We start from the raw sequence: 42,135 nt of genomic DNA, 5'->3' as shown, positions 1-42,135 counted from the left end.
ATTTGTGCCTCTTATTGCGCCACTTTCCTTCATTCCACCACTTTGCCTCATCTCGCCGAAATCAAAGGCATTTTTGCCTCTCATTCCGCCACTTTGCCTCATTTCGCCAAAATCAAAGGCATTTGTGCCTCTCATTCCAGCAACTGGCCCCATTCGGTCGGCCTACCCCACCTTTCCTGCTCACCTGCCCGCTAGCAGCGGCAAATGCCGCCCAGCAACATCAAGAAAAAGCAGCAAGTCCGCTCTGCCGGTACATTCGGTTCCGGTAAACGGGGCTTGCTGCTTTTACTGTTCATTCATATAGCGTCTGCCTGAATCTAAGCCCCGCCCGGCGCAGCCTTGCGCGCACCGTGCACAAGCTCGCTGTACAACCCGCCCTGGCGCATCAGCTCATCATGAGAGCCCTGCTGGAGCAGACTGCCGTTCTGCAGCACCAGAATGCGGTCGGCGGCGCGGATGGTGCCGAGCCGGTGGGCGATGACGAAGCTCGTCCGGCCCTTCATCAGCGTCTGCAGACCCTCCTGGATTTTAATTTCAGTTACGGTATCAATGCTGCTGGTTGCCTCATCCAGCACGAGCATTGCCGGATCGGCCAGAATGGCCCGCGCGATCGCCAGCAGCTGCTTCTGCCCCTGGCTGATGCCGCTGCCGTCCACGGACAGCATCCGGTCATAGCCTCCGCGCATCCGCATAATGAAGGAGTGGGCGTTCGCCAGCTTCGCCGCCTCCTCAACCTCAGCGTCGGTGGCATCCAGCCGGCCGTAACGGATATTATCGCGGATTGTTCCCTTGAACAGGAAGGTATCCTGCAGCACAAAAGCCATCTGACTCCGCAGGCTCTCCCGCCGGACCGAGGACAAATCCCTGCCGTCCAGCGTGATGCTGCCTTTGCTTGGATCATAGAAGCGGGAGAGCAGGCCGATCAGCGTTGTTTTGCCGGCTCCTGTCGGCCCGACCAGGGCGATCATTTCACCCGGCTTCGCCTCAAAGCTGATATTATGCAGAATATCGTTGCCCTCATCATAAGAGAAGGAGACATCCCTAAAGCTGACCGCCCCCTCCACATGATTAAGCGATACGGCTGCCCCCTCGTCCCTGGCCTCCGTCTCTTCATCCATTACTTCAAATACCCGCTCCGCCCCGGCAATTGCTGACAGCAGCGTATTCCACTGGTTGGCCAAATCATTAAGCGGCCTGGTGAACTGGCGGGTATACTCCACGAAGGCAATAATAATTCCGACTGTTACAATATCACGGATGGCGAGAAGGCCCCCTATACCTGCAACTATAGCAAAGCTTAAATTGTTCAGACCGTTCATCAGCTTGGGAATAAAGCCTGAAATCGCCTGGGCCCAGTATCCGGACAGCATAATCCGCGTATTGCGCTCACGGAAGCCGGAAATCACCCGCTCCTCCTGCGAAAAAGCCTTGATGACCCGCTGGCCCGACAAGGTCTCTTCAATATAGCCGTTCATCTCACCCACATTGCGCTGCCGCTCCTTGAACAGCGGTCCTGTCCGCCGGGTGATCCAGCGCATACCCAGAAACATCAGCGGCACTACGATAAAGGTCAGCAGCGTAAGCAGCGGACTCAGCCACAGCATCACACCAACCGTACCGGCCAGCGTCAATACACTGGAAAAAATCTGAATAGCCGAGCTGTTAAGCGTGGAGCTGATATTCTCGATATCATTGGTCAGCCGGCTCATAATTTCACCCTGCTGCCTGCGGTTAAAGAACGAAATCGGCAGCCTGTGCAGATAAGCGAACAGGTCCGTACGCATCCGGAGAACCGTCTCCTGGGCAATCTCGATCATCCATATATTCTGCAGCCAGGTACTCAGTGAAGTGAACAGGTACACAAGAGCAAGGGTGATCAGGAAAATCACCCAGCTTCGGCCCCCATCCCCCTCCAGATAATGATCCACCGCCCGGCTGATCAGATAGGGGCCCAGCAGCGCCAGTCCGGTGCTGATCAGAACCAGAAGCAGTACAAGCGCCAGCTTCGCTTTGCGTTTGGCGAGATAGCTCCAAATGCGTGCCAGGGTGGCTGACCAGTTTTTGGGCTTCGCCTTAGGCTTCCGGCCTGCGGATGTCTTCTCGCCTGCCCCGAAATCAGGCCTCCGATGGCGAAAAGGCTCAAGTAATGCTTTGAACATGCTGTGCTCCCTCCCCTGTCTGGGATTCGTATATTTTCCGGTACAATGACGAATCTGCCAGCAGCTCCCGGTGCGTTCCCTTGGCAATCAGCCGGCCTTCGTCCAGCAGCAGGATCAGGTCAGCCGAGACCGTTGAGCTGATCTTCTGGGTAATCAGCACGGTAGTACAGGACATGGACGTAAGCTCATCTAGCAAAAGCCCTTCGGTCACAGCGTCCAGCGCACTTGTGCTGTCATCCAGAATCAGAATCGCCGGCTTGCGGACCAGAGCCCGGGCAATCGTCAGCCGCTGCTTCTGCCCGCCGGACAGATTAACGCCGCGCTGGCCGATCATCGTGTCATAGCCCTGCGGCAGCCCCATGACCGTCTCGTGGATCTGCGCAGCCGCAGCCGCCCGTTCAATTTCCTCCGCCGTCGCATGCTCATTGCCCCAGGCGATATTGTCCCGCACTGAACCGGTGAACAGCAGCACTTCCTGCGGCACGTAGCCGATCGACCTGCGCAGCCTGGAAATGTCAATGTCCGCGCTGTCTCTCCCGTCAATCCGGATGATGCCGCTGGTCTGCTCATACAGCCGGGGAATCAGCCCGACCAGCGAGGATTTGCCTGAACCTGTCGCACCCATAATGGCTACCCGTTTACCCGGCTGGGCCGTGAACGAAATGTGTTCAAGCGCCGCAATATCGCTTTCCGGGTAACTGAAGCTGACATCCGCAAACTCAATCTCCCCCCGGATGCTATTTTCCCTGCCCGTATTCCCTTGGCCAGCTGCAGAATCCAATTCTCCCCGTCCTTCCGGCGAGGCCATAACCTCGGATATCCGCTGCTCTGATGCAACAGCCCGTGAGAAAGTCGCCATGATCCATGAGAGAGCTGACATCGCTCCGATCGTCCGCAGAGAGTAGTTAATAACCGCCACAGTCTGCCCCAGTGTAGCATCTCCGGCAGCAATATCGATCCGCCCGAACCACAGCACAGCTACGATAGCAGCGTTAACAATCAGCATAATCAGAGGCCCCATCGTCTCCGTCAGTCTTAGTGCAGCAATGGTTGATTTCATCAGAGCGCCGCTGACTGTGGCGAAGCGCCCGATTTCATGTCCCATGCGCACAAAGACCCGGATCAGCCGGATGCCTGTAAGATTCTCCTGTATGATACCGTTTACACCATCAAGCCTGCTCTGCACAACCTTAAACAGGGCGGAAGACCTCCGCATTACCCAGACCAGGAACAGGATCAGCACCGGCAGCGTTACAGCGAGCAGCAGCCCCAGCTTCACATGCACCACCAGCGCCATTACGATACTGCCCAATACAACCAGCGGAACACGGGTCATAAACCGCAGTGCCATAAAAATCGTGTCCTGCAGCTGCGTCACATCCCCGGTCAGCCGCGTAATCAGTGAAGAGGTCGGAAACCGGCTGAACACCTCATAAGTAAAGGACTGTACCTTTTCGTACAGCTTCTCTCTCAGATCAAAGGCAAAGCCCTGACTGGCATGAGATGCAAAAAAAGAGCTCAGTATCCCTGCCGCGAACGCTATAATTGCGCTCAGGGTCAGTACACCGCCCCACAGCCAGACTACTCCCATATCCTTTTCTGCAATTCCGTTATCAATGATTTTCGAGATCAGAAGGGGCTGCGACAGCTCCACTGCCAGCTCAATCCCCATCATGGCCAGAGCAGCTATGGCAGCTACCCTGTATTTTTTGAGATAGGTTAAAATGATGTTCATCGGCTGTACCTCGTCCATTTATTCGTATAGTGCATCTCTTAATCTTGTTGACATTGCCGAACCCTGTCCGTTTTTCAGAATGACCCGGCGCAACGCCTTGTTGCTGCGGCTGAGCTCGGCCAGCTCCTCAAGCATGTCCGACAGCAGTTCCTGCACCTCCTCTGATAAACCGCCGTCCCCGCAGACCGCGGCTACCCGTTCCTTATATTGCTCCAATTTCTCCGGCACCTGACATAACTTCCTTCCTGTGAATGGTTCTTCCGCTAAAAACACACGTGCGTATATTATAACATAACCTGAGGACCCGCCCTAAGGCGGGAAATGCCTTTACAAGAAATATGCCGAATCCGGCACTTTTTTCACTGGCTACTTTAATTGGACATATGATACTCTAATAAAGTCGCATTTTTCGGCATACTACACTCTTAGGGACAAGAGCGAAAGGACAGATGGACGTGGCACAGTTGTTTTACAGATACGGCGCAATGAACAGCGGAAAATCCATAGAGATACTCAAGGTAGCCCATAATTACGAGGAGCAGGGCAAGTCAGTGCTCATCTTCACCCCCTCCATTGATGACCGGGACGAGGTCGGGTATATTTCCTCCCGTATCGGACTGCGCAAGCAGGCCATCGCTATTGACGAAAATACGGATATTTACGGCATTGTAAGCAGCAACCTGCCTAAGCCCCACTGCGTGCTGATTGACGAGTGCCAGTTCCTCAGCAAGGACTGCATTCTCCAGCTTGTAAGGATTGTTGATGAACTGAACATCCCGGTTATGGCCTTCGGCCTGAAAAATGACTTCCAGAACAACCTTTTTGAAGGCAGCAAATACATGCTGATCTATGCCGATAAAATCGAAGAAATGAAGACCATCTGCTGGTTCTGCGAACGCAAGGCAACGATGGCCCTGCGCGTAGAGAACGGCAAGCCGGTCTACAGCGGCAAGCAGATCCAGATCGGCGGCAATGAAGCTTATTACCCCGTCTGCCGCAAATGTCACAAGAATCCGCCTCTATAGCAGCAAAAAAGCATTCCATTACCGTTTGAAAACGGGTGGAATGCTTTTTTTATTTGCATACGCAGACTGCATTACTTCTGAATGGCCTTGAGTGCGCGGAGTTCATCTTCTTTACTTACAAACAGCTCATGTCTGGAAGCCATATTACCCCCATAATAATTGCGGCTTGAAATGACGCGCATCCCTCCGTTGATCTTGGATCGGTGCCGGATTCCCGCTGCACTCAAGCGGTTCTTGTTAACGAAATATTCTTTCTGGTCAAAAGTGGTATAGAGCAGCGTGCGTTCCGGCGGTATGAAGAAATGCAGTATGCTTCTGGCAAATCCCATCCAGGCTTCCTCCCGTCTATGCTGTTCTAAGGTTCAGCAGCTACACCTGGTTCAGGTACCGCTCCTGCAATATATTCATGTGATGTCTCTCATGTCCAACAATCATACAGGCCTGGGCTCTGACGGTCACAGGTACGGAATAGAAATTTCCGGCCCGGGTCCAGACATCATCCGGCAGGCTTTCCAGCAGAGCGAGTGTCGATTCCCGGACAATCCGGTAATGCAGCACCAGCTGCTTCAGGGTAAAGCGGTCAAAATGTCCGGCGGCAACGTAGTCCTTCTCTTCATATCCAGGCAGCGGCGCCTGCTCACCTCTGGCAAAACAGAGCAGCCGGTAGGACATAATGAGGTCATTATCGGTCAGATGGCCGACCATTTCCTTAATGCTCCATTTCTCCGGCGCGTACCTGTAATTTCCCTGTTCTTCACTAAGCCCGTCCAGCAGTGCAAAAACCTCCTTGGACTGCTCACGGAGAATGGTGATAATGTCGCCCTCCGGCGGCACTAAAGAGATATAAGCCTCCTGAAATTCCATGTATTCGCCTTGCTCCGGACGCTGGTTCATCTAAAATGTCCCCTCTCACCTAAAATTATGAATATATTGTTGAAAAGTGTAAATATCTATTGTTGCATTTTAGTATATTATGTATAATATTTGCAAGAATAGGAAGAGTCAACTCGTTTACCGGGAGTGTAGGTATGCTGGATTTTTCGATATATATGTTCTTCTCAGTTCTGGAAACCTTCGCTATGTTCCTGCTTGCATTCAGAGTATTCAAGATTGATCTTTACATAACTGAAATGATTTTTGCCAGTCTGATTATGGGCTTTGTATCATTTGTACTTCGGCATGATTATGGCCTGATTCTCACAGATGTGGTTATTCAATATCTGCTTACTTTCTGCTTCTTCTGGCTTCTGTTCCGCATCCACATTTTTTACGCAGCGATTATGACTGGCCTTGCCTATTTATCCTACATGCTGCTGCAATCGACCTGCTATTTAATTATGAATTTTACAGGATTCTACTCCTTAAACTTATTGTATCCGACCATGGGAGTTAATTCTTTACAGATAGTTTCTGCTTTGACAACACTTTTAATAGCTTATTATATCAGAAAACAAAGAAAAGGCTTTGATTTCGTACCAGACAAACAGAATAAAAAGATCAGAATTCAATCACATGAATTTATATTGTTTGCTCTAACCTTGCCGTGTGTTGTGATTGTTATTTTTATGATTAATCTCTCAGAGCATTACTCCGGTTATTTCTTCTTGATGCCTTTATCCTATGGAGCCTTGTTATACAGTTATTTATATCTCTCATATAAAAAGGATAGGTCTGAGAATGAACACATTATCTCATAAAATCGCTGTTGCTATTAAACAGGCTAACCCGGAGGAAACCTACTCTGTTGAAATAATGCAATATTCCCTTGGCATTATATTGAATACTCTGGTTATTTTCATTGCAACAGCAGTGATTGGCTTGCTTACTGGCAACTTCGCTGAGTTCATGACCTTCCTTCTAAGCTGTTCGATTCTTCGCCTTACTTCAGGCGGATTTCACTTAAAAACGGCAAAAGCCTGTAATATTTTTTCTGTTTTGTTATGCACACTTGTTCCTTACATATTTAGTTTCTTTAAAATGAATCTTACTTTAATTAACATGGCAAGCCTGTTCATTATGCTTCTATTTTCACCTAACCCGGACAAAAATGCCCGGATGCCGGAAAAAATATTTCCATTTTTAAAGTTAGTTTCTGTTCTACTAGTTAGCCTTAACTTTTTCATTCATTCGTCTGTCATCGGATTGGCATTCATTGTACAATCCTTAACAGTAATTCCATGGATAAGGAGGGAAAAGCCATGAAAAAAACGCTCGCCAAACACGCTTCATCAGTTCTTGCAGCATCCTCCCGTTTATTTGTGTCAATCATGAAGCCAGCTTTTCACAGCCCAGAAGCACCGCAAGAACTCCGTAAGTAATCCAACAAGGATGGGGAAAACATGCGTGTCTTACAAAACGACGGTTCTTCCCTAGACATCAGGGAGGAAGACATATTGTATTTTTCCAGCTATAAAAATGCAATATTCGTCCATACGAAAGAAGGCGAATTTGTTTTCCCCACTACTCTTTCCGATCTGCTGATTGCATACAAGGGTAAAGGATTCGAACGCCTTGACCGTAACAACGTCGTTAGCCTGAACAAGGTGAACGCGTATGACGCCGAGCGCAAAATTGTTCACTTCACTGAAGGTGAACAATTTGCAACGGTATCGGAGTCCAATGAACCCCGTATCAAGCGATTTCTTGCGGAATCATCAGAAGAAGAAGCAGATTGATTGAGTTGCTGTATCGTATCTTTTCAACATCCCGGTATCGACTTCGATGCCGGGATGTTTCAATGTAAAGCGGGTAAATATTATGACATAATAACCATGTTATGTAAAGAGTAATTCGCAGGGTGAATGACAGGAGACGGATTTCCTTCCAAATGGTACCATTTAAATAGGTTAGCTATAATTTGGATTATTATACCTATTGATGGAGGAATCTAATGGATTATTATTTTCATCCTTCTCCGCGCCCCTCATCACTCGAACTACTATCTGACGAGCAGCTATTAAACATCTACGATTTGGCGGTGGAGGCTAAGGCTTCACCTGATTTTATTGAAATTATCATGAACATTCTGACCGAAAGAAAATTAATACCTTCGGATTATTTGGATGCGTGAATTCAATACAATCGGTACACTTCTACATATATTTGTGTTCCAATGCATATTTATCACAAGTCAAAAGCCATCCTCTTCTGTGTAGGCAGGGATGGCTTTTGCGCAGGAACGGATATGTTCCGTCCTTGTTCTGCTATTCTATAACTTCTGTCTTGAATACATTGTCCAATTTGCCGCCAAGTCTTTTCTTGAGCGGTACTTTAATATCACGGCTCAATTCCTTGAAGAAGGTATCCACATCACAGTTCACATTTTGTGCCATTACAACGACCGTTCCGTCTGCCACTATGTTGTGGTTGACCTCATGCGGCACATCAACCTCAATGTCATATTTCTTGGTCAAGGTTTTCAGATACCGCGCAAAAATTTCCAGCAGCTCTTCGTTGCTGAAATTCTCAACCGCCGCTTTTCCCTTAGGAGTAAACTTTACGTTAATTCTCATTTGTGGATTCCCCTTTTCTGTCGAACCATTTTTTTGTTGGCTTTATGGATCAGGATGAATAGATGGCTGCAAGAAAGGGCAACATTATTCATTTTGGCTAAAAAGGCGTATTTAATACTCTGTAAGAATATCTTTCACAACTTTTTTTATTACCATACCGCCCCGGCTGATTTCAGATGCATCGATTGTCCCATTATAAATAGCACCTGCTACTATCATAACACAAAATTAAAACACTCCTCTATTGGATTTTCATTTCCAACAAAGGAGTGTGTGTTCAGCTTGCTTATCCGATTTTATTATTTCTGAGTACGACGAATGCAAACTTGAATAAATGCGCATATAATCGCTTGTTAAGAAACAGGAGGCTGATGCTCATTTTATTTTTGAAGCCCAAGGTATTATCCTGGAAAAACGGATTGATATTGCTCTTTAAAAAGGCAATGAATTCTTCGCAGCGCTCATCATTTACCTTAATGCCTTTTTTAATGTAATAATTGTAGTAGTTAAAGCCGTACTCCACTACATTATCCAGGTATTGCTTGGAGATATCATGATAAGGGGTATTCTTCCCGTCTGACTTGAGGTCATTGTAACGGTCAATTACAGCCAGGTAGTAGTTATAGAAGCTGTTGTCATCCCATACCTGTGTAATACTGCCGCCTCTTTGCAGATAATAATATTTCGGGTCCCAGACCCGGACGGATTTATTGGCGTGTTTGAACAGGAAATACATAGCCCACAGATCCTCGTAAATTTTGCCGACCGGGAACCGGAGATTTTCGAACAGCTCCCGTTTGAACAGCTTGTTCCATAAGTAGCTCTGAATTTCAACATCCTCGACAATTTTTTGTACACCTTCCACGTTGCTGTAAACAATCTCTCCTTCAAAATATTCATACAACGGTTCGGTTGAATCATCTGTCACCACATAATGGCCGCAAATGGAAATATCGGCATCATGCTTCTCGCTTAAGTTGTACAATAGCTCAAACATATCCGGTGCCAGCCAGTCATCGCTGTCTGCAAAGCCGATATATTTGCCTCTGGCAATATCAAGCCCGCAGTTTCTGGCTTCAGAGACGCCGCCGTTCTTTTTATGAATCACATGCACCCTGTTGTCCAGACTTGCGTAGTGGTCACAGATCTGAGGGGATTTGTCCGGAGAGCCGTCATTAATCAAAATCAACTCAAAGTCCGTAAAGGTCTGCGCCAGTATCGATTCGATACATTTCGGCAAATAGTCAGCTACATTATAAACCGGAACTATAATACTGATTTGCGGTTCCATTCTAATACCCCCATCTTCTTTTAGTATTGCCGCCCTGCTTTGCGGATTTTAAATTTGGCAAGGAGCGGACCAAGCATTTCCTGCAGCATGCCGGCATCCGGTCTGCTGAGCAAGAGACCAGCTATAAAAAACAGCGGGACCAGCGTAACCGATAACACAGCAGCGTCTAAAATGAACATTGTGTATGAATGCGGAGTTACCATAAAATCAAACTGTTTCGTTACAGCAATGATTATCACGGAAACAAGCAGATTAATAATCCATTTTTTGTAGGTGATCCATGAGCTTCTTTTCAACAATTTGCTGTTCGTGTACCATACTATATCAATTAGCCGGTAAGTTAAAGCGACCATGGTCCCAAACAGCACCCCGTAGGCGCCAAACGGAAACACCAGTATCAAGGAGAGAACAAAGTTTATAGATGTCTCCAGAATCGATCTCCACTGTGTTTTGCGGAAATGGCCGACGATATCAATCACCAGGTCGGAAGATAACCGGGCATTGAACAGGAGCTTCACCGCTGCAAACAATAAAGGCAGGAGCGCATCAATATAATTGGTATCTTCAATCCCTGAGGTATACAGCCTCATGAAAGGCAGGATCAGAATCGTCGTTATCGTCAGCAGGGCAAACACCAGCGAGATGTAGGACGACTCGAAGAGATTGAACATCCTGACAAATTTCGGAAAGTTATTGTTGTATTTCTGGCCTAAAGCGAATTTGAAGCTGTCCCGGATGGTAAAGGTTACTCTTTCCACCACACCAAAGATCATATTGTACATCATATATACACTTACAATCTTCAGATTTGTGAACAGGGTGAGCAGGACAACATCCGTATTTTTAAATACGAGATAAGACAGCTCGTGGATCAGAACGGAATTCTTTTGGCTGATTGCCTGATAATCCGGTGTAGTCTTGAAATTGATCCATTTGTAATGCTTTCTCATATAGATCTGATATACGATGATTTGGATAATGGTGATTACAAAATAAACCGCCTGAACCAGAATAATATCAAAGCCGTTCAGCATCATAATGATTCGGATCACGTTGTTGACAATCGTGGACAGCGCGGTTACGGAAGCCTCGATATAGTTCTTGCCCTCAGCAAGCAATAGAACCCTGAACTTCCCCTGAAAATAATAATTAACCGCCCCGCCCAATCCGCTCAGTAACACTATGGCCATTACTGTGAAGTTGCTGAAGCCAGAGCTGACAACAAGGGGATATCCAATCGAGATCAGGATGACCGCGATAAAATAGTACCATCCTGTTTTGCGGTAATAAGACGAGGTTGCAGTCAGTATTTCGTTGATTTTGGACTTGTCATTATTTCCGATATGCTTGTAAAGCGCCTGTATAGAGGCGGCACCTACACCTGCTTCCAGCAAAGACAAGTATGTAATAACCTGTACAACAGACGTTATAAGACCGTTAGCCTCCGAACCATAGGTAAGGATAATTAACCGCGGGATATAGAACCCCAGGCCGATCACGATCAATTGGCTTAGAACACCGACCAATACATTTAATATGCTTTTTTTGGCCATCCGTCTCTTTCCCCTTCACACTAATGTGATTGCTACAATGTATTGGTGTTCTTTTTTGAAAATTACTGAACCCTTTCATTTTTTACAATGATTATACACGCATGAACCAAATTTGCATGTCGAAAAATGTTGCAAATTTAAATTTTAGACGCCCAAAACGGTAACACCATATGTATTCATCATGACGGTACAGATTAGCTGCTTTGTAATTAACCATTTTGTAGCGGGGTAGAATCAGGCGATAATAAAAACCCGCTCAACCTTTATGGTCGAACGGGCTAAAAACCTATTTCTTTAGGGTTAGGACGTAACTCCAGAGAATATTTGGACTTCCGGCCGCTGTTGTCTGCAGATTTCCTGATTTGAGCCGCTGTTCGCGGTTGAAATCCGCAGACAAAGGCGGACGCTAACGCTCCTCCAGTTCCAAAATTCTCCTCCGCCACTTTTCCCTGTTTGAAATTTGACAAAAACTAAAAATAATTATCGATATTGCTAAAATTAAAATATCCATTTCTTAGCTTTTTAATGATTTGATTTTCTTTGAGATCAGTTAACAAAATCTCTTTCTCAAGTTCTTCCAACCAGGCTATTTTCATTCGCTTTAAGAATATAACAAGTAAAAACTGTGACAGAACCACTATAATGACAAGAGCAAGACCATTGAATAGCTGTTTCCATAATAAATCATTGAAATTATATTGTGTTGATGCATAAGTCAGCATAATTACGGTTATGATTAGTTTTGCACTTATGCCATTAATAAATTGCAGTGACTTGTCTAAAATTAGGGTGAGGCCTTTTTGTATCTTGCTTGTTTTTTTTACTGTTTCTGTTTCATTAACTCTAACGTTGTTGTTTCTTCTTAATTCTCTCCACGAGCTCATTATTTCTTTTCGATTTAATATAACATCTATTATTCGAGAGAACCTAAAAGAGTTAATTATAAAATAAGCTTCGAAAATCCAAAAATTATTTATATGTGAATGAATAGCGAAAAATATATTGAGAATTAAAGCTATAAGTTCTATTAAACCCCCATGTATTTTTAGTGGAAGTGTGCCTTTCTTCTCAAGTAGATTTTCAGCCTTACGCATTTTTATTATTTTCTCTTGCCTATAATGTTTATTGAAAATATCGAATATTGTTGTAGTTAAATTTTGAAAGAATATGTAGCCTAAAATTACAGTCATCCAATGTTTTTGTATATCAATAATATCGGGAAAAATCCAGTATCCCAAACCCGCTAGAGCAGCAAATAACGTCCAATTACTTAAACCACTTGATATTATTTTTTGCCTTTCTCTTTCCTGCAACCTATTAATGTATTCCAGCCATTCTTTCTGAGAAAGCCTGGTGTTCATAATAATCCCCCTATTAAAATTTTCTTAAAAAACTATTTTGGTAACTCAAAAGAAAGAATGGTGCTTACTTAAAGGCACTGGACAGCTTATTCTAAAATGAATTGATTGATGTTGTCTGTAAACAATGTTATTCTAACAACTTGAATGCCACTCACAAGCCGATAATAACAGTCCCCATTTTGGTTATAAGGAAAGGTAATATTATGATAAAAGTTGAACACTTATCCTTCTCGTTTCCGCAAAAAGAACTATATAACAACATTTCATTTACCCTCGATGAAGCACAGCATTGCGCTTTTATAGGAACAAGCGGCAGCGGGAAAAGCACACTGGTCGATATATTGATGGATCCGGAAAGGTATTTGTACGAAGGCAGGCTAGAGATAGAACCCTCCTGCACAATCGGGTATGTAAGCCAGTTCTCGCAGCTGGACAGATCTGAAGAAACAACTGTTTTTGAATTTATAGGAGAAGCATTTCTCAAGATTCAAAATGAAATAAATGCTATCCTCACTGAAATGGAGACCTCCGCTGATATTGAGCCGTTACTGGAGAAGTATCAACTGGCGTTAGACGCTTTTGAGTTGATCGGCGGAGATGATTTTGAAAGCAATATTAATAAGAAGCTAAACTTGGCAAACCTCCTGAAGCTGAAGGATCTAAGGGTAGCTGAGCTGAGCGGCGGGGAATTCAAGCTGATCCAAGTCATGAAGGAAATGCTCAGCAATCCGGACGTGATGATTATGGACGAGCCGGATGTATTCTTAGATTTTGAAAACCTAAATGCACTTAAAAATCTTATCAACTCCCACAAAGGCATTCTGCTGGTCATCACGCACAACCGTTATTTGCTTAATCATTGCTTCAACAAAATTATTCACCTTGAAAACATGGAGATCCAGGAGTTTGACGGGCGGTATATTGATTATAATTTCTCTCTACTTCAGACTAAGATCGAAGCACAGGAGCTCGCAATCGCTGAAGAGGAAGAAATCAGGCGGAACGACAATATCATTGACAATCTTAGAGCCAGCGCAACCTATAACTCGGAAGCATCCAGAGGCAGGGCGCTAAAAGCAAGAGTGAAATTTCAGGAAAGACTGGAAGCCCGCAGAATTAAAGCTCCTTTCGTCGATATTAAGCAGCCGAAGATCTCTTTCGGCATGGAACATGAACTTGAAGACGACACTGTTGTAATAAAAGTTAATGATTACAGCGTTTCCTTTGATGAACTGCTTTTAGAAAAGGTCAGTTTTGAGATCAAGTCCTCGGATAAAGTAGCCATTATCGGTCCCAACGGTACAGGAAAAACGACCTTACTCCGGGAGATTGTTAAGCATAATCACGGTTCCATTGAAATAAACCCTGATGCTAAAGTGGCTTACTTATCCCAGCTTCAAGGCGAGGTGCTAAACGATTCTAATACCATACTGGAGGAATTTATCGAGGCGGGATTCGATACTTATGATAAGGTACGGTCGTATATTACTGACTATGGCTTTGAAGGACAAATGGTTACCCAAAAGATAGAATCGTTATCCGGCGGAGAAAAAAATCTGCTCCAATTGGCCAAGGTTTCTGCCAGTAACGCAAATGTGCTGCTGCTTGATGAACCGACAAGCCATTTGGACACCTATGCACAAATTGCATTGGAGAAAGCTGTCCAAGAGTATCAAGGCGCCATTCTTATGATTTCACATGACTTCTATTCTGTCGTAAACGGAATGGATTATGTGCTGATCATTGAGGATAAGACGATTAGAAAAATGAGTATGCGCAAATTCAGAAAGATGATTTATGCCAGCCATTTTGATAAAGACTATTTAGAAGCAGAGCAAAACAAAAAAGCAATGGAAATGAAAATTGAACTGGCTCTGAAGGAAAAGAACTTTGAGCTTGCAAAAGTATTGGCGGAGGAGCTTGAGGTGCTGATTAAGCTGCTGTAAACGTGGCTGGTTAAAATAAAGAAGACACTGATGAGTAGGCTCTCAGTGTCTTTTTGCTGTTATTTAAGATGCAGTTCTCCTAACTGGTCGTTCCATCCTTCAACAACACCATTGTTAAAGCTTATAATTGCTGATCCATAATACCACGTATCTCCACCGTTTGTGATATGATCTGGCGTTCCCAACGATTTTTTAACAGTATCTTTGGAATCGCCTAATCCAATTTTTATTGCTGCGGCTTCGCCTTTTGAGCTGCTTTTATCATTATTAGCAGAATAAAACACCGATGTACCGTCTGCATACGTTGGCTGGGTTGTTTCAGAAGTTGCTGAATTAACCATTTCATTTTTTGCATGCTGCAGTTCATTCCAGACACTGTTCATTACACTGTTCATTACATTGTTCCTGATGGATTCACTTTGCCCTTCCATGGCATCAATAACTTGCTGTTTATACTCGTTGAATAGATCCAGTGCATGATCGTAGTCATCGGCATCCTGCCAGCCCTTTATCGTCAGGATCTTTGCATCCCCAGTGATCCGGTTTATTTTAACAGGAAAGCTTTGATCTAACTTCTCATACTTATACAAGCCCGGATAGATCACAAGACCAAAAATAATGACTCCAATCAAAACGAATGAATAGCGAACAACCTCTTTGGTAAGTTCTTTTTTCATAAACCCGCGCTCCATAATATCCACATCGGCTGCGGAATTTGCTGTCTCCCGCTGACAAAGATTAACATTCCGTTATCTGCCCAGGCGCTTGATGCTCTCAACGGAGTATATTCCATTTAAGCCTTTCATTTCTGTGTTGGTAAGTGTCTCCCCTTCTTCAATCCTGCTTTTAAGAGCAGCAGTATCCGTAAAGACAGAATAAGGATCATTTTTTTGTCGTGACCCGTTTAAAAAGTAGTCAATATCAAGCAATATAAGTTCTTGCTGCACGCCGGTTAAAACATTATTCTTAATTGGAAAATTTGTTTCTATAATTGCTTTCCTTTTTGCAATAATCATTTTTCTGTGCAGACTGTTCACACCTATGTATGCTAACAGACAAACAATAAATGCTGATCCTGAAATGATTCCTGTTTTGCGTGTGACGCCGTTCAAGATCAGACTGGCAATGATGGTTACCGCACACAGAAAGATCGTCTGGCCTTTTAATTTAAATTTCAAATCACGGCGCTTATAAATAATATACTGAAGTGATTCTTCCTTCAAAACACATTCTCCTTTAATGGGGTATTTCGGTATAACAAGCTAATTGTATTACATAATGCGTAACTGTCAAATCATTTGAATCCTTCATTGCATTTCCTGCAAAAATAAAACCCAATAAACCAAAAAGGTTTATCGGGTGTGGGAGACTCCTTCCATCCTTCTACGTATCCTGATCCTTACCCTTTCAAGACACCTTATGCTCAATCCGCAGCTTGTCGGCTACCATGGCAATAAATTCGGAATTCGTCGGCTTGGATTTGGAGATATTAATCGTATAGCCGAATAAGTGGGAGATGCTGTCGATGTTGCCACGGGTCCAGGCGACTTCAATCGCATGGCGGATAGCCCGTTCAACACGGGATGGTGTGGTTTTGAACTTCTCCGCAATAGCCGGGTAGAGGGTTTTGGTAATCGCCCCAAGGATTTCAATATTGTTGTACACCATGGTGATCGCTTCACGCAGATACTGGTAGCCTTTAATATGCGCAGGCACACCAATCTCATGAATTATGGAGGTGATGTTCGCGTCCAGGTTCTTGCCCTTGGAGAGCGGCACTACGTTGGTGCCTGATGATGAAGCCGACGGACGTGAGCCTGCATAGCTGGACATGCTCGAAGAACTGCTCATGCTGCCCTGTGTACCGACGAGCTGACGCACACGGTTGGCCAGAACCTCCATGTCAAACGGCTTCAAAATATAATAAGACGCGCCAAGCTGCACAGCTCTTTGAGTGATGTTCTCCTGACCAAATGCTGTCAGCATGATGATCTTCGGCTGCGGGTTAAGATCCATATCACGCAGGCGTTCAAGAACGCCGAGTCCGTCCAAGTGCGGCATGATAATATCGAGGATCAGTACATCCGGAATCTTTCTTGCCCCGCTAAGCATCTGAAGCACTTCTTCTCCATTATAAGCGATGCCTGTAACGGTCATGTCTTCCTGTTCCGTAATGTATTCGGCAAGCAAGTTTGTAAATTCCCTATTATCATCGGCCAACAACACTTCAATATTCTGCACTGGCTGCTTCCTCCTTATTCATATCTGCTATTCTTTACCACATTTTTATCGCACTCCTTAGGTTTTCGACACGCCCTTCAAATATCCTTCTGTCGAAAATTATTTTTCTTTATTTTTTTTCGCCGTTGGATTATAATTAAATATTTTATTTCAACATTCGATTTATATCGCTGAGCTTCGACAAAAAAATCTTAAGGCTATACCGCCTTAAGATTATATGGGGAAAGATCAGTTTGTCCGGTGACACCGGAATCTTTTAGCATCCACTCGATAAAGCAGCCGTAGCCTGACTTCGGATCATTGACAAAAACATGGGTAACCGCACCGATCAAACGGCCGTCCTGTACAATCGGGCTGCCGCTCATGCCCTGGACAATACCGCCGGTCTTATCAATCAGACGCGGGTCGGTAATTCGCAGCACAAGCCCTTTGGTGGCAGGAGTCTGCTGATGGGCGACATGGATAATCTCCACATTGAACCGCTCCACCTGCTGCCCGTCCACTACGGTAAGAATCTGCGCCGGGCCTTCCTTCACTTCACTGCTCTTCGCGATCGGAATCGGCTGCTTGTAAAGGCTGTGCTCAGGGTTCTTGGTCATTTTACCGAAGATACCGAAATCCGTATTGCTCTGCACATTACCCAGCACCTGGCTTTCCTTGAGAAAAACAGCCCGCTTCTCTCCCGGATCGCCATCCTGGCTTTTGGAGATGGAGGTGACAGTGGACTGTACAATATGCCCGCTGCCGACCACAATCGGAGTTCCGGTATTCATGTCCGTAATGACATGGCCCAGAGCGCCGTAAACTCCCTGCTCCGGAGCATAAAAGGTCAGGGTGCCGACACCAGCCGCTGAATCGCGGATGTACAGCCCCAGTCTCCATACCTTGTCATTACGGTCATACGCGGGCTTCAGCCTGGCTGTATGCTCCTTGCCGGCGCGTTTGTACACGATGGTCAAGGTTTCACCTGACTTTCCGGCCCGCTCGACCAGCTTCGCTACCTTGGATACCTCATTGAGCTTCACACCGTCGATGGAAATCATCAGATCTCCGGGCACCAGACCGCTGTTCTCTCCGGGTGAAAGCTTGGACTGCTCAGATACTTCAATTAGATGATGGCCAACAACAAGAACACCTGCCGACTTCACTTTCACCCCGATCGTCTGGCCCCCCGGGATTACCTTGAGCTCCTGTTCTGCCGCTTGGGCTGCCGGCTTGGCCGGATGAGGGTCAAGCGGTGAGGCATAACTCTGGATGGGACCTGCTACACCGGATAAGCTGAGAAAGAAGGTGAATAAAAGGCCGGGCATTAACTTCCTGAGGTTCGGCTTCAATGGCTGTCACGCTCCCTTTTGCTTCTTTCGCTTGACGAAAAAGGTGGTCGCCAATTGCGTACCTATAAGATAACCTTGCCCCCAGGCTTTTATTACTGTCAATCATTGTCCCGCCTAGCTTATGGCTGCTTTGCTGGCCTCGGCCAGACTGAGCATTTCCTGGGCGTGATGCAGTGTTTTTTCGGTAATTTCGACGCCGCCCAGCATCCGGGCAAGCTCCATAATCCGCCCGCTCTCGTTAAGGGAATCAACCTCGGTCATGGTCCGTCCGTCCTCAACCCTTTTACGGATCAGGTACTGATGATCGGCCATACAGGCCACCTGCGGCAGATGTGTAATTGAGAACACCTGACAGGTGGACGACAGCTTGAACAGCTTATCGGCAATGGACTGGGCCGCGCGTCCGCTGACCCCGGTATCCACCTCATCAAAGACCAGTACAGGAATAGCATCCGTACGGGCAAAAATACTCTTCATCGCCAGCATAATCCGTGACAGCTCACCGCCGGAAGCGATTTTGCCAAGCGGCCGCAGCGGTTCACCCGGGTTCGGTGAAATCATGAACTCTGCACTGTCGATACCCTGACGGGTCAGGCGGTACCTGCGCTCCTTGTACTCAACGCCGCGCGGGTCCTCCAGAAGATCCAGCTTGACCTGCAGGGATGTCCGTTCCATCTGCAGATCCTTCAGCTCCCCTTCAACCTGCGTAGCAAGGTCTGCCGCACATTGTCTGCGAGCTTCAGTGAGTACCTCTGCCGCTTCCATTAAGGTGGTGAGCAGGCTGTTGCGCTTCACGCTCAGCTTCTCGATGTATTCATCTTTATTCTCCAGCAGATCCGTTTCCCGGTGTATCTGATCATAATACGCCAGAATCTGTTCCACACTGTCTCCATATTTGCGGCGGAGGCCGTTAATCAGATCGAGACGGTTCTCGATCTCCTCCAGCCGTACCGGATTGAATTCAATATCCTCCCGGTAATCCCGCAGCTGAAAAGCGGCATCCTCCAGCTGGTAATAGGATGACTGCAGCTGCTCCAGCACAGCCCGCAGCCCCTTTTCGTCATAACGGACCGCATCCTCCAGCCGGGAGATGACATTATTAATGGATTCGAGTCCCTGTTTGTCATACAGCAGATCATATGCACCGGATACCGAATCCATCATTTTCTCGCTGTGGGATAGTTTGACCCGTTCTTCGGCAAGTAATTCATCTTCTCCCGGTTTTAATCGTGCCGAAGAAATTTCCTCAAGCTGAAAGCGGTACAAATCCAGCATTTGATAAGCCTTTTGGCTGGACTCCTGAAGCTCCCGCAATTCCTTCTCCACCTTGGCAAAAGCGGTATACTTCTCCTGATAGTCAGCCTTCAGCGGACCGATTACCGCTTCCCCGTAAGTATCCAGCAGTCCGAGGTGACGCTCGGCCTTGAGCAGGTTCTGGTGCTCATGCTGGCCGTGAATGTTGACCAGCTGTTCTCCGATTTCCCGCAGCATGCTGAGATTGACCATCTGTCCGTTGACACGTGACGTGCTTTTGCCGGTCGAAGTAATCTCACGCCGGATAATCAGATGCTCCTCAGGCTGGGCATCAATACCCAGACGCTCCAGCGTCTCCCATACCGGATGACCGGCAGGCAGACTGAACAGCGCTTCCATTTCCGCCTTGTCACAGCCGTAACGGATGGAGTCTGCAGAGCCCCGTCCGCCGGCTACAAGCGCAAGCGCATCAATAATAATGGATTTCCCGGCGCCTGTTTCCCCTGTAAGCACATGAAATCCGGGATAAAAATGCACATCCACCGCTTCAACCACGGCCAGATTGCGGATCGATAACGTTTCTAACACTATAACTGCACCTCCGAAAAGATGATTCCCATGAATGGCTTGATGCTGCGTCTATTTATTTCAGGAGATATATCCCATGATCTGCGAAATGACATCTTTGCTGTCCTCCGGCAGACGGCAAATGATCAGAATGGTATCGTCGCCAGATATCGTACCCATAATCTGCGGCCAGTCAATGTTGTCAATGAGCGCGGCCACCGAGTTTGCGGTGCCTGGGAGACATTTCATGACCACCAGGTTGCCCGAGGAATCGATGTGGACGAAATTGTCCACCAGCACTCTTTTGAGCTTCTGGGTCGGATTGTAGCGCTGGTCTGTCGGCAGGGAATATTTGTATCTCCCGTCGTCCATTGGCACCTTGATCAGGAGCAGCTCCTTGATATCACGCGATACGGTCGCCTGTGTGACCTGAAACCCTGCTTCGCGCAGCTCGTCCACCAGCTCATCCTGTGTTTCGATTTCCTTCTGTGTGATAATTTCACGAATCTTGATATGCCTGTGTCCCTTCATAGTGCCTCCTGTATTGTAAAAATGAATATTAAGCGGACTCTCCGTCATCCCTGCCAAAAGAAATCACATGGATGGCAGAGGACACCGTGTTGACATACAGCACTCCGCTGCAGTCAGGATAAATCAGCAGATAAGGCAGAAGTGCATCCCGGAGTGCGCTCCCTGTAAACTCCAGCTCCTTGCGGGGCCTGGACAAAATGACCAAATAATAGGAGCCGTCCTCTTTGGCGGCTACGTAATCAATAAACAGCCGGCTGTACATGGGGGCACCGTCTACATTAAAAGAAAGCGGGATCTTGAGCTTGCCGCCAATCACCTCATACCCTGCTGCCTCCAGCCACTCAATGGACGGGTGGGGAGCAATATCCTTGTTGATCGGCACCCGGTCCTTCAGGAAGGAATCCGGCGAGCTCTGCAGCCAGAGATAAATCCGGTATACCAGAAATATCACAGCTGCCAATCCAATAAGCGCCACAACGGCTTTGTCAGAGCTTGCCACGCAAATCACCTCGGTGATTTATTCGCCCAGGCTGCAGGGAACTCCTGCATAAATACGTCAGCGCCTGCTTATTATTAGTCTTGGGTAAAAAATGACTTTTCAAGCAAAAGAAACTCATCGTTTCTTCGATGAGTTTCCGTTAGCTGCCGCTGTAAAGGTGGAAGCCGCTTCTTTGATGACGGTATCAGCGAGCAGCGCGAAGCTGTCAGCCATATGACGGGGAGCAGACAATGCTTCTGAATCCGCCGAATCATCCGTCAGCTTCCAGTGTGCCAGAAATTCAATATTTCCTTCACCGCCGGTAATCGGCGAGAAGGTCAGATTCTCAAGCTGGTAACCCAGCTCTTCCGCCATAGTCAGTACATTGACCAATACTTCCTTATGTACCGCAGGATCACGCACAACGCCTGATTTACCGACCTTTTCCCGGCCGGCCTCGAACTGCGGCTTAATAAGCGCGGCAATATCCGCCGGGCGGCTCAGCAGCGCTTTGAGCGGGGGAAGAATGATTTTGAGCGAGATAAAGGAGACATCAATGCTTGCAAAATCAGGCACCGGGCCCAGCAGATCCTGGGGTGTCATATAGCGGAAATTCGTCCGCTCCATTACACTTACCCGCTCATCGTTGCGAAGGCTCCAGTCCAGCTGGTTATAGCCGACATCAATGGCATAAACATGACTTGCCCCGTGCTGCAGGGCGCAGTCGGTAAAGCCCCCGGTGGAGGAGCCGATATCCAGCATGACGCGTCCAGTCAGGCTGATCTCAAATTTGCGGAGCGCTTTCTCCAGCTTGAGACCGCCGCGGCTGACATAAGGGTGCACAGCTCCTTTTACTTTCAGGACAGAGCTGCGGAGCACCTTCATGCCCGCTTTCTCGATCCGCTCCTCGTCCGCCAGCACAAGTCCGGCCATAATGGCAGCCTTCGCCTTTTCACGGCTCTCATAAAAGCCCTGCTCCACCAGTAATACATCAATCCGTTCTTTAGGGTGTTCCATGTTCATCTCCTGATCGTTCTTGGTCACCGGCTTCCACTTCCATTATTCAGGAAGTGGAAGTCGACTTGTACGTATATTTGCTCAGTGCCTTCATCGCTTTGATCCGTGCACACAAGGCTTCAACGGTCAGGCCGGTCTGCTGACGCTGCTCTTTGACGGAGCCATGCTCAATAAAGATATCCGGCACGCCCATCAGATGCACTCTGGCATCATAGATCTCCTGGGATGCAAAGAACTCCAGCACAGCGCTGCCCAGGCTGCCCGCTTCGCTTGCCTCCTCCATAACAATCATTGAGGTTCCGGCATTAGCCAGCTCAAGCAGCATCGAATTGTCGAGCGGCTTCTGGAAGCGTGCATTTACGACTCCAACCTGAATGCCTTCACGTTTCAAGAGCTCCGCCGCTTCTTCGGCAACCTGAACCATCGGCCCGCAGGCAAGCACAGCGTAATCGTCGCCGGTACGCAGGCGTTCCCATGAGCCAATCGGGATCGTATGCATCTCCTTATCCAGAGCCACACCGGTTCCGTCAATCCGCGGATAACGGTAAGCAATCGGTCCGTCATTGTATTCCAGCGCCGTCTTCATCATGTGGCGCAGCTCGTTTTCATCCTTAGGCATCATGATGACCATATTCGGGATATGACGCATAAAAGCGATATCATAGACGCCCTGATGGGTCTCTCCATCCGCACCGACAAAGCCTGCACGGTCAATGGCGAACATCACATTGGCGTTGTGGCGGCAGATGTCATGCAGAATCTGATCATAGGCCCGCTGCATGAAGGTGGAATACACCGCATATACCGGCTTCATTCCTTCCATAGCCAGTGCTGCACACAGCGTAGCCGCATGCTGCTCGGCGATGCCGACATCAATCATCCGGTCCGGGAATTCCTTGGCGAACGGGAACAGTCCCGAGCCTCCCGGCATGGCCGGAGTGACCGCGATCAGCCGTTTGTCCTCGCGGCCCAGCTCAATCAGCGCCTCCCCGAATACCTCGGTGTACATCGGCGGCTTATCGACCGCCTTAAGGGATTGTCCGGATTCAATTTTGTATGGAGAAATGGCATGGGATTTGTAGAAATCAGTCTCGGCCGGCTTGTAGCCTTTGCCTTTGGTGGTCAGCACATGCACCAGTACAGGCCCGTGTACATTGTCCGCCTGATGGAAGGTGTCGATCATCTTCTCAATATCATGACCGTCTACCGGCCCGAGATAGGTGAAGCCCAGCTCCTCGAACAGCACGCCGGGTACCATCATATATTTAAGGCTGTCCTTCAGCTTCTCAGCCGTTTTGGCCAGCTTGCCGCCGATTGCCGGAATTCTCCGCAGCAGCCCTTCCACTTCATCCTTGGCCCGCAGGTAATGGCGGTCTGAACGGATTTTGCTCAGGTAATTGTGCATTGCCCCGACGTTCGGCGCAATGGACATCTCATTATCGTTGAGGATTACCATCAGCTTGCGGCGTTCATGCCCGATATGATTCAGCGCTTCAAAGGCCATCCCGCCGGTCAGTGCACCGTCACCGATCACAGCAATAACCTTGTTGTCCTCGCCCTTGAGGTCACGCGCCATAGCCATACCCATAGCTGCAGACAGAGAGGTGCTGCTGTGTCCGGCTTCCCAGACATCATGCTCGCTCTCCGAGCGCTTCACAAAGCCGCACAGTCCGTCCTTCTTGCGGAGCGTGTCGAAGCGGTCCTGCCGTCCGGTCAGGATTTTGTGGACATATGCCTGGTGTCCTACATCATATATCATTTTATCCCGGGGACTGTCATAGCAGTAATGCAGCGCCAGCGTAAGCTCCACTACCCCTAGGTTGGATCCCAGATGCCCGCCGGTCGCAGTCAGCTTCTCAATCAGAAACGTACGGATCTCCTCTGCAAGGGAGTTCAGCTCTGGCACTGATAAAGATTTGAGTTGCTGCGGATCATTTATATTTGGAAGCAGCACGAGTCTTCCCCGCTTTCCTAGATGTTGTAAAATATAAACCCCATTATAACACAAACGAAACGGCTGTCGAAATACAGCCGCTTCGGAATTTTCTTTAATGGTCTCTGGACATCAGGTAAGATGCGATTTCCAGCAGGCGTGAATTATCCTTGAAGCCCCCGCTGAGCACAGCGCTGCGGGCAGCTTCAGTCAGCTTCTCAACCTCGGCACGCGAGGCTTCCAGCCCGATAAAGTAAGGGTAAGTCACCTTTTGCTGCTTGATGTCGCTGCCGGTCTTCTTGCCGAGCTTACTCTCGTCGCCGACCAGATCAAGGATATCATCCTGCACCTGAAAAGCCAGGCCGATCTGTGTGCCGAATTCGCGCAGCGCTTCCAGCTGTGCAGGGTCTGCACCGGCGATCCGTCCGCCGGCCAGCATGGAGAATACGATCAGATCCCCGGTCTTGTGGCGGTGGATATACTGAAGCTGCTCCAGACTGGTGAGCCCCTGCTCGCCTTCCATATCGGCTACCTGTCCGCCGACCATACCGCGCGGACCGGCCATTTCGGCCAGCTCCTCGACAATGGAGAGTACCTGCTCTGCAGGCACTCCATAACGGCGGGAAGACTGGACCACGCTGTAAAACGCATGGGTCAGCAGTGCATCACCGGCCAGAATTGCCGTTGCTTCGCCAAATACTTTATGACTCGTGAGCTTGCCCCGCCGGTAATCATCATTATCCATCGCCGGAAGATCGTCATGAATCAGCGAATAGGTATGCACCATCTCAATGGCCGCTGCCACCGGCAGCGCAGCTTCCCGGCTGCCGCCAAGCGCCTCGCAGGCTGCGACAACCAGCAGCGGACGCAGGCGCTTGCCTCCGGCCTGCAAGGAATAGTTCATCGCATCCTTCAAATTGCCCGGAACGTTCCAAGCTTTCGGGAGGGTAGTCTCCAGCTCCTGCAGCACCGCTTCCGTTACTCCTGCGATATATTCCGGGAGCGGCTGCCGTTCCACGTCAGCAGCCTTCATTTCCGCGTTATGCTCAGACCTGCTCATCGCTGTCCCCTTCCAGCCGGGCGCCGAAAGGCTTCTTGCGCAGTTCCCCGTCCATCTCGGTAATCATTTCAATCTTGCGCTCCACCTGCTCCAGCTTGCTGCCGCACAGCTGCGACAGCTTCATCCCCTGCTGAAACAGGTCAATGGCCTTCTCCAGGGGAACGTCGCCGTGCTCAAGCTCACGGACGATTGCCTCCAGCTGCTCCATTGCCCCTTCAAAATCCAGTTCCGCTTCCTTTGTCATCGTCTTTGCCATCCTCCTTCATTCCCCAGACCTGGCAGCTAAGCTGTCCGTCATTCAGCTTTATGTTGACCACATCGCCGAGCTCAACTTCCTTCAGCGATTTGATTACATGCTCTTCCTTCTCGTCATACACGAGGCTGTATCCGCGCGACATGACCTTCAGCGGGCTGAGCGCGTCGAGCGAGCGCAGCTCCGAGACGTAGCGGGCACGCTTGTCCCGCAGGCGCGCCTGCATCGCACCCGCAAGCGTGCGGGTGATGCCCTCAGTGCGCTGCCGGGCCGCATTCACGCTGGCCTGCGGGTGGAACCGCTGCAGCCTTGCGTGCACCACCGCCTGGCGCTCCTGCGCCCGGCGGTGCCGGGTTTCGGCTGCGCGGCTCAGCGCCGCGCGCAGCATGTCCAGCCGCTGCGCGTGCTGGGCCAGCTGGCGGCGCGGGCCGACCAGCTCCAGCGAGCGCTGCAGCGAGGCCAGGCGCTCGCCGCCGCGCTGGGAGCGGCGCAGCAGGCCCTGGCGCAGCCGCAGCTGTGCCGTGCGCAGCTGCGAGGCAAGCTCGGCGGCATGCGGCACAGCCAGCTCAGCCGCCGCTGTAGGGGTCGCCGCCCGCAGATCGGCGGCGAAATCGGCGATCGTGAAGTCGGTCTCATGACCGACTGCCGAGATCACCGGAATGCCGGAGCCGGCAATCGCCCGCGCTACGGCTTCTTCGTTGAAGGCCCACAGTTCCTCCAGTGAGCCGCCCCCGCGGCCGACAATCAGCACGTCGGCCTCGCCCATGGCATTCAGGTTCTGTATAGCCTTCACGATGGAAGGCCCGGCTCCTTTGCCCTGCACCAGCACGGGATACAGCACCACCGCTACCTGCGGAAAGCGCCGCTGCAGCGTGATAATAATATCCCGCACAGCCGCCCCGGTCGGCGAGGTGACAACCCCCACGACGCGCGGAAAGCGCGGCAGCGGCCGCTTGCGGTCCGCTGCGAACAGCCCTTCCTGCTCCAGCTTCCGCTTCAGCTGCTCGTAGGCCATATACAGGCTGCCGATGCCGTCGGGCTGCATGTGGGTTGCGTAGAACTGGTATTGCCCATCCCGTTCGTATACCGTTACATTACCTCTGGCGATAACCTTTGTCCCTTCCTTCGGGACAAAGGGGAGACGCTGGTTATGTGAAGCGAACATAATGGACTTGATCCGGCTGCTCTCATCCTTCAGCGTAAAATACATATGTCCGCTGCCGTGATGAGTGAAATTGGAGATTTCCCCTCGGACCCATACATCGGACAGGAGAACATCCGAATCCAGCTTCATGCGGATATATTTGTTAAGATCCTTAATGGATAAGACCTGCCGTTCTGCCGCCATAAGCAGTGCCTATTCCAGGCCGCGGCGGCGTTTGGCCGCAATCAGCGTATTGCTCATCAGCATGGTAATGGTCATCGGGCCTACGCCGCCGGGTACAGGTGTAATGTATCCGGCAACCTCCCGTGCGCTCTCATAATCCACGTCGCCGGCAAGCTTGCCGTTATCCAGCCGGTTCATGCCGACATCAATCACCACAGCCCCCGGCTTCACATACGAGCCGTCGATGAAATTCGCCCGGCCGATCGCTACTACCAGAATATCTGCCTGACGGCAGATTTCCGCCATATTCGCCGTGCGGGAATGGCACATCGTTACGGTCGCATTCTCGCGCTGCAGCAGCAGGGAGACCGGTTTGCCGACGATATTGCTTCGGCCGATTACGACAGCATGCTTGCCGGAAATTCCGGTTCCCGTCCGCTTGATCAGCTCGATGCAACCGGCTGGTGTACAAGGCAGCAGGCTGTCATCACCGATGACCAGATTGCCCACATTGATCGGATGAAAGCCGTCCACGTCCTTCTCCACCGCAATAGCGTCAATAACCGCCTTCTCCTCAATATGCTTAGGCAGCGGCAGCTGAACAAGAATACCGTCGATATCATTACGGCTGTTCAGCTCTGCCACCAGGGCAAGCAGCTCTTCCTGGGTTGTAGATGCATCGAGTCTGTGCACTTCCGAGTGGAAGCCAAGCTCAGTGCTGGATTTCTCCTTATTCCGGACGTAGACCTGGGATGCCGGGTCTTCACCAACAAGAACGACAGCAAGACCGGGCTTTACACCGTGCTCTGCCAGGCCCTTCACCTGCTGTGCGATGTCAATACGAATTTCGTCGGATACCTGTTTACCGCTGATGATTGCTGCTGTCATGTAAGTCTCTCCCCTTTTTATCTGCTCAAGAAGTGTGGTTGAAGCATAAATGGCTGGTAATACGCGATACTGCTTGTCTACTAATCGTATACTGCTTGTCTGCTGCCGGGTATGCCCGGTTTACAGGCCAATTACCGCTGGTTGGCTTCTCCGGTCCCTGCCCGGGTACTTCTCCGGCCTTACAGCTCGCTTTTCAGCTTGTCAATTTCCTGGATCATTTTGCCGAGTACACCGTTCACGAATTTGCCGGAGTCCTCTGTGCCGAAATGCTTAGCCAGATCAATCGCCTCGTTGACCGCTACCTTGGCGGGCACATCGTCTGCAAAGACCATTTCAAAGGTTGCCAGACGCAGAATCTGGCGGTCTACCCGTGACAAACGGCTCATCTGCCAGCCCTTCAGGTAATGCTCCAGCATATCGTCGATGGCCACTTTATGCTCCCATACGCCGTTCACATGCTGCACAACATACGCCTTCAGCTCTGTCTCGTCTGTGATGACATGCTCGCTTTCATTTTCCTCGGATGCCTCAGCAATCAGCATTTCCACCGCTTCCGCACTATCCACATCATTCATTTCCATCTGGTACAGGCTCTGGACAATAATCTCTCTTGCTAAACGTCTCTTCATGTGTTCCTCCTACAGTCTTATCTCGCATTTTATATCGTAAAGCATTGTTTCCGTCAACCATTCATTCTTTAGAATCACAATTATTATTCTCAGCACAAAACCGTCTGCTTTATCCCTAATTGTATTTCGTACAGTCAAAAACCGGCCGGGGCTGTACTGGGGTGTATATGTCGGTATCTAATTGTACGAAATACAGTTAAACGATTTGTAGATAGCCCTACAGCTGCTGTAGAAGCCAAACTCAAACATTAAGTGGATTTTCGCCACTTAATTCCGTAAATTCTCGTCATTTACGATGTTTAGTTGGAAATACGCCACTTATTTCACACCAAATCCCCTCTATACGCGAATTCGCTGTCAATGAAGTGGTGATTTTCCAACTAGTATTGCCATCCAAGAATATTCCGAGAATTTAAGTGGCTATTTTCCATCTAGTTGCCATCTAATAACCCAAAAAACCGCGCAGCCCTTCACCCGGCAGGCCTGTCAACGCAAACGAAACGGGTTCCAGGCTCCGGGAGAAAGGCTATCGCGGTTCATTTGAAGGGACGCCAGCGTCCGGACAGCCGCTCTACCAGCTCCTGCCAGACGAACAGGGGCGGCTGCGCCGTATCCTTTCTTTTGCCAAGCGTATATCCGATGAACACTACCAGTGCAAAGAACAGCATATCCCAAAAACCGCTAATCAGATAAATCAGGCCAAGCACAATACCGAACGTTACTCCGGCGATTCTGCCCCCGTGACTTTCCCATACTTCTTTCCAGGGCATAAGGGAAACTCACCTCTATTCCACTCGACTTTTGAAGCTTGGAGACTGTGTGAGGTTGGCAATATAGACCGAAACGTCTGCAACCGGAATCCCGGTCGTCTCCTGCACGAAATCATGCACCTGACGCTGAACCTCTGTGGTCAGCAGCGGGAGCGAATGCTCACCGTCGACTACCGCACGGATCATAATCTCAAGTCCTGCCTGTGACACGCGGATACGCGACTTCAGGTCCCGGATCCCCTTAACCTTGCCTGCGGCCTTCAAGCTCAGGTTCTCAATGGTTTCCATCGAAATCTGGATATCCCCGTACTCCGTACGCTGATCCACTGACGGCTGGGAGGCCCGGTCACGGCGCAGGGAGATGTAGAAGAAACGGATGCTGAGCAGAAACAGAATGACTGCCACTGCGATGGCTGCAATATAGGCGGCCGGGCCATCCTGGATCTCGACCGTATCCGGAATTGCGCCGCTCAGGAGGAGAATGGCAATTACAGATAATATTCCGATGCTTAAGCTGTAGATAAACAGCAGAAGCCTGTCCAAAATTTTTGCCACGAGTCTCATAACCTCCTTAAATTAGAGTAAACCCTCGACGGTGCTGTCGGGGGTTTATGGATAACCGAGGGCCCTTATTTCACGCGGTGAACCGCTTCTGTATCTTCGCTCTTGTCCGTATTCGCTGTTGTTTTGAACTGGACGTCATGGACATGCACGTTCACTTCCACTACAGTCAGACCGGTCATAGTCTCGATGGAACGCTTAACATTGCGCTGAATCTCCCCGGCTACTTCCGGAATACGGTTGCCGTATTCAATAATCACGGACACGTCTACGGCAGCCTCGCGTTGTCCAACCTCTACCTTTACTCCTTTGGACAGGTTCTTGCGGCCGAGAAGCTCCACAATCCCTCCGGCGAATCCGCCGCTCATGCCGGCCACGCCTCTAACCTCTACGGTAGCCAAACCTGCGATAACCTCGATTACTTCCGGAGCAATCTGGATCTCGCCGATCTCCGTACGTTCGTATTCCGTCGGCAATGTACTCATCTTGGACTTCAACCCTTTCAATAAAAAAGTTGTTCAATATTTATAGCGGAGAGCACGTCTCTTATTAAACATACTATATCATTTGCCGAACTTTATGACAAACAATGAGAAGCCGTCCTAAATTTCATACTCTTCGAGGAACTTGATATCAAAATTCCCGTCCAGGAATACCGGATGCTCCAGCAGCTTCTGGTGGAACGGAATCGTGGTATGTATGCCTTCCACAGCAAATTCGGCCAGCGCCCGCTTCATCTTCGCAACTGCCTCCTGGCGCGTCGGCGCCCAGACGATCAGCTTGGCAATCATGGAATCATAAAACGGCGAGATGGTGTAGCCGGGGTAAGCCCCGCTGTCCACCCGCACACCCAGTCCGCCCGGCGGCAGGTAAAAGCCTATTTTGCCCGGTGAAGGCATAAAGTTCTTGTCCGGATCTTCGGCGTTAATGCGGCACTCAATCGACACGCCGTTGATCACGATATCTTCCTGGGTAAAGGAGAGCGGATTGCCCTCAGCCACAGAGATCATTTCCTTGATCAGATCCACGCCGGTTACCATCTCCGTTACGGGATGCTCGACCTGGATTCTGGTGTTCATCTCCATGAAATAGAACTGTCCGTCCGGACCCAGCAGAAACTCCAGGGTACCCGCTCCGGAGTAATTCACGGCCTGCGCTGCACGTACAGCCGCCTGCCCCATCGCTTCACGGATCTCCGGGGTCAGCACGGAACACGGAGCCTCTTCGACCAGCTTCTGGCGGCGGCGCTGCACAGAGCAGTCCCGTTCGCCCAGATGGACGACATTCCCGTGATTATCGGCAATTATCTGGATTTCCACATGCTTCATTCCGGTCAGGAATTTCTCCAGGTAGACGCCGGCGTTGCCGAAGGCTTTTTGGGCTTCCTGCTGGGCAGCAGTAATCTGCTTCACCAGGGATTCCTCGTCTTCAGCGATGCGGATGCCTTTGCCTCCGCCGCCTGCTGTAGCCTTCACGATGATCGGGTAGCCGATGTCACGGCCCAGCATGACCGCTTCCTCTACATCGCCCACCAGGCCGTCAGAGCCCGGGATAACTGGAACGCCGGCCAGCTTCATAGTGTCCTTCGCTACAGCCTTGTCCCCCATCCGGGTGATGGCATCAGGGGAAGGACCGATAAAGGTGATATTGCAGGATTCGCAGATCTCGGCAAAATCAGCATTCTCAGCCAGGAACCCGTATCCGGGATGAATCGCATCGCACTCTGTTAATGTAGCGACGCTCATAATATTGGTAAAGTTCAAATAACTGTCCTTGGACGGCATCGGACCGATGCAATAAGCCTCATCTGCCAGCCGGACATGCAGTGAATCCCGGTCAGGCTCTGAATAGACCGCGACGGTGGAAATGCCCATTTCGCGGCAGGCTCTAATGATGCGCACCGCGATTTCACCGCGGTTGGCAATCAGCACTTTTTGAATGTTCATGCGTTTCCTCCCAAAGTTTAACGAGGCCTGTCAGCCCTCTTGTTCTAGTACTGCGGCAGTTACTCCGGCTTTACCAGAAACAGCGGCTGCCCGTATTCTACAAGCTGGCCGTTCTCGGCAAGCACAGATACGATTTCGCCTCTTACTTCCGCTTCCAGCTCATTCATCAGTTTCATCGCTTCAATGATGCAGACAGTGGATTTCTCATTTACACGGTCTCCCACCTTGACAAAGGACGGCGATTCCGGAGAAGCGGCACTATAGAAGGTTCCTACCATTGGAGAAACAATTTTATGTAATGCTCCTTCGGCAGGGGAAGACTGCGGCTGTACGGCAGCCGGGATCTCGCTTGGGGCCGTAGGTGCAACATGCTGCGGGCTGTGCGGCTGCGGTGCTGGCGTAAAGGGATAGACATAAGGAGCCGCCTGGATTGCATTGCCATCAGCTTCAGGTCGATCCGGTTTACGTATAGCCAGCTTCATTCCTTCGCTTTCAATCTCCAGCTCATGTACGGAGGAGGTCTGGTCCAGCAATTTAATCAATTCCTTAATCTCGCTTAACTTGAACATTTAATCGTTCACTCCTTCAGCTTTCTCTCGAAGCCACTTTTCTGTTACGGATAAGTTGAAACGGTTACGCTGTCCCAAAAAGGACGGTTCCCGTTTCTGCGAAAAAGATAAGGATAAAGGATAGCGTAAAATAAATCCTTTCTTAATCTTTCAAGCAAAAAACGGCCTCACCGTTTCTCTTTTGAAGCATGGCTTCAGGGATAACGCAAATCTGAGGTCGCTTTCATCATGATAACTTTATGTATTATATCACAAACGCTAGAAATGGAAAGAGCCCGGGACTTGCCCGAGCTCTTTCGGCATTTTTCGCTTTTTTATACCGGTAATTATTGCTCAGATACGTATTGGACCCGGATCTTGTCCTGGCTAACGCTCAGTTCCTTCATTACCAGATCCACGATGCCAACGGCCTGTTTCACGTCCAGCTTGTCGCTCAGCACAACCACGGTGTAGCTGTTTCCGGTTTCCTCCTTGACGATGGCCTCACCGTATTTCTGCTGGAGCTGGGTCTCGATATCGCTGATTTTGGATTCTTTTTCCTCAAGCTTGCTGAGCTGCTCCTGTACCACTGCGTTCTCGGCCGGTGTCTTGCTCATGTCGTTAATCTGGGCGATCAGATCATTGTAGTTCTTCAGGTTCTGCTGTTCACGTTCAAACAAATAGTTGGTGAACATGCTGCTTGCGGATGCGCTTTGTGCGGCTACTTCCTTCAGAATTTCCTCATCACCCTTGGCTGGGGTGCCCTCAGTGGAAGCCGTGGCGCTGTCTGCAGAGGTATCAGCGGCTGCTTTATCATCGCTTGCCGCTGTCTGCTCACCGGCTGTTTTGTCAGTTGCTGCAGCAGTGTCTTCCTTGGCGCTGTCCGTGCTGCTCTTATCCGGTGCAGCCGCTGTTTCGCTGCTGGCTGTGTCAGCAGCCGGGTCGGTGACAGCCGCTGCTGCAGCATCTTCAGCCGCGGTGTCTTCTGTCGTAGCGGCAGCCTCGGAACCGGCATCCGTGCTGAGTGCACCTTGCGTATCCACTTCATTGATAACCAGACCGTTGTCGAGCACCGCAGAATCCGCTGTACCTGTGCCGTTATTCGAGCTGTCCACCTGGATGGTTCCTGCTGTTTCCTTGGGAATGGAAGCCCCGGTGTCTTCAGTAAATAAGTAGTAAGCCGACAGCACCACCATCAAGCTGAGCATGGAAACCAACCAAATCGTTTGTCTTTTGCCCTTCATTTTCTTTTCCTCCTAATAATAATATTGGACTTATTGCTGATCTGTCCGCCTATTCCTGCTTGCGCGGCACAACGGAAATGCGGTAGCTTGGCACATTCAGGCCTTTCTGGATGGCCTCTTCAATCAATCCGCGGACAACCTTATTTTCGGCGCCTTTGGCTACCACAAGTACGCCGCGCACCTGCGGCTTGATCCGTTTGGTAATGATCGGAGTCTCATCACCCGACTGGCTGTAGGTGACGATTTCACCATCCCTGGTGTATTGCGTGGTATGGCGCTTGCCGCCGCTGGCATCGGTCTCTTCACTGAGCTGCTGCGAATCATTCATATTCCGCGTCACAACGATCTCCTCTGTAGACTCTACAGTAACCATGATGTCCACCGTTCCGACACCGACGATTTTCTCCAGGATTTCCTTGGTGCGTTCCTCCATCGCCTGCTCAATACTGTCAAAAGTGCCGGAGTTATTAAGATCCCCCTGCTGCAGGGTGGTCTGCGAGGACTCGACAGGCGGCGGTTCACGCCCCGTATTCTCGCTGTCGAGCTTCTTCACGTTCACGAAGGAGTTGAACAGCATGATCGCCACACCCAGCAGTCCCAAAATGATCAGCCAGCGGAAGGTATGACTCCTTTTCGGACTGCCGGAGCCTCCGCCTGCCCATTGCTCCAGCTTTTTTAACCAGTTGGCCACTTCTTTTCCCCCCTCATCATTAGCGCTGCTTCTTAAGATTTCCCGGTACCGGCTGTACTGCCGGAGACCCGGATGATGCCGGGCTGCAGATTCCAATTCGTTTCCAGCAGCTTCTTAATTTCGTCAGCCGCTGCATCCCCTGTGCCTGCTGCTGCCTTCTCTCCGTCAGCTCCTGCACCGGAAGCACTGCCTCTTGACCCGGCTGTTACTTCCATCGCTCCGCCGGAGGAGCCCCCGCCAATCTGCACTTGTACAGGCACCACCGGTTCAATCCGGATCGGTTCAGAACCTGAAGGGCTGTCCGTTTCTCCTGTGCCTGCCACCCCGGCCTGGCCTGCTCCGGCTGACGCCGGCAGGGACACGGTGACTGCGGTAATTACAGGAACCTCTTCGCCGCCCAGGCCGGACGCTTTGCCCAGCCCGAGCTTCACCGTCACCTTGATCCCCTGCAGGCCTGTACTTCCGGCAACCTGCTCCTGCATCTGGCCGGCCACTTCCTCTGCAGCCAGCTGCAGGCCCTGCTCCTTCGCCCCTGCGGCCAGCCTCCGCCCGTCGGCCAGAATCTGCTCCAGCTCACCTGCGCCCCGGCCTGACCCGGAGAGCAGTCCGCCCTGCTGCTCCTGCTGTCCCAGAGCCACGCTCAGCTCCTTCGCGGCATCCCCTTTCAGCAGGGAGACAATCGGGCTCAGCATCGTCAGCAGAACCAGCAGGCTGAGCACCAGCCTGGCGTAACGCTCCATCGACTTGCCCGGAAGCAGCATCTCTACGAAGGCAGCCATCAGGACTACCAGAATGAGCTCCCGCAGCCATCCGCCTAACCAGGTCATACATTTAACCCCCTGAACGTTAGTAGGCATCCGCCTTATTCTGAACCGGTTGAACCGGCTGGCCTCACCTCATCATCACCGTGACATTGCCTGCAGTCAGCATGATCGTCACGGCCAGAAAGAACATCAGGGAGACGGCGGCCAGAGCGGCAAAGACGTAAATCATGCTTTTGCCGATCGTCTGCAGGCAGGACACGATTGGCGTCTCGCCGAGGGGCTGCATGACCGCTGCAGCGACATTGTAGATGAGCGCCAGAATCAGGATTTTGATCGCCGGAAATGCGCACAGGAACAGGATGATGATGACGCCTGAGAGCCCGATTGCATTCTTAACCAGCAGCGAAGCCGAGATGACGGTGTCCGTGGCGTCTGCGAACATTTTGCCGATGACAGGCACGAAATTTCCGGTGATATACTTGGCGGCGCGGATCGTCACACCGTCCGTCACCGAGCTGGTGATACCTCTGACTGATATAACGCCGAGGAACACCGTCAGCAGCACCCCCAGCAGTCCGGCCCCGACATTGCGCAGCAGATTAGCCAGCTGGGTCAGCTTGTATTTCTCCGATATGGCGCTTACCAGATGCAGCACCGCCGAGAAAAAGAGCAGCGGGAATACGATTGTGTGAATCAGCGTGCCGACCGTATGAATCATGAACACAATCAGCGGATGCGTGACGGAAACCGTGACGATGTTGCCCATCGAAGCGAGAAGCGCGAACAGCAGCGGAATCATCGCCATCATGAAATCAATCATCCGGTCGATTGCATCCTTTGCATAGCCGATCGCTATGTTGAAGCTGTTGACAGCGATGACGAGCACGACCATATAGCAGAGCATATAAGCAATTTTGCTGACGGCCTTGCGTTCAAAAGCGGTCTGCAGCGTCTCCAGAATCATGCTGAGCACGCTCACCATAACGATCGTGACCAGCAGCTTACCGTTGTAGAGCACCTCATGCCACATGAATTTGCCCAGGCCTGACAGCACACCTGCAAAGCTTAGGCCGTCCTCGCCGGGAAGCAGCATATCCATCAGCGACGGGGTCTGTCCGTCCGGGAAGAATCCGCCGTATTCCCGCATCAGCTGGTCCCAGTAGGACTCAACCCCGTCCAGCGGCAGGTTCTCCACCTGACCCTTGACCCACCCGTCTACGGGTGATGAGGTCCCGCTTGAAGACTGCGGCGGAGCACCTGAAGCCTGCGGCGGAGCGCCGGTTGCCCAAGCGGTTCCCCCGCACCAGAGCAGCAGCAGAAAGGGCAGAAGCGGCAGCAGTATTTTTAATTTAGAAGTTCTGTGCATCCGCATTTCCTGCATTCCCCGCCTTTCTCCGCCTGCTCCCGCTCCGACCGCGGTTCAGGCAGGCAGCAGCTTCATCACTGTTTCGATAATAATGCTGATGATCGGCACGGCCAGCACCATGATCAGGACCTTGCCGGCCAGCTCGATCTTCGAGGCAATGGATTCCTGCCCGGCATCGCGCACGATCTGCGCCCCGAACTCCGCGATATAGGAAATTCCGATGATTTTAAATACAGTTTTGATGTAGATCATCTCCATCCCCGAGGACTCCGCCACCCGCTCCAGCGTCCCGAGAATCGTGCCGATTTTGCCGATCAGGAACAGAAAGATCAGAATGCCCGCTGCCGTAGTCAGCAGAAAGGCGAACATCGGCTTTTGCTCCTTCAGCACGAGGATCAGCACCGTCGACAACAGTCCTATTCCTACTACCTGGATAATTTCCATACTGCCTGCCTACTGAAAAAGAAAAATCGTTTTGATTTCCTGAAGCAGTCCGTCCAGCATCCGGATCACCATGAACAGCACGATGATAAACCCGACGATCGTTACCCAGTGGGCGATATCCTCCTTGCCCATCTGCTTGAGTACCGTATGGATCATGGCAATGATGATGCCGATGCCGGCGATTTGAAAAATCGCATTTACCTCAATATTCATTCCTGGCACCTCGCTAAAAGATCAAAATGACGATCAGTACTCCAAGCAGCAGACCCAGGCTTTTGCTCATTTTTTCATATTTGCCCTGATCCTCTCTGGCCGCCGTCTCCTCCTGCTTCAATTGCTGCAAAGCCAGTGCAATATGCGTGCTCTGATTTGACCTGTCGCTTGTTCCCAAGGTGCAGCTCAGCTGGCGGAGAATTTCCCGCTCTGCCCCCTTCAGGGCAGCGGACCGGAAGTGAAGCTCCATTGCCCGGCGGAAGGCCTCCTCTGCACTGTGATCCAGCGGCGGGCTCATCTCCTGCGCAGCGGCGGTAAAAAAATCCTGCAGCGGCCCCTTCGACTGCTGCCCGATCCGGCGCAGCGCCTCCGGCAGCGGGGTATAGCCGTATAGTATTTCTGTCTCCAGCCGCTGGAGTGCTGCGATCAGCCCCCTGATGTTCCGTGGCCTGTCTGCATACTGGGCAGCCCGGGTGAACCCCGCCAGTGTCCCGGCCAGCACAACCAGCACTGCACCCAGCAGTTTAAGCACGGCGTTCACCGCCTTGCTGCTCTTCCGGCGTTATGAGCAGCAGCCCGCGCTTCTGCCCGTCCAGAATGCGGAAGGTCAGCCCTGCCCCGGTGCGGTGCAGAATGACGTACCGCTCGAACATCCGGTGCTCCAGCAGTCCCCCCAGGCCCGGACGCCGGGCCAGCTCGGCCACTTCCTTGCCGTGGGCCGTGGCTACCACGGAGATTCCGGCATGCAGCGCTTCCGTCACCGCTTCGGCATCCTCATGGCGGCCGATCTCATCGGCAATCAGCACCTCCGGCGAGAGGGAGCGGATCATCATCATCATCCCCTCCGCTTTCGGGCAGCCGTCGAGGATGTCGGTGCGCGGCCCGACATCAAAGGCCGGGATGCCGCGGCGGCTGCCGGCGATCTCCGAGCGCTCGTCCACGATGCCGACCTTAAGGCCGGGGCGGCCGCCGTCTCGTCCGGCCTCGCTGCCTGCGGAGATCTGCCTGGCGAGATCACGCAGCAGCGTGGTCTTGCCGTGCTGCGGGGGCGAGAGGATCAGCGTATGCATGATCCGCTGCCGCCCCCGCTCCACCAGATAGGGCAGCACGCTGTCGGCGATGCCCGGTAGCTCGCGGGCAATCCGGACATTGAAGCCGGTAATGTCGCGCAGGTGCTCAACCCCGCCTCCGCTGAGCACTGTCCGGCCGGAAAGGCCGATCCGGTGTCCGCCGGGAATCGTGATAAAGCCCTTGCGCAGCTCCTCTTCCATCGTATAGAGGGAATGATTGCTGATGAGATCAAGCAGCCGGTGCGTATCCTCCCGGCTTGGCTTGTACGCTTCTGCGGGAAGCTGGGTCAGGCTGCCGTTTTCGCAGAGGAAATGGTATTTGCCGGAGTAGTTAATCTCCAGCGGGCGCCTTTCCCGGACCCTGACCTCCTCCAGCCTCGCCAGAAGATGGGCGGGAAGTCCGCTCAGCAGCGCCCTTACTTTTTCGGGAAACAGGAAAAGCCAGTCATTAGCCATACAATGTACCCCCAAGCTGTCCTGTACTTTTATAGCTTTATTCCATATTTATGCTTGTACCTGAGCTTTATGCCTATCATCTATCATTTTTTTAGAATACCGATTAAGAGAAAAGCCACCCCGCAGCCGATCCAGCCCAGCTTGCCCCAGGACAGCTCCTGCGCCATCCCCGTAAGCCCGACAGCTGTTGTCAGAATGAGAATCGTCGGCCCTACGAGAGCCAGTCCTGAATTAACCGCCAGCGCCTTGTCCACCTGGTTCAGCTTCAGCATAATCAGCGCCGCCGTAATCTCCACACTGCCGGACAGCAGCCGCAAAATCGCCATCCAGCTAACATACTTGTCCAATCGGTTCAGCTCCTTTTATTCAAAAATCTGCTGTTATCCATGGATATGCGCAAGCTGTCCACTTTAGACAAGCGAAAATAGGCACAGCCGCAACCGAGATGTGAAAGAAATCATAGAGAAACAATTCATAAAAAAATATCATCAGTGTGATAAAATAAATTTGTTAATCAACAAACGGGAAATAGAAGCTTATGTCATTGGATAGACTAAGAAAAAAAGAGGGGAATTTTAGCATGCAGGTTCGTAATCTCGTAGTACCGCTAGTATCAAGCACAGTAGCGAGGCAGGTAAAAGATGTAGCTGTCATCATTCTTTCAGCTTTTCTGGTAGCCAGCGGCCTCCGGCTGTTTCTCATTCCGCATCAGCTGCTGAGCGGCGGGGTGGCCGGGACGGCTTCCATTATCGGTTATCTCACAAATCCCAAGTATATTTCACTGTACTATTTTGCAATCAACTTTCCGATTCTGATCTGGGGCTTTGTGGCCGTAGGCAAAAAATACATATGCTTAAGCATGCTGTCTGTCATCTCCACCACCTGGTTCCTGACGGTCATACCGGTCATCAAGCTGACCAAGGACCCCATCCTGGCCAGCATTTTCGGCGGTGTCATTATTGCCTGCGGGGTAGGGTTTTCGCTTCGTGCGGGGGGCTCTTCCGGGGGATTTGATATTTTGGGCTCGATCATTACCCGCAAACGCGATATTCCGATGGGGACTGTACTGTTCGTGCTGGACGGTCTGGTCATCCTGAGCCTGGGCTTTTTCAAAAGCTGGGATTCCGCCCTCTATGCCATGCTCTGTATATTTGTCAAAAGCCGGGTCGTAGATATGATTCATATCCGCCACGTCAAGCTGACCTGCTTCATCGTCACCAAGGAACGCGACAAGATGCTCAGCCGGCTTACCCAGCTGCCCCACGGGGTTACCGTGGTCAATGCGGAGGGCGGATACAGTCATGAAGGCAACACCATGCTGATGACCGTTACAACACGCTATGAGCTGGCCGAGCTGCGCAAGACCATTCTCGAGACGGACCCGAAATCGTTCGTGAACGTGCTGGAGACGGTAGAGATCGTGGGCCGGTTCAGACGGCTGAGTTAGCTGCATTGATTATGAAAAAGAGCCTGTAATCCCCGGCAACCGGCGGAATACAGGCTCTTTCTTTAAAACTCCCGGATATATTTTCAACTAAATCCAGGTAACTTATCAAACGTAACGGACTCAAATGACGTTATTTCCGGAATTCCCTGCTCCTGCAGAATCTAACGGACACCAGGGGCATTATCTGCGGGCAGTATCTCTAATTAAAAAAGGGATGTCCCCCAGCCCTCAGGCTGAAGAAACATCCCTGCTCTAATCCCTATCTGCGGTCCTTGGGCCCGCCAACGAAGGCCTGCTCTTCAGTATCCAGGTTATACGCGGTGTGAAGCGCCTGAATAATCTGTTGAAGGTTGCCGGATTCAATGACACAGGACACCTTGATTTCGGAGGTGCTGACCATCTTGATGCTTACGCCCTGGCCGGAGATCACTTCGAACATCTGCGCGGCAACACCCGGATGGCTGACCATCCCTGCACCGACGATTGAAACTTTGACCAGATTGTCTTCCGAGGTTACTTCACGGTAAGGCAGCTCGCTGTGCAGCCCTTCAATAACCTCCTTGGCCCGGGCCAAATCGCCTAGCCCTACTGTAAAGGAAAAGTCGGCTGTGCCGTTCTGAACGCCGCTCTGCACGATAATATCCACATCGACGCCTTCAGCGGCCAGCTTGCCGAATACCTGGGCAAGAACACCCGGCACATCCGGCACTCCCAGAATACTGATCCGCGCCACATTCTTGTCATATGCGATCCCGCTTACTACTACTCCCTGCTCCATGCTTGCTTCCTCCTTAACTACAGTACCTTCATTATGATTAAAGCTTGATCTGACGACCAGCTTCACCTGATATCTTTTGGCATACTCTACAGCCCGGGGGTGGAGTACCGCCGCGCCCAGATTGGCCAGCTCCAGCATCTCGTCATAGGAGATTTCCTTCAGCTTGCGCGCCGTCTTGACGATCCGCGGATCAGTGGAATAAATGCCGTCCACATCGGTATAAATCTCGCAGACATCCGCCTTGATCGCAGCTGCCAGTGCCACTGCGGTTGTATCGGAGCCTCCGCGTCCCAGTGTTGTAATCTCGCCGTCCAGTGTCATCCCCTGAAAGCCGGCCACAATTACGATCTGTTCGCGCTCCAGCGACTCCAGCACACGCCGCGGAACGATTTCGTTGATCCGGGCCCGGCCGTGGGTTTCATCTGTACGGAACCCTGCCTGCCAGCCTGTATAAGAGACGGCATCTCTGCCGATCCCGTGCAATGCGATGGACAGCAGCGCAACCGAGATCTGTTCGCCGGTTGTCATCAGCATATCCATTTCACGCGCCGGCGGCTGCTCATTCAGCGCCTTGGCCTGGTCAATCAGATCATCCGTAGTATCCCCCATAGCGGATACAACCACAACGCAGCGGTGTCCTTCATCCTGCTTGTCTGCGATGCGCTTAGCGACCCGTTTCATACGTTCAATGTCGCCGACGGAGCTGCCTCCGAATTTCATGACATAAAGTGACAAAGTTCTATTCACTCCCTATTTCGCTCTATGTAGCTTATATTTTGGTTTATCGCTTTAACCCAGTATAATACGAAAATGACATCAAGCGTTAATGGTTTCATAAAAAAATGCGCCCATTTCTCGTAACAGGCGGTCCATGGATCCGAAAAAACAGAAAACGGGATGCTCCCTGACGGCTGAGGAGACATCCCGACTGATTCAACAGTATCTTTTCTGCGTTTAGGCCGCAGCCATGGTGCGGCAAGCTTCGGCACAGGCATAACAGGCTTCTGCACAAGCACGGCAGTGCTCTGCTTCATGCCGGCTGCATTCGTTGCCGCAGCGTTCACAGGCTTCTGCGCACAGCCGGCACAGCTCATGCACATAGTCCGCCGATGCAGCCAGACTTTTGGCGGTTAATTCACAGAGATCCGCACATTCACGGTCCAGACGGATGCATTCCTTCATCATGTCTAGATTCTTTTCTTTAAGACAGGAGGAAAAGCAGTAGTTACAGGCGGTTATACACTTCTGACATGCTTCGATACAGGCTTGGTACTGTTCCAGCAGCATAGTTATACAACTCCTTATATAGTTTAGGGTTCCCTTCTCACATACCCCTATGAGGTATAATCCAAACATTTAATTACCTGAAGCATCATAGGATTCCTGCTAGAGTAAAGGGCTGAATAAATTCAGCCCCTCCTCATCAAACCGTACGTGAGGTTTTCCCTCATACGGCTTTCCGATGTTCGTCATTCATGGGCATGCAGCATTCTGGCCTTGGCCCATGACCTAGTTTCCCCTGTCGAGTTCTTGAGTGTTTTCTTGCGTGTCGTTAGCCGCTTTGGGCATTCACGGACTCGTACCTCTTGGTGAAACATGAACAAAGCAGGGCTCCTTCCCTCCCTAAGGTTATGTTGTCCTTAGGTTCCTTGGTACTATGAGCCCCTCGGACTCCCTTCCCACAGACGATTCACTTCGTCTTCTGGACTTATAGAACGTCTCTTTACGGGTTTCTAAAAAAAC

46 protein-coding genes are annotated in these 42,135 nt (G+C 50.6%); 7 read left to right on the top strand and 39 right to left on the bottom strand.

The window, feature by feature from the left end; genetic code table 11:
* Window positions 1-317 precede the first annotated feature (317 nt).
* From BLR64_RS26265 to BLR64_RS26255, 3 genes are read right to left on the bottom strand one after another with little or no spacing between them, the layout of a single operon-like run.
* A complete protein-coding gene (locus BLR64_RS26265; protein ID WP_090719176.1) occupies window positions 318-2,159 on the bottom strand; it encodes an ABC transporter ATP-binding protein in 1,842 nt (613 codons plus the stop codon).
* Window positions 2,140-3,894: an ABC transporter ATP-binding protein gene (locus BLR64_RS26260; RefSeq protein ID WP_090719186.1), complete on the bottom strand. Its 1,755-nt coding sequence runs from the start codon at window positions 3,892-3,894 to the stop codon at window positions 2,140-2,142. The genes BLR64_RS26265 and BLR64_RS26260 overlap by 20 nt, the downstream gene beginning before the upstream one ends.
* An 18-nt stretch (window positions 3,895-3,912) precedes the next feature.
* Window positions 3,913-4,122 (bottom strand): hypothetical protein, encoded by a 210-nt coding sequence (locus tag BLR64_RS26255; protein ID WP_090719174.1) that lies wholly within the window; start codon window positions 4,120-4,122, stop codon window positions 3,913-3,915.
* Between the two features lie 227 nt (window positions 4,123-4,349).
* Between BLR64_RS26255 and BLR64_RS26250 the strand changes: the two genes are divergently transcribed.
* A complete protein-coding gene (locus BLR64_RS26250) occupies window positions 4,350-4,919 on the top strand; it encodes a thymidine kinase (RefSeq protein WP_090719184.1) in 570 nt (189 codons plus the stop codon).
* 71 nt (window positions 4,920-4,990) lie between these two features.
* On the opposite strand, the gene BLR64_RS26245 is transcribed toward BLR64_RS26250, so the two are convergent.
* The gene (locus tag BLR64_RS26245; protein WP_090719172.1) at window positions 4,991-5,248 is read right to left on the bottom strand and encodes a hypothetical protein; all 258 of its coding nucleotides are present in this window, start codon (window positions 5,246-5,248) and stop codon (window positions 4,991-4,993) included.
* 40 nt (window positions 5,249-5,288) lie between these two features.
* On the bottom strand, window positions 5,289-5,813 hold the full coding sequence (locus BLR64_RS26240) for a DinB family protein (protein ID WP_090719171.1): 525 nt from the start codon (window positions 5,811-5,813) through the stop codon (window positions 5,289-5,291).
* A 134-nt stretch (window positions 5,814-5,947) separates the two neighbouring features.
* On the opposite strand from BLR64_RS26240, the gene BLR64_RS30445 reads away from it, so the two are divergent.
* From BLR64_RS30445 to sda, 4 genes are all read left to right on the top strand, one after another.
* The gene (locus BLR64_RS30445; RefSeq protein ID WP_090719169.1) at window positions 5,948-6,616 is read left to right on the top strand and encodes a hypothetical protein; all 669 of its coding nucleotides are present in this window, start codon (window positions 5,948-5,950) and stop codon (window positions 6,614-6,616) included.
* Window positions 6,597-7,121 (top strand): accessory gene regulator ArgB-like protein, encoded by a 525-nt coding sequence (locus BLR64_RS26230; protein ID WP_167360787.1) that lies wholly within the window; start codon window positions 6,597-6,599, stop codon window positions 7,119-7,121. Before BLR64_RS30445 ends, BLR64_RS26230 begins: the two co-directional genes overlap by 20 nt.
* A gap of 137 nt (window positions 7,122-7,258) precedes the next feature.
* Entirely contained in the window at window positions 7,259-7,594 is a 336-nt protein-coding gene (locus BLR64_RS26225; RefSeq protein WP_090719165.1) for a LytTR family DNA-binding domain-containing protein, read from the top strand.
* Window positions 7,595-7,809: 215 nt separating this feature from the next.
* Window positions 7,810-7,989, top strand: a complete 180-nt coding sequence (sda, locus tag BLR64_RS26220) for a sporulation histidine kinase inhibitor Sda (protein WP_090719161.1) — start codon at window positions 7,810-7,812, stop codon at window positions 7,987-7,989.
* 133 nt (window positions 7,990-8,122) lie between these two features.
* Here sda and BLR64_RS26215 read toward each other — a convergent pair whose 3' ends face one another.
* The 4 genes from BLR64_RS26215 to BLR64_RS26200 all read right to left on the bottom strand — a co-directional run bounded on the left by BLR64_RS26215 (window position 8,123) and on the right by BLR64_RS26200 (window position 12,636).
* Complete coding sequence (locus BLR64_RS26215) at window positions 8,123-8,431, bottom strand: hypothetical protein (RefSeq protein ID WP_090719158.1); 309 nt, start codon at window positions 8,429-8,431, stop codon at window positions 8,123-8,125.
* 286 nt (window positions 8,432-8,717) lie between these two features.
* Complete coding sequence (locus tag BLR64_RS26210; RefSeq protein WP_090719156.1) at window positions 8,718-9,722, bottom strand: glycosyltransferase family 2 protein; 1,005 nt, start codon at window positions 9,720-9,722, stop codon at window positions 8,718-8,720.
* 20 nt (window positions 9,723-9,742) lie between these two features.
* Complete coding sequence (locus tag BLR64_RS26205; protein ID WP_090719153.1) at window positions 9,743-11,275, bottom strand: polysaccharide biosynthesis protein; 1,533 nt, start codon at window positions 11,273-11,275, stop codon at window positions 9,743-9,745.
* 470 nt (window positions 11,276-11,745) lie between these two features.
* Window positions 11,746-12,636: a hypothetical protein gene (locus BLR64_RS26200; protein WP_090719151.1), complete on the bottom strand. Its 891-nt coding sequence runs from the start codon at window positions 12,634-12,636 to the stop codon at window positions 11,746-11,748.
* A gap of 203 nt (window positions 12,637-12,839) precedes the next feature.
* Between BLR64_RS26200 and BLR64_RS26195 the strand changes: the two genes are divergently transcribed.
* Window positions 12,840-14,582 (top strand): ABC-F family ATP-binding cassette domain-containing protein, encoded by a 1,743-nt coding sequence (locus BLR64_RS26195; RefSeq protein ID WP_090719149.1) that lies wholly within the window; start codon window positions 12,840-12,842, stop codon window positions 14,580-14,582.
* A gap of 59 nt (window positions 14,583-14,641) precedes the next feature.
* Here the strand turns inward: BLR64_RS26195 and BLR64_RS26190 are convergent, their stop codons facing one another.
* The 28 genes from BLR64_RS26190 to BLR64_RS26055 form a co-directional block, all read right to left on the bottom strand.
* A complete protein-coding gene (locus BLR64_RS26190; protein ID WP_090719147.1) occupies window positions 14,642-15,259 on the bottom strand; it encodes a hypothetical protein in 618 nt (205 codons plus the stop codon).
* 72 nt (window positions 15,260-15,331) lie between these two features.
* Window positions 15,332-15,805, bottom strand: a complete 474-nt coding sequence (locus tag BLR64_RS26185; RefSeq protein ID WP_090719145.1) for a hypothetical protein — start codon at window positions 15,803-15,805, stop codon at window positions 15,332-15,334.
* A gap of 184 nt (window positions 15,806-15,989) precedes the next feature.
* Window positions 15,990-16,823: a sporulation transcription factor Spo0A gene (gene spo0A / locus BLR64_RS26180; protein ID WP_090719143.1), complete on the bottom strand. Its 834-nt coding sequence runs from the start codon at window positions 16,821-16,823 to the stop codon at window positions 15,990-15,992.
* A 197-nt stretch (window positions 16,824-17,020) separates the two neighbouring features.
* Entirely contained in the window at window positions 17,021-18,133 is a 1,113-nt protein-coding gene (spoIVB, locus tag BLR64_RS26175; RefSeq protein ID WP_090719140.1) for a SpoIVB peptidase, read from the bottom strand.
* Between the two features lie 138 nt (window positions 18,134-18,271).
* The gene (gene recN, locus BLR64_RS26170) at window positions 18,272-19,999 is read right to left on the bottom strand and encodes a DNA repair protein RecN (protein WP_090719138.1); all 1,728 of its coding nucleotides are present in this window, start codon (window positions 19,997-19,999) and stop codon (window positions 18,272-18,274) included.
* A 60-nt stretch (window positions 20,000-20,059) separates the two neighbouring features.
* On the bottom strand, window positions 20,060-20,509 hold the full coding sequence (ahrC, locus tag BLR64_RS26165; RefSeq protein ID WP_068722139.1) for a transcriptional regulator AhrC/ArgR: 450 nt from the start codon (window positions 20,507-20,509) through the stop codon (window positions 20,060-20,062).
* A gap of 28 nt (window positions 20,510-20,537) precedes the next feature.
* Window positions 20,538-21,008: a hypothetical protein gene (locus BLR64_RS26160; protein WP_090719136.1), complete on the bottom strand. Its 471-nt coding sequence runs from the start codon at window positions 21,006-21,008 to the stop codon at window positions 20,538-20,540.
* A 114-nt stretch (window positions 21,009-21,122) separates the two neighbouring features.
* Window positions 21,123-22,004 carry a TlyA family RNA methyltransferase gene (locus BLR64_RS26155; protein WP_090719182.1) on the bottom strand — a complete coding sequence of 294 codons (882 nt, stop codon included), beginning with the start codon at window positions 22,002-22,004 and terminating at the stop codon, window positions 21,123-21,125.
* A 46-nt stretch (window positions 22,005-22,050) separates the two neighbouring features.
* Window positions 22,051-23,958 carry a 1-deoxy-D-xylulose-5-phosphate synthase gene (gene dxs / locus BLR64_RS26150; protein ID WP_090719134.1) on the bottom strand — a complete coding sequence of 636 codons (1,908 nt, stop codon included), beginning with the start codon at window positions 23,956-23,958 and terminating at the stop codon, window positions 22,051-22,053.
* A 94-nt stretch (window positions 23,959-24,052) separates the two neighbouring features.
* On the bottom strand, window positions 24,053-24,970 hold the full coding sequence (locus BLR64_RS26145) for a polyprenyl synthetase family protein (protein ID WP_090719180.1): 918 nt from the start codon (window positions 24,968-24,970) through the stop codon (window positions 24,053-24,055).
* A 13-nt stretch (window positions 24,971-24,983) separates the two neighbouring features.
* Window positions 24,984-25,241, bottom strand: a complete 258-nt coding sequence (gene xseB, locus BLR64_RS26140; RefSeq protein WP_068722135.1) for an exodeoxyribonuclease VII small subunit — start codon at window positions 25,239-25,241, stop codon at window positions 24,984-24,986.
* Window positions 25,213-26,598, bottom strand: a complete 1,386-nt coding sequence (xseA, locus tag BLR64_RS26135) for an exodeoxyribonuclease VII large subunit (RefSeq protein ID WP_090719132.1) — start codon at window positions 26,596-26,598, stop codon at window positions 25,213-25,215. The genes xseB and xseA overlap by 29 nt, the downstream gene beginning before the upstream one ends.
* A 9-nt stretch (window positions 26,599-26,607) precedes the next feature.
* Window positions 26,608-27,465, bottom strand: coding sequence for a bifunctional methylenetetrahydrofolate dehydrogenase/methenyltetrahydrofolate cyclohydrolase FolD (gene folD / locus BLR64_RS26130; RefSeq protein WP_090719129.1), 858 nt, complete (start codon window positions 27,463-27,465; stop codon window positions 26,608-26,610).
* 179 nt (window positions 27,466-27,644) lie between these two features.
* On the bottom strand, window positions 27,645-28,094 hold the full coding sequence (nusB, locus tag BLR64_RS26125; protein WP_090719127.1) for a transcription antitermination factor NusB: 450 nt from the start codon (window positions 28,092-28,094) through the stop codon (window positions 27,645-27,647).
* A gap of 536 nt (window positions 28,095-28,630) precedes the next feature.
* Window positions 28,631-28,864 (bottom strand): DUF2273 domain-containing protein, encoded by a 234-nt coding sequence (locus BLR64_RS26120; protein ID WP_090719125.1) that lies wholly within the window; start codon window positions 28,862-28,864, stop codon window positions 28,631-28,633.
* A 15-nt stretch (window positions 28,865-28,879) separates the two neighbouring features.
* A complete protein-coding gene (amaP, locus tag BLR64_RS26115; protein WP_068728600.1) occupies window positions 28,880-29,419 on the bottom strand; it encodes an alkaline shock response membrane anchor protein AmaP in 540 nt (179 codons plus the stop codon).
* A 74-nt stretch (window positions 29,420-29,493) separates the two neighbouring features.
* Window positions 29,494-29,910, bottom strand: a complete 417-nt coding sequence (locus BLR64_RS26110; protein WP_068728599.1) for an Asp23/Gls24 family envelope stress response protein — start codon at window positions 29,908-29,910, stop codon at window positions 29,494-29,496.
* A gap of 117 nt (window positions 29,911-30,027) precedes the next feature.
* Entirely contained in the window at window positions 30,028-31,371 is a 1,344-nt protein-coding gene (accC, locus tag BLR64_RS26105) for an acetyl-CoA carboxylase biotin carboxylase subunit (protein ID WP_090719123.1), read from the bottom strand.
* Window positions 31,372-31,430: 59 nt separating this feature from the next.
* Window positions 31,431-31,940 carry an acetyl-CoA carboxylase biotin carboxyl carrier protein gene (accB, locus tag BLR64_RS26100; protein ID WP_090719121.1) on the bottom strand — a complete coding sequence of 170 codons (510 nt, stop codon included), beginning with the start codon at window positions 31,938-31,940 and terminating at the stop codon, window positions 31,431-31,433.
* Between the two features lie 326 nt (window positions 31,941-32,266).
* On the bottom strand, window positions 32,267-33,163 hold the full coding sequence (locus tag BLR64_RS26095) for a SpoIIIAH-like family protein (protein ID WP_090719119.1): 897 nt from the start codon (window positions 33,161-33,163) through the stop codon (window positions 32,267-32,269).
* 49 nt (window positions 33,164-33,212) lie between these two features.
* Entirely contained in the window at window positions 33,213-33,854 is a 642-nt protein-coding gene (gene spoIIIAG / locus BLR64_RS26090) for a stage III sporulation protein AG (RefSeq protein ID WP_090719117.1), read from the bottom strand.
* Window positions 33,855-33,886: 32 nt separating this feature from the next.
* Entirely contained in the window at window positions 33,887-34,681 is a 795-nt protein-coding gene (locus tag BLR64_RS26085) for a stage III sporulation protein AF (protein WP_167360786.1), read from the bottom strand.
* A 64-nt stretch (window positions 34,682-34,745) separates the two neighbouring features.
* Window positions 34,746-35,984 (bottom strand): stage III sporulation protein AE, encoded by a 1,239-nt coding sequence (spoIIIAE, locus tag BLR64_RS26080; RefSeq protein WP_167360785.1) that lies wholly within the window; start codon window positions 35,982-35,984, stop codon window positions 34,746-34,748.
* Between the two features lie 54 nt (window positions 35,985-36,038).
* Window positions 36,039-36,428 (bottom strand): stage III sporulation protein AD, encoded by a 390-nt coding sequence (gene spoIIIAD, locus BLR64_RS26075; protein ID WP_039875230.1) that lies wholly within the window; start codon window positions 36,426-36,428, stop codon window positions 36,039-36,041.
* A gap of 9 nt (window positions 36,429-36,437) precedes the next feature.
* The gene (spoIIIAC, locus tag BLR64_RS26070; protein WP_020426549.1) at window positions 36,438-36,641 is read right to left on the bottom strand and encodes a stage III sporulation protein AC; all 204 of its coding nucleotides are present in this window, start codon (window positions 36,639-36,641) and stop codon (window positions 36,438-36,440) included.
* Window positions 36,642-36,654: 13 nt separating this feature from the next.
* Window positions 36,655-37,173 (bottom strand): stage III sporulation protein SpoIIIAB, encoded by a 519-nt coding sequence (gene spoIIIAB / locus BLR64_RS26065; RefSeq protein ID WP_068728594.1) that lies wholly within the window; start codon window positions 37,171-37,173, stop codon window positions 36,655-36,657.
* Complete coding sequence (gene spoIIIAA, locus BLR64_RS26060; protein ID WP_090719111.1) at window positions 37,166-38,167, bottom strand: stage III sporulation protein AA; 1,002 nt, start codon at window positions 38,165-38,167, stop codon at window positions 37,166-37,168. Before spoIIIAA ends, spoIIIAB begins: the two co-directional genes overlap by 8 nt.
* A gap of 83 nt (window positions 38,168-38,250) precedes the next feature.
* Complete coding sequence (locus BLR64_RS26055) at window positions 38,251-38,514, bottom strand: YqhV family protein (RefSeq protein ID WP_372238272.1); 264 nt, start codon at window positions 38,512-38,514, stop codon at window positions 38,251-38,253.
* 233 nt (window positions 38,515-38,747) lie between these two features.
* On the opposite strand from BLR64_RS26055, the gene BLR64_RS26050 reads away from it, so the two are divergent.
* Window positions 38,748-39,614, top strand: a complete 867-nt coding sequence (locus BLR64_RS26050) for a YitT family protein (RefSeq protein ID WP_208607237.1) — start codon at window positions 38,748-38,750, stop codon at window positions 39,612-39,614.
* A gap of 259 nt (window positions 39,615-39,873) precedes the next feature.
* Here BLR64_RS26050 and BLR64_RS26045 read toward each other — a convergent pair whose 3' ends face one another.
* Both BLR64_RS26045 and BLR64_RS26040 read right to left on the bottom strand, forming a co-directional pair.
* Window positions 39,874-41,127, bottom strand: a complete 1,254-nt coding sequence (locus BLR64_RS26045; protein WP_068728591.1) for an aspartate kinase — start codon at window positions 41,125-41,127, stop codon at window positions 39,874-39,876.
* A 219-nt stretch (window positions 41,128-41,346) separates the two neighbouring features.
* On the bottom strand, window positions 41,347-41,679 hold the full coding sequence (locus BLR64_RS26040; RefSeq protein WP_090719109.1) for a four-helix bundle copper-binding protein: 333 nt from the start codon (window positions 41,677-41,679) through the stop codon (window positions 41,347-41,349).
* Window positions 41,680-42,135: the final 456 nt, after the last annotated feature.

The organism is Paenibacillus typhae (assembly GCF_900099765.1).
Lineage (GTDB): Bacteria > Bacillota > Bacilli > Paenibacillales > Paenibacillaceae > Paenibacillus_AQ > Paenibacillus_AQ typhae.
This window is presented reverse-complemented; position numbering and strand designations above follow the sequence as displayed.

Excerpts from the sequence above, each read along its gene's own strand:
- BLR64_RS26265 (WP_090719176.1), bottom strand. The coding sequence starts at position 2,159 with ATGTTCAAAGCATTACTTGAGCCTTTTCGCCATCGGAGGCCTGATTTC.
- BLR64_RS26260 (WP_090719186.1), bottom strand. The coding sequence starts at position 3,894 with ATGAACATCATTTTAACCTATCTCAAAAAATACAGGGTAGCTGCCATA.
- BLR64_RS26245 (WP_090719172.1), bottom strand. The coding sequence starts at position 5,248 with ATGGGATTTGCCAGAAGCATACTGCATTTCTTCATACCGCCGGAACGC.
- BLR64_RS26240 (WP_090719171.1), bottom strand. The coding sequence starts at position 5,813 with ATGAACCAGCGTCCGGAGCAAGGCGAATACATGGAATTTCAGGAGGCT.
- BLR64_RS30445 (WP_090719169.1), top strand. The coding sequence starts at position 5,948 with ATGCTGGATTTTTCGATATATATGTTCTTCTCAGTTCTGGAAACCTTC.
- BLR64_RS26230 (WP_167360787.1), top strand. The coding sequence starts at position 6,597 with ATGAACACATTATCTCATAAAATCGCTGTTGCTATTAAACAGGCTAAC.
- BLR64_RS26225 (WP_090719165.1), top strand. The coding sequence starts at position 7,259 with ATGCGTGTCTTACAAAACGACGGTTCTTCCCTAGACATCAGGGAGGAA.
- sda (WP_090719161.1), top strand. The coding sequence starts at position 7,810 with ATGGATTATTATTTTCATCCTTCTCCGCGCCCCTCATCACTCGAACTA.
- BLR64_RS26215 (WP_090719158.1), bottom strand. The coding sequence starts at position 8,431 with ATGAGAATTAACGTAAAGTTTACTCCTAAGGGAAAAGCGGCGGTTGAG.
- BLR64_RS26210 (WP_090719156.1), bottom strand. The coding sequence starts at position 9,722 with ATGGAACCGCAAATCAGTATTATAGTTCCGGTTTATAATGTAGCTGAC.
- BLR64_RS26205 (WP_090719153.1), bottom strand. The coding sequence starts at position 11,275 with ATGGCCAAAAAAAGCATATTAAATGTATTGGTCGGTGTTCTAAGCCAA.
- BLR64_RS26200 (WP_090719151.1), bottom strand. The coding sequence starts at position 12,636 with ATGAACACCAGGCTTTCTCAGAAAGAATGGCTGGAATACATTAATAGG.
- BLR64_RS26195 (WP_090719149.1), top strand. The coding sequence starts at position 12,840 with ATGATAAAAGTTGAACACTTATCCTTCTCGTTTCCGCAAAAAGAACTA.
- BLR64_RS26190 (WP_090719147.1), bottom strand. The coding sequence starts at position 15,259 with ATGAAAAAAGAACTTACCAAAGAGGTTGTTCGCTATTCATTCGTTTTG.
- spoIVB (WP_090719140.1), bottom strand. The coding sequence starts at position 18,133 with ATGCCCGGCCTTTTATTCACCTTCTTTCTCAGCTTATCCGGTGTAGCA.
- ahrC (WP_068722139.1), bottom strand. The coding sequence starts at position 20,509 with ATGAAGGGACACAGGCATATCAAGATTCGTGAAATTATCACACAGAAG.
- BLR64_RS26155 (WP_090719182.1), bottom strand. The coding sequence starts at position 22,004 with ATGGAACACCCTAAAGAACGGATTGATGTATTACTGGTGGAGCAGGGC.
- BLR64_RS26145 (WP_090719180.1), bottom strand. The coding sequence starts at position 24,970 with ATGAAGGCTGCTGACGTGGAACGGCAGCCGCTCCCGGAATATATCGCA.
- xseB (WP_068722135.1), bottom strand. The coding sequence starts at position 25,241 with ATGACAAAGGAAGCGGAACTGGATTTTGAAGGGGCAATGGAGCAGCTG.
- xseA (WP_090719132.1), bottom strand. The coding sequence starts at position 26,598 with ATGGCGGCAGAACGGCAGGTCTTATCCATTAAGGATCTTAACAAATAT.
- folD (WP_090719129.1), bottom strand. The coding sequence starts at position 27,465 with ATGACAGCAGCAATCATCAGCGGTAAACAGGTATCCGACGAAATTCGT.
- nusB (WP_090719127.1), bottom strand. The coding sequence starts at position 28,094 with ATGAAGAGACGTTTAGCAAGAGAGATTATTGTCCAGAGCCTGTACCAG.
- BLR64_RS26120 (WP_090719125.1), bottom strand. The coding sequence starts at position 28,864 with ATGCCCTGGAAAGAAGTATGGGAAAGTCACGGGGGCAGAATCGCCGGA.
- BLR64_RS26110 (WP_068728599.1), bottom strand. The coding sequence starts at position 29,910 with ATGAGTACATTGCCGACGGAATACGAACGTACGGAGATCGGCGAGATC.
- accC (WP_090719123.1), bottom strand. The coding sequence starts at position 31,371 with ATGAACATTCAAAAAGTGCTGATTGCCAACCGCGGTGAAATCGCGGTG.
- accB (WP_090719121.1), bottom strand. The coding sequence starts at position 31,940 with ATGTTCAAGTTAAGCGAGATTAAGGAATTGATTAAATTGCTGGACCAG.
- BLR64_RS26095 (WP_090719119.1), bottom strand. The coding sequence starts at position 33,163 with ATGAAGGGCAAAAGACAAACGATTTGGTTGGTTTCCATGCTCAGCTTG.
- BLR64_RS26085 (WP_167360786.1), bottom strand. The coding sequence starts at position 34,681 with ATGACCTGGTTAGGCGGATGGCTGCGGGAGCTCATTCTGGTAGTCCTG.
- spoIIIAE (WP_167360785.1), bottom strand. The coding sequence starts at position 35,984 with ATGCACAGAACTTCTAAATTAAAAATACTGCTGCCGCTTCTGCCCTTT.
- spoIIIAD (WP_039875230.1), bottom strand. The coding sequence starts at position 36,428 with ATGGAAATTATCCAGGTAGTAGGAATAGGACTGTTGTCGACGGTGCTG.
- spoIIIAC (WP_020426549.1), bottom strand. The coding sequence starts at position 36,641 with ATGAATATTGAGGTAAATGCGATTTTTCAAATCGCCGGCATCGGCATC.
- spoIIIAA (WP_090719111.1), bottom strand. The coding sequence starts at position 38,167 with ATGGCTAATGACTGGCTTTTCCTGTTTCCCGAAAAAGTAAGGGCGCTG.
- BLR64_RS26050 (WP_208607237.1), top strand. The coding sequence starts at position 38,748 with ATGCAGGTTCGTAATCTCGTAGTACCGCTAGTATCAAGCACAGTAGCG.
- BLR64_RS26040 (WP_090719109.1), bottom strand. The coding sequence starts at position 41,679 with ATGCTGCTGGAACAGTACCAAGCCTGTATCGAAGCATGTCAGAAGTGT.